The sequence below is a fragment of the Candidatus Nitrosopumilus sp. genome, from assembly GCF_965262695.1.
Lineage (GTDB): Archaea > Thermoproteota > Nitrososphaeria > Nitrososphaerales > Nitrosopumilaceae > Nitrosopumilus.
This window is the reverse complement of sequence record NZ_OZ253550.1, coordinates 1,400,719-1,458,389: the sequence shown is the minus strand read 5'-3', so window position 1 is coordinate 1,458,389 and position 57,671 is coordinate 1,400,719. Positions and strand designations below refer to the sequence as shown.

Here is a 57,671-nt window from a genome sequence, read left to right as displayed (position 1 = left end):
CATATGAGAACATTGATTCTGTATGTTCAGGAATATTACCAGAAGTTAGTGATAATTGTGTTGTAGTATCACCAATTGTTCCAATGACTAAAACAGATGTGGGATTTGAGTGTGTTTCAATCAAAGATAACAAACCATTCTCATACAAACTTGTATCAAACCATATGAAAAATAAATCAAAATTAGTATCTGCTTTTCATGTAATATCTGAAAAGAAGCTTGTGAATCCAACTTTGGAGTTAGATTATGATATTTTTGTTTGCGGAGATGACAAAGAAGCAGTAGGTGTTGTGAATACACTAATTGATGAGATTAAGGGATTAAGATCAATTTACTTGGGACCAATAGAGTTATCATATTTGGCAGAGATGTCAACTCCATTGTTACTCAATGCAATGATTCAAAACAAGATAAAAAATCCTGGAATCAAAATTATCTAAGTCTGATATTTTATCATGAGCCACGAGTATTATAGGCGAGGCAGAAATTGGTATACTGCCATGGGGGTTTTATTTTCTGTCATGGCAGGAATTGTTCTAATTAGACAGTTATTGGTATGGGGACCAGAATTTGTTGGAGATTTTCTGTTTAATGGAGAAATTACTAATGAAAAAGTTTCGATGATTATGTTGGCATTTGGTATTTTTATGATAGCATTAGGATTTAGAAAACATGAGCAAAAAAGATGAATTTCTAAAAACACAAAAGATTTTGCGTTTAGCTACTATTGGAAAGAATAAAACTCCACACATTGTTCCTGTTTGGTATAGGTATAGCGGAAAAAAATTCTATATCGGTACAAACATCAAAACTCAAAAAGCAAAAAATCTAAAGAAAAACAAGAGAGTTTCTTTTTGTGTAGATACAGGAATTAATGCACCAAATATCTATGGGGTTATGGGACAAGGAAAATCAAATTTAATCCTAGAAGAAGAAAAAGTAAAAAATATTGCAAAAAATATTCTTTTACGATATTTCAAAACATTAGAGAACAAATCAGCAAAAAAATTGCTTGATGATACTGATTGTATTATAGAAATTATTCCTGAAAAGATTTCTGTATGGAGTTATTGACTAACAAATTCTTCAATCTTGTTCATTGCAGAATCTAAAACTTGAAGACTAGGAAGATAAACTAGTCTGAAATGACCACTACCATATTGTTCTCCAAAACCAGAACCATGTACTGTCAACACACCTTTTAATTCCAAAAGTTTTGTAACAAATTCCTTGTCTGTTCCAAATCTATTGTCTTCAATTTTTGGAAATGCATAGAATGAGCCTTTTGGATTAGGACAAGAAAGTCCTGGCATCTCGTTTAGTCGTTTTACAACCAAGTCTCGACGTTTTTTAATTTCAGAAACAAAATTAGAGATGTAATCCTGAGGTCCACGTAGGGATTCCAAGGCAGCATGTTGAACGGGTAGGCTCGTTGCAATTCGAACTCTGGCCAATTTTGGGAGGTTTTCTCTTATTGCATCAAGTTTTGGCGAGTTGTTAAATGCGATATATCCAATTCTCCAGCCAGACATCAAGTGGACTTTGGAAAAACCATTTAGGACAATTACCGGAGAATCTCCTGCAACTTTACCAATTCCAACAAATTTTTCATCAAAGATGATTTGATCATAGATTTCATCACAAATTATGTAGAGATTATGTTGATTTGCAATATCTACTAATTCTCTAAGTGATTTTTCATTAAACACAACACCAGTAGGATTATTTGGACTAATCAAACAAATGGCAACAGTTTTTGAAGTGATTTTGGATTTTATATCATCAATGTCAGGAGTAGAATTATCCAGGTCAACACTAAATTCTACAGGTACTCCACCATGCAATCTAACATAGGAAGCATATGGAGGATAATATGGTCCTGGAAGTAATACTTCATCTCCTTCTTCTACAATTGATGAAATAACCATGTCTAATCCTTCAGAGACACCATTTGTAACTAGAATCTCATCAGCAGAAATTGACAATCCTTTAGCATTTTCTTTTTTAGCAATCTCTTGTCTTAATTCTAAAAGTCCTTCAGAAGTAGAATAGTAATTTTCACCATTGTTAATTGCAGTAATCAAAGCTTGCTTAACATTATCAGGTGGTTGAAAACCAAATTGAACAGGATCACCTATATTGAGATAATCTACTTGCATTCCTTTTTGTTGTACTTTTCTTGCAGCAAGAACAATATCTCTAATAGCATACTCTACACCTGCGACTTTTTTTGATACCTTCAAAGTATCTAGACAGATATTTAGGCCTGTTAAATTCTTACTTGTTTGGACTCGTTGCACAGCCTGGATAGTGCGGGCGGCTTCGAACCGCCAGGTCGAGGGATCGAAGCCCTCCGAGCCCTTTAGATTATCTTATTAAGCAAATAATTTTCCACAAAAATGAATTGAAAGTATCATTATTCAAAATTGGATTAACTTTAGTAATTGTGGGAATGATTTGGATATCAATAACTTTTGCAGATACTGAAAAAATTCAAGAGCAAACAATTCTAAAACAATCAAGTTCATTTGAATTAAAATCACAATTTACAGGTACAGATATTGGATTTTACAAAGTTTACATGCCAGAGTTTTCAGGCCAAGAAATATTCATTCAGATTCTAAACGTAAAAGATAATGTCATTCAAGAACAAATCATTCAAACAAAAATGTCAGTAGGGTATTTTGATTTTAGTGAAGATGGAGTATATACTGTTAAAGTAACAAACTTGGCAAAAAACCAAGTTAATTTGGAGATAGAATTCGGAAATACAAATTCAAAGGAGATGATCCCTCCAGGAATATTGATTCTGATTGGTTCTATTGCTATGATAGTAATGTCATATCTTAAAATCAAAAATTACAAAATGGCACAACCTGATGAGAATATCTCATAAACAGGAATACATTGAATTGTGTGTCCAAAAATTAAAACTAGATTAAATCCTAACCATATTGTAAAGAACAAAAATGTTACAATTGAGAAAGGCAATAATAAGTTGAGTTTAGTGTGTTCTCTGTTTTTTAAAATTAACAAACCACCAAGTGAACCAAGAACTAGTCCTAATTCTAATGGTTGATGAGACCAAGAGATCAATCCATCAATTCCAAATACTTCATGAGACAATGAATCTCCAAATCCCGAAATTATTTGAATAACAGAACCAATCATTACTAGTTTAACTCCTGTCTTTAGAGAACGATGAATTGATTTTCTAATTATCAAAATACCACCAAGTACTGCAGCCACAGCAGTCATTGAAACTCCAGCATACACAATCATGTGAGATGGGCTCCAGAAAAATTCAGGTTCTTTTTGTAGATGAGATATTGCATCCCAAAATCCTGCTGAAACTGTAATGACAGGACCAATTACAGATAGAATACATATGATATGTACAAGATTATCAGATTTTACAAGTGTAGAGTTTGAAATTCGTTGGATTAATCGCATTTACTCGCACTCAATAAAAGGAGTATTTGAAATATTGTAAAAATATCAATTTGAAAAAATTAACTTTGTGGCTAATTTTTAGAATTAACTATATTAGATAAAGCAATCTAGGGATTTTATGAGTCCTGGAATTGGATTAATGAAGAGAAGACTAGAAAAAGAAAAAGATGCTATAGCTCTTGCAGTTTCAGGTATTGCAAAAAAATATGATGTTGCTCCAGATACAATTGAAACTCTAGAAACAAAGTATCACGATGATGCTGGAGATTGGTATGTTGCATTAGGTTGGAATGAGAAAAAGGCAATAATACAAATGGACTCAGTTCAAGGAACAATAACTGAAATTAAAGAAATTTAATTATCAAAGAATATTTCAAAATATTATGACTAGTGCAATTGTTTTAGGAGGTTCAAGAGGCATAGGAAAAGCAATATCAGGATCACTAAAATCATTAGAAATTGATGTTTTTGCTGCATCAAAAAATGATATTGATACCTCAAATTTATCTAGCGTAAATGAATTTGTAAAAAATCACAATCAAACAGACATTTTAGTTCTAAATACAGGAGGGCCTGCCCCAAAACCATTTGCAACAATCACAGAAGAAGATTGGAAATTATATCATAACCAATTATTCTTGGGGTTTGTTACAATTTTACAAAATATCAAGATCAATGATGGGGGATATATTTTCCTTATTAGTTCAAATGTCATTAAAGAGCCAAATTCAAAATTAATAATTTCATCAGCTTATCGTGCAGCATTTGTAGAAGTATTCAAAGTATTAAGTAAAGAATATGCTGAAAACCAAATCAGCTGTATCAATATTGCACCAGGACCAATAAACACAGATAGAACTCAGGAATTAATAGAAAATGTTGAAGAATACAAAAAATCTTTGCCTATGAAGAGACTTGGAGAACCCGAAGAAATTGGAAACTTTGTAAAGTCAATTATTCAAAACGAAATAAAGTATTTGTCAGGAGTTACAATAAACTTTGATGGTGCAAATTCAAACTATATTTTCTAAAATTATTTTTTAAATTCAACATTTGGAGCATCTGGTTGACCGGTAATTGCAATTAGTCCACCATCACGTAATTGTTGTAATAACTGCATCACTTCTTTTTCAACTTGATTTCTTTGTAGTCCTGTTTGTTGAGCAAAGATTTCAACTAAATCAGTAACTTTACGTTGTCCGTTACAAGATTTCCAGAAGTCAACAATTGCTTGATTTACCATGAATCCCTGATCATGTTCATTTGCTAATACCATAGAACCATCTTCTTGTTGAACTAGTTTTCCAACACCTTGAGGTAATGCTGTTTCATAATTAATTGGTGCAGGAGTATTCATTCCAGCACCCATGTTTTTGATTTTAATTTTTGCTTCTTCAGACATTTTATCCATTGACCATGGAGGATCCCATACGATATCAATATTGACATTGTTTACTCCTGGAACTTTTTTGACAAATCTTGTTGCATCAGAAACCAGAGTTTCATGAAGAGGACAACCTTGAGTAGTCATTGTCATTTTGATATTTACGTCATTATTTTCTGCCACATCAATTCCATAGATTAGTCCCATTTCTACAATGTTTAGAGGGACTTCAGGATCCATACATTGTTTTAATGAATCTTCAATTGCCTGTGGAGAAATTGTACTCATATTGTTAAGAGCAATTTGAAAAACAATAAAAACTTTCTATTAATTAGCTGCAAATAATTTTGGAATAGATTCTTCATAGGGGGCAGCAGCCACACCTTTTTCAGTAATAATTCCAGAAATAAGTTCTGGAGGAGTCATATCAAATGCAGGATTGATAACTCCTATATCATCAGGTGCAGTCTTTTTTTCACCAATTCCAGTAACCTCAGTGCCTTTTCTCATTTCAATAACAACATCTTCAGCTTTTGTGTCTAAATCAATGGTAGATAATGGTGCTGCAACATAAAATGGAATTCCATGTTGTTTTGCCATTGTAGCCACTTGATAAGTTCCAATTTTGTTAAAGACATGACCAGTTTTAACAATTCTATCTGCTCCTACCACTACTTTATTCACTAAACCATTTGCCATAGAATAACCAACTGCTGTATCAGGAACCAAACTAACATCAAATCCATCATGTTTTAATTCAAATGCAGTTAATCGTGAACCTTGTTGAATAGGTCTAGTTTCAGTTGCTATTACTTTGACATTTTTTCCGCTCTCTCTTGTGGCTCGAATAACACCAAGTGCTGTTCCATACGCAACAGTGGCTAATGCACCAGCATTACAATGCGTCATGATAGTATCATTATCATCAAAAAGTGTAGAACCATTCTTTCCCATTGCTTTGTTTATTTCAATATCTTGATCTGCCATTTCTTTGGCAGTAGAAATAACTAATTCTTTAATTTGTTCAATTGAGTTTCCTGTTTTTGCAACATTCATTATTTTTTCTAATCCCCAACCGAGATTTACTGCGGTAGGTCTAGTAGCAAAGAGAATTTTTCTTGCTTCTTCCAAATCAGAAATAAGTTCATCTTTTGTTGTAGATTCACTTTGCAAAACAGCCAATGCTAAACCAAATGCACCTGAAACTCCAATTGCAGGTGCTCCTCGAACAATTAAAGTTTTGATAGCATTTGCAACTTGATTAAAATCATCATATTCTACAAAAACGAGTTCATTTGGAAGTTTAGTTTGATCAATCATGATGACTTTATTATTTTTCCATTCAACGGTTTTCAAAGAAGCAATATTTTGTTCATTATTTGTAGACAATCAAAAATTGTGAAATTAAACCATTTTTTAAATCAACCCATTTTATGAAGAGAATTTATCAAATGTTATATTCTTTATGTTATGGATTATAATCACTTGCTTAACTTAGAAGATTTGAAAAGAATAGACTCACAGAATATGTATGCTGTTTATGACAGATGGGCAGATATTGCAAAAGAACATTTTGAGCAGAATTTTGAATCGGTTGATCTAGATAATTTAAATCACATTGTTTTTGCAGGTATGGGAGGATCAGGAGCAATAGGAGATATTTTTTCATCAATTTTATCAAAAACCAATATTCATGTTAATGTGGTAAAAGGATACTTACTTCCAAAAACTGTTAATTCAAATACATTAATTGTAGCTACCAGTGTTTCTGGAAATACTCAAGAAACTCTTACAGTATTAAATGCCGCAAAAGAATCAAGAGCTAAAATTATTTCCTTTTCAAATGGAGGACTGATGGAAAGAATTTGTGAGAAGAATTCTATCAATTACAGACAAATCAAAATGCATCACTCACCTAGAGCATCTTTTACAGCATTTTTGTATTCAATGTTAAATGTATTAAAAGAACCATTATCTATCAAAAATAAAGACATTGTTGAATCAATAAATCAAATAAAATCATTACAAGCAATTATTTCATCAGAAAATCTTTCTGAAACTAATTCTGCTTTAAATTTAGCAAATTGGATGAATAAATTACCTTTAATTTACTATCCATGGGGATTAGAATCGGTAGCAACCAGATTTAAAAATTCTCTTCAAGAAAATGCAAAACAACATGCCATGATTGAAAACATAATAGAAACATGCCACAATGGAATTGTTTCATGGGAAAGAAAATCTGAAGTACAACCCATATTAATTAGAGGGAGAGATGATTATATCAAAACAAAAGAAAGATATGAAATTTTAAAAGAATTCTTTGAGCAAAAAGAAATTGAATATAAAGAAATAATGTCTATAGAAGGTAGTATTCTAACAAAAATTATCAATTTGATTTATCTTTTAGATTATTCTACAATATACAAATCTGTTTTAAATCAAATTAATCCATCACCGGTAAAATCAATAGATTTTATCAAATCAAAATTGACATAACAAATGATTTTATTAAAAATCAATTAAGATTAAGTTATCAATAATTTTAATAATAGACAAAAAAAAGAAATTATATTGAATATAGCAATTGGCATTCCAGCTTTTAATGAAGAAAAATCAATTGCGTCCATTATTTTACAATTGAAAAAGAAATATCAAACAATAATTGTTTGTGACGATGGATCATCAGACATGACAGGAGATATTGCAGATAAATTAGGTGTAATTCTCATTACGCATAAAAAAAATCTAGGTTATGGAGCTGCAATAAGATCAATTTTTTTGAAAGCAAGAGAATTAGAGATCGAAGCATTAGTAACATTTGATGCAGACGGTCAACATAGAGTTGAAGATATTGAATCGATGTTAAAGCCAATTGAGAAAAATAAGACAGATATTGTTATTGGCTCTCGTTTTATGGAAGACAATTCAAATGTTCCAAAATATAGAAAAGCAGGAATTAAAACCATTACAGGTTTAACAAATGTTGCAACAGGGTTAAAGATTTCAGATTCTCAAAGTGGTTTTAGATCTTACAACAAAAAAACACTTGATAACATAAATCCTTCTGATTTTGGAATGGGAATATCTACTGAAATTTTGATTAAAGCAAAAAAAATGAATCTGAAAATCATGGAAATTCCAATAGTTATTTTGTATGAAGGGGATACTTCAACTCATCACCCTGTATCTCATGGAACATCAGTAATTTTGAGTACTATGAAATATGTGTCCATAGAAAGACCGTTATCATTTTATGGAATACCAGGGTTTGTGTTATTTAGCATAGGAATTTTTTTCTCAGTTTGGACATTACAGATTTTTTCTGAAAGTAGACAAATTATTACAAATATTGCATTAATTGGAATGGGAGGATTGGTTTTAGGAGGACTTTGTATAATGACAGCTATTATTTTATATTCAACAGTAAGTGTGGTAAGAGAGAAAAATTAAGTTAAGATTTGCCTTAGTTTTTTCATGTTTGGTAATTCAGAATCCCAAATTCTTTTTTTCCCATCACCCATTATTTCATTTAAAGTTCTAATGTCACGAACTAATCGTTTCATTCCTTCTGGTTCAAGAGATGCAGCCTGATCGTGTCCATACATAGTTCTATCTATTGTAATATGTCGTTCTATAACAACAGCACCCAACATTACTGCCGCAACTGAAATTAATGATGCACCAGTTTCATGTCCACTATATCCAACATTACATTTGAATTTTTTTGCTAATATTGGAATAAGATTAAGATTAGCTTCATTATTTTTCATGGGATAAGAACTATTTGTATGTAATAATTCAAAAGGGCATTTTGACATTCTAAAAATTTTTACAGCTTTCTCAACATCTTTTAAAGTACTCATTCCGGTTGAAATAAAAGTATGTTTTTTTTCTTCTGCAATAATTTTCAGTAATTTTTCATGTATTAACATTGCAGAGGAGATTTTATTGTATTTTGTTTTAAATTTACGCATATGTAATTGGCTACCTACATCCCAACATGAAACAAACCATGGAATTTTCTTTTTTTTGCAGTATCGGTCAATTTCCTTAAATTGTTTATCAGAAAATTCGCGATTAAGTCGCATTTCTCTTTGAGTAGTTCCCCAGGGGCTATCTAAGTAAGAATTTAGAAAGTCAGATGTGTAAATTTTCTCTACATTTTTTTTCTGAAATTTTACTGCATCGAATCCTGCTTGAACTGCAGCATCAATAATCTTTTTTGCAATATTCACATCACCAACATGATTTGTGCCTATTTCGCCTATAATGAAAACCATATACTATATCAAAAAAATTTGTATAAAAATCTATGATAGTTAATATTCTTATTTTTTGTCAAGAATAAGATCTGTAATTTCTCTTAAAACACCCTCTCCACCTTTTAATTTACAAATATAATCAGAGTTTTTTTTAATTATTTCCATTCCATCGTTAGGAGTAGCTGAAAAGCCAACTTGCTTCATTATTTGAAGATCGTTAATATCATCACCAATATATGCTAGATTATTTTTTTTGAGGTCATATTTTTTACATATTTTTGGAAGTAATGATTCTTTTTTAGTAATTCCAATATAGACATCATTAATCTTTAATTTTTTTCCTCTTGATAAAACGATTTTAGACTTTTCTTTAGTAATAAAAATTACAGGGATGTTATGATATCTCAATAATTCCACAGCCATCCCATCTCGAGTATTAAATTTTTTCAAAGTTTCTCCTTTTTCTGAATAATACATCCCTCCATCAGTTAGAACGCCATCAACATCTGTAAGAATTGCTTTGATATGCTTGTATTTTTGTTTAAGATTAGATTTAGTGTTTATCATTTTTGTTTTCTTGGTACTAATAGTACATAGTACATAATAAATTAAAGGAATTAGAAGTGTTACAAATTTTGCTGTATTCAAAATATTCAGTATTTAAAAAAATAACAAATCATGTAATCTCACATTTTAAGTACTATACAAAAAGATTGATACATAACAGTGTGTGGATTATAATATAAGAAGAGGTGTTGATGTGAAACCTAACATAATATTTGTTTTATTAGATGGAGCAAGATCGGATAGAATTTTAAATTCAAAAGAATTTGCACAGTTATCTAAAGAAGGAACAATATTAAACAATATTTCTACTGCAATACCATATACAATAGGTTCTGTAAATGTAACTTTTTCTGGATTATATGGTAAAGAGAATGGGATTGATGCATATTACAAAATGTTTCGCTTGAAAGAATCAATAAAAATTCTTCCAGAAATTTTAAAAGAAAATGGGTATTTTACAGCATGTGATTTGTTATCTAACAAAATAGTAGCTAAGAGAGGTTATGATATACATCAAGCACATGATGAATATACTGATGATTTGACAATTCGACATCCAGAATTTATTAAAAATTGTTATTCACAGTGTAATGGGAAACCATTATTCATGTTTTTACATTTCACCAGGATCCATACAATTACAGTTTCTGAAGTTTTAAAAAAATTTGAATGGAACGACAAAGAGTTTTACAATAATAAAGATGAAAATTTAAAAAAAATTGATGCAGTATTTGACGAGTCTGCAAAATATGCTTTAAGAATTAAAAATACTATTAAAGAAATGGGTATTAATGATAACACCATACTAATCTTCTTTTCAGATCATGGAACAGGTATAGGTGAAAGGTTTGGTGAAAGAAATTATGGTTCTTTCACATTTGAAGAAACTATACGTACATTTTTTTTATTTTCTGGAAAGAATATCATTTCAAATAGATCATCTGATTGTTTACGAGAGACTATAGACATATTTCCTACAATTCTTGATCTTGTAGGCATAAACACCCAACTTGAAAGACCAGGAGAAAGTTTTTCAGATTTTCTTGTGGATGACAATATAGAATTAAAAGGAAAACAATTCACATTTTCAGAAACAGGAGCCCTGCACGGTCCATACCCTTCACCTAAAGAACCGAATGTATTTTGTATAAAAACACCTCAATCAAAGTTAATGTTTTTAAAAACTCCAAATGAATGGAAATTTTTTGATTTAAAAAATGACCCAAATGAATTGACCAATATCTTTGATGAAAATAATTCAAATCATGTTAAATTAAAGAAAAAACTTCTAGAATGGATTAATAGATAAATAATTAATAATTTGAAAATTTTGTTTAATCAACAAAAAACTCAATAATGAGATTTTTATGTATTACATGATTAAGTTGAAAATATTAATTGTTACTATGATTGATCCAAAAAAATTTCATCCACGAACCTATATTTTTAAAAAAATAATTGAAAATTTAAAAAAGAAAATCAATGTAGACGTATGCTGGATAATTTGTCAACCAGATAAATTTTCCATTTCAGAAAATGAACAAAATTCTATTTATGATATACATTCTTTTTCTAATGCAAATGACATTATTAAAAAAATTAAACCAGATGTAATTTTTGTTGATAAAGACAAGGATTTAATTCAAAATGCAATCACAACTGCAGCCAAACTTCAAGAAATACCCATAATTGCTAGGCCATCAATGATAAATTATAATCCAACACTTGAAAATAATTCTTCAAAAAATATCAAAATAAGAAATTTTTTCTCTACTCAAGTTCCATCTGATGAGTCAAGCAGAGGATTTATGCGACGTGGTAAATTTTTCTTTTATAAATTTTTATTTTTAATTCATACCAAAATATCTATAAAAGAGAATTTTTTTAATATAATTTCATCAAGTTTAAACGAATTTTTCCATATTGCAATATCACGTAATCAGTCTACATTAAATCCAAATATTGATCTACACTTAATTGTAAATTCAGAACAAGCAAATAATTATGAAAAATTTGGAATAAAGAAATCTAATCTAAAATTGGTAGGGAATATTTGGTTAGATCGTTTTTTTGAAATTATTGATTCAAAAGAATTAGAATTACAAAAAAATGTCAAAATACTAATAATTTCATCACCTCTTTTTGAACATGGAATATGGTCATCAAATCAAAGAGAGGATTTTTTATCAGAATTATTTTCAATTCTTAATGCAGAATCAAAATTTTCCATTTCCTTAAAAATTCATCCAACATCTGAAAGTCAAGAGTATTACAATAATCTTTTAAAATCTAAACATATGAAAATTCCAATTTTTCAATCTGAAGAATTATTGGAATTAATACCCAATTATGATCTTTTCATAACTTATGGTGCTTCAAATGCATTAACTGAACTTGCTTTCTGTCAAAAAAGAGTAATCAACATTCCATTAAAACAACCAATTGAATCTAAACCGTTAGTAAATGAAGCGATTTTTTGTGGATTTATTAAAAAATGTGATAAATTACAAGACCTTCTTTTCACGATAAATAATTCTCTCGAAATAGTTCCAAAACCAAATGAAGATTATTTAGATATGAGAGAGAAATTCTTTTTTAATTCAGATGGCAAATCAGCTGAAAGAGCTTCTGATGCAGTAATGGAATTTTTAAGTAAAACACATTAAAAACAGAGTGTACTTAAATGTAATATTAGGAATGATTTGTAATATTGAAAATTCTTTCTATTATTCCAGCTAGAGGCGGTTCAAAAGGACTAAAAAATAAAAATATCAGATTGTTATTAAGAAAACCCATATTACAATATTCAATAGAATCATCTCAAAAATCAAAATATGTGACAAAAACAATAGTAACTACAGATGATCAAAAAATTTCATCAATAGCAAAAAAACTTAATTGTCAAGTAATCATAAGGCCAAAAAAATTAGCTACAAATAAAGCCAAATTAGAACCTGTAATTTCACATGTTTTACAAAAATTAAAAATTCAAGAAAATTATATACCTGATGTTATCATTCTTTTACAAAATACGTCACCGCTTCGAAATCACATACATATTGACCAAGCAGTTAGAAAATTTCTTAGAAATGATTTTACTTCGCTTTTGAGCGTATATAGATCCCATAGTTTTTTATGGCAAATAAGAAAAAATGGAGCAATTCCTCTTAATTATAATCCAAAGAATAGGCCAAATAGACAAGATATGAATAGTGAATTTCTTGAAAATGGAGCAATCTACATTACAAAATATTCTGCTTTTCTTAAAAGTAAATGTCGAATATCTGGAAAGATTGGACTATATGTAATGAACTCTGATGATTCTGTCCAAATAGATTCACTAGAAGAATTGGAAATAATTAAAAAAATTATAAAAAATAGAAAGTCTGGTTAGTAATTTGTTTTTAATTTTTCAAATTATAGAATTCAGAAATAGTATTATTTTTAATTTTCTTTTGATATATTTCAAAGTCATGAATAGTATCAAGTTCCAACCAGCCATTTTCAATAGGTACAGACTTTATTTTGTAATTTTCTTTAATTAAACCCTGAAGAAAATCAGTCATGAAAGATTTTTCAAAAGGAATTTCAGAATTTAAAGGATTAATTCCATTATCATTTGCAAATTTTTTCATTTTATTATAATAATTCTGCAATATAGAAATTCCATTATTTTGGAATTTCATTAGTCCAATATATTGAGCATGAATATTTTTTAAAGAATCGACTCTTTGTCCTATATTTTTTATATATCCATTCTCAAGAATCAAGCTTTCTGCATCATCAAGAATATTTTCAAATCTAATTTTCCAATATTTTTCCCAGGACATATCCACCACCACTGAAACATCATCATTAGAATCAATTAATTTTTCAAGTACTTGTTTTTCAAAAACAATATCACCATAGGATATTATTGTAGAATCAGTAAATTTTTCCTTTGCACAAAACAATGTTTCTACCATATTTGTTTTATCATACACATGATTATGAAAATAGTTTAAGTTAGGAAAAGATATTTTTTCATGACAATATCCGGTAACTATTGAAATGTCAGAAATTCCACATTTTTGAAGAGTATCAATTTGTATTTCAATTAAACTTTTTTCAAATAATTTAACCATACATTTGGGATTGTTTTTTGTTAAAGGTAGTAAACGCTCACCTTTTCCAGCAGCTAAAATTATGGCATTCAATTATTATTTCCACAAAAATTTATCATTAAAGAATTTTTTTAATAAAAATCCATTCTCATCATCAAATGTTCTTTCAGGATGCCACATAACACCGATAATTGGATGCAAAGAATGAAAAAACCCCTCAATAGTTTCATCATAAGTAAATTTTGCAAATACTTCCAAATTTTGTCCTAAATTCTCTTCTTTTATCACATTTTTATGATATGAGTTAACGGAAATTTCGTTATTCTGAAAAAGAGATTCAATTGTGGGATTTTTTAATTGAATTTCATGTGATTTTACGATATGATTTTCATTAGTAGTTAAATTTCCTCCAAAAAATTTGTTTATTACTTGCATTCCTCTACAAACACCGAAAATAGGAATATTTTTAGAAATTGCATAATTCAAAATAATTTTTTCTGTTTCATCTCTATCTTTATGATCACCTATATTATCTCCTCCAGATAAAATAATTCCATCAAGAGACATTTCTTTTAGAAAAGATTCAGTAGAAGAGGAATTTGGAATAAAAACAGGTACATAATCAATAGATTCCAAAAACTTTGTCCAATCTTGACTAAGTGCATCTCTTCTTTCAATATAATTTTCAGCATTAACTACTCTCATAGTAATACCAATTTTTTTTGATTTCATTTTATTTACTTACTATGTTATGTATCCTAAATAACGTAAGGTCTTATTAACTTCTATTTCTTGATCATCTGTTTTATATTCTAAAATAACAATTTGTTGATTCTTACAATCTAATAGAATTTCAGAAGAATTGTTAAGTTTTTCAAAGATTATATCGCCACATCCAATGGATGCAGGAAGTCCAATTTCAGCACATCGTATTGACATATGAGATGCAACTCCTCCGTATTTAGTAATTAAACCTAAAGGTTTCTTTGTAAAAATCCAATCATATCCTGGATCTGCATTTTCTATCAATACAATCTTATTTTTTAGAATTGGAATTCGTTCATCGTGTGGTTTTAATCTTACAATTTTTGATTGAATTTTTTTTGAGGTTATGTAATTTGGTTTAGAGATATAATACTGAGTTATGTCAAAATCATGTTTAGAAAAAAGCAATGATGGAAGTGAAAGAAAATCATTAATTGATCTATTTTGTTTTTCAGTTTCTATTGAATTATTCCAAAATTTTTGGATAGAGACGTTACTAAGATTTTTAGTTTTTAAAATAGTCTTGATTGATAGATTTGATAGTTGTTTTCTATTAAATCCTAAAAGTGAACCAGCTTCTGCAATTAATTCCAAAGCATCACTTAGATTCTTTGTAAATTCAAATTTAAGATTTTCACGTTGAATAATTGAATTAGTAACAAAATCCAGAAAATTTACTTTATTAAAAATTATTCCATTTTGCGAGAAGATTTTTGTTAAATTTTTGTCAACTATTATTTTCTTTGAAGTTTTATTTTTACTAATTTTGAATTCATCAAAATAAGGATTATGAGAATCATATCTAAGAGCTGTAATATCATAAGTTCCAGGTCTCAAATGACCATATTTTTGTAAGAAGCTAGATTTAGTAATTTTTTTTTCCGAAAATAAAATAAAATCATTTTGGAATTTTGAAAGAGGGGTAGAAATTGAATTCATAAAATTTTCAATAAATTTTGGCGTTATTATTTTTTCTTTCTCTGCACTTCGAAGTAAAATTGAACTAATAAAAGAAATTCTAGCCATGGTCGAAAATGGAGTTGTGCCAAAAGTTTTACAATCTTTTAACAATTGTTCTGCAAAATTAAGAAGTATCTTAGGAGATTTAGGTTTAGTTTTTAGTTGTTTTTTTATTTCATTTCTATTAATTAACATAGTTTGAATTGATTTTTTACAGTTATTGTTAATAATTGGAAAATCATATAAAATATTGTTAGTAAGTATCAATAAGGAATTTTTTATTTGATTAATTTCTTTTGTTGAAAAATTAAAATTTTTTAGTTCTTTTAATCTTGAATCAATAGTTAGATCAAAACAGGAAAAAAGAATTTCAAATTCAGCCTTATCATGTAAAAAAGGATTAGCAGAAAGTTTTTTCAAATAATAATTGATTAATTTCTTTTTCAAATTTGCATGGATATTTTTAGGTAATAATGAATTGAAGCTTGCTCTAACATCTACATATGGTTTGTTTCCAAATTGCACCATCAATGAGGCTTTTCCAACATTATGATATCCAATTTTACTTCTACCTTTTTGCCATGAATCATTCATTATTAGATAATCATATAATGAATAATCAAGGCGATTTGGATTATTTCCAATGATCTCAGAAGGATTCCAATCAGTCATATCTGAAAATTTTGTAGAGTTACCGTAAAACAAATTTGAATCATTTAATTTTGAAAAAGTCTTTTTATTATTAGAAATCAATTTAGAAAATTTTTTATCAATTTCTTTAAAATTAAAAGCAGGTATTGATGTAATTGGCCTTACTTGAAAAATTATAATACTATTTTTGGTAATTGCAAATTCAATATCCAACATATTGTTTTTAAAAATTTTTTCAATTTCCATAACTGCCAAAAGAAGTTTTTTCCATTTAGCAGGGATTTCTGATTTTTTAATATTTCTGTAAATTTTTAGTGTCTGAGTCTTTAATCCTTTAGTAACAGTATCTGTTGATGAACCAATAGTATAATTTATTACAAAATAAGGTGCTCCATTTTCAGGAGTTCGTGAAAAAATTACTCCACTTAATATGCTATTAGTTACTTGTTTTTGAATTAAAATTTGATTACTAGGATTATTATTTCCTTTTTTCTTATAGGACTGTATTACTTTCTTGATGCTTTTTTTTATTTCTGAAATATTTTGTGAATCAACATCTAATATGCTTCTATAATTACCAGCTTGTGAACTCTCTATAGAATCTTCACCTATTGCAGAACTCCGAATTATAATTTTTTTGTGTTTGAATGATTTAGATATAAAATTTAAAATAGAGTTAGGGTTTTTTCTCCATTCATCAACAGTAAAAACATGGATCTGTTCAATTTTAGATTCTTTTATTTTTGATTTCAAAAATCTTAAAACATTAGATTTTGAAGTAAAATGAGTTTGATTATTTTTAATCATATTATTTGCATCGATTTATCGTTTTGAAAATATATTGATATCTTTTATTTTTGGATTAGGATATTTTTTCATTAATTTTTCAATACTAGTTTTCATTATTTTATTATTAATATCATCAACTTCATAAAGTGAAAATCCTAATTCATTTAATATTCGTAAATGTTCTTCAGGATCCATGTCATATTCTTTAATTGCATCTGGCCACCATTCTTGGAGAAGTTTTATTGTTTCATTTTTCTTTAAAATAGATAACATTCCTTTAATCGCATTTCCTTCTGAACCATGAATATCAATTTTTATAAAATTTACAATATCATGTTTGTCTATAAAATCATCTAGTGAAATTGTTTCAATTTTGATTGATTTGCATTCGTTATGAGGTTTTGATAATCTATGAGATATTGTGTTTGTATTTGTTAAATAAAAATTTTTTATTTCATTATTATTGGAAACTGCTTTTTGTATTAATGTCACATTTTTGTATCCATTCACATTAACATTTTTAGTAAGTAATTCAAAATTTTTTGGTTCAGGTTCAAATGCAAAAACATGTCCCTGAGGTCCAACAAGTTTAGCAAATAATAAAGTATAATATCCAATATTAGCACCAACATCTAATACCACATCGCCAGGTTTAATTTCTTGTTTAACTAATTCTGTTTCAGTTTTTTCATGATATCCATAAAGAGAAAGCGATAAGGAGTCATTATGATCTAAATATAATTTATTTCCTTCTAGTTCAACAAAATCCGGTTTCAGTTGAGAATTCATTGTTTGTACAAATTTTCGTACTTGTTTATTTTGAGAAATACCTGTACCAACTAACAATTTAGCACTTTTTTGATATATTCTATTCATAATTTTTTTCATCATTGATTTTATTAATTTTCTAAATTCTAATAAATGGTTCTAAGATTAAAATGCTATAAAATATAATAACGGAAAAAATTTTGTTATAATGTGAGAAAAACTGATTTTTTTATTGTAGGTCAAACCAGATCTGGTACTACAACAATTCTATATTTGCTAAAACAACATCCTGATGTATTCATAATACATTCTGGAACTGGAAAAATTCCACCTAGATTTGGATTTCCACCAACAAAAATTACCGAAGAAGAGTATCTAAAAGCATTTTCAGAGGCCAAAAATAATCAAATTTTAGGTGATAAATGTTCTGATTACATGATGTGTTCAACTTCTGCTGAAAGAATTAGAGAGTTCAATCCAGATGCAAAAATCATCATCAATCTAAGAAATCCAATTGATTGTATGCATTCGTTGCATACTTTTGAGTTAAATAATGCTGTTGAAACTATAGATGATTTTGAAAAAGCTTTAGAAGCAGAAGAGGAAAGAACAAAGGAAGAGTTAGAAACTCCAAATAAGTACAATCATAATCTATTTTATAGAAAAAATATGAAATATGTTGAACAAGTACAAAGATATTTTGATGCATTTGGTAAAGAGAATGTTTTAGTTAGGATTTTTGATGATTTTACATCTGAACCTGAAAAATCTTTTAGAGAAGTTTGCAAATTTTTGAATATTGATCCCAATTTTAAGCCAACTTTTGGTCGTTATAATGCAAATCGAGCTACTAGAAATAAATTCATACAGAAATCCGTTGTGAAAACAAATAATACAAAATTTAGAGATATAGTAAGGAAAATACCAGGCATACAGGATTTCTATAACTTTGTCAATCTCCCAGAAGTTGAGAGAGATGAAATAAATCCTGATTTCAAGAAAAAATTACAAAAAGATATGAAACCTGAAATTGAAAAATTATCTAACCTCATAGAAAAAGATCTAACTAAGTGGTATACTAATTAACATTACAAATATCCTAATTTCTTTAATTCTTCTTCAATTTTTTTAGTTTCTTCATCACTAATTTCTTCAGATTTTTTTGGTTTTTGTTTAATTAAATCCTGCAAAATTTGTTCCATATCATCAATAATTTCTGGGGATTTTTCTTTGATATTTTCATCTTCATAAGGATCTGTTGTTAAATCATAAAGATGTACTTGTTTTTTTGGATCTTTATTATCTCTAAAATATTTGAATTTTGATGTACGTATTCCAATAACATCAGTAGACTCTCTTTCAATCAATGGGTGAGTTTCCATGTATGCAGGTTGTTCTTCTAAATCTTGGCCTTTAATTATTGGTAAAACACTTCGTCCATCAACATTATTGTTAGGATTTTGGATATTAATAATATCAAACATAGTTGGGAAAATATCTATAGTACGCACCAGGTTTGTGATTTTCTTTCCACTTTCTATATTATGACCTACGAATAATAAAGGTACATGAATTTTATCATCATACAAAAAGTGGTTCAGATCAGATCTTTGTCCTAATAATGCACGTTCTTCATGAGGTTTCAAGTGGAGATTTTTTACTTTATTTTGTTTAATCCTCTTTCTTATTTTTTCTATAAAAAAGAAAAAATCAGATTTTAATGGTTCTAATGGTTTTGGTACTTTATTCCCTAAGTTACGTGCAATAGTTTGAAGAGATCCATTAACTTCTAAATTTATCTCCAAATCACTACGATGTACTGCTTTAACATAAGTGCCATGATCAGCAGTTATCGTGATTAATGTTGAATTAAGATCAATTTGTTCTAAAAATTTTCCTAACCATACATCTATTTCAGAAAGTTTTTGTTCATATTTATTGGAACCATATTCTGGTTTTTCAAAGTCTTTGGATACTCTTATTGGAAAATGTAAATCCATAATATGTAAGAAAAATGCCCATGGTTGTTGCATTTTTTTTGATTTTAATATAGAGACAGTATTCACACCTAAATTATTAGATAAATTCCAATAATGATCATAAGAGTAATCATCATTTTCAAATTTAGGAAAAAGACCTATAGTTTTTGATACAGATGGGATATAGCCATACGTATTATATCCTTGGTTTTTTAAAACAGAAAAATATGTTGGAATTTCAGATGGTAACTTATTGTATTGTTTAGTTGGTTTTATTCCAGTTTTAAATGGATGTAGTCCAGTAAAGAGACTAGCCCAGGATAACAGAGTACCATCGGAAGGACTAATGACATTTTCAAAATTAATTCCTTGTTTTCTGAGTTTATCTATGTTGGGGGTAATTGCAGTACTATTAACTCCAAGAAATTTATCAGCTCTTAAAGAATCAATAATTATAAAAAATATGTTAGGTGTCATTATTTGGATCGTTTATTACAGATATTTCAATATTGGTACACATGAATAAAATAGGCTAATTAACATCAGTTAAAGTCAAATAAAACTCTCTTAAAATGTAAAGAATGAATATTGAATCATTTTTTGATGGGAAAAAAGTGTTAATCACTGGTGGAACGGGTTCTTTAGGTCAAGCGTTAACAAAAAAATTACTAAAAACAAATGTAGAACAAATTAGAATATTCAGTAGAAATGAATTTAAGCAAATAGACATGGAATCAAAAATTCAAGATAAACGACTACGATTTTTTATTGGGGATGTTAGAGATTTAGGAAGATTGGTTTTAGCATTAGAAGACATAGATTTTGTTTTTCATGCAGCTGCATTAAAACATGTGCCGAAAGTTGAATACAATCCATTTGAAGCAGTGAAAACTAATGTGATGGGGTCCCAGAATGTTATTGATGCATGTATAGAAAAAAATATAGAAAAAGCTGTATGTATTGGAACAGATAAGGCAGTTTCCCCATTGAATACATATGGTGCAACAAAATTATTAATGGAAAAATTATTCATCACTGCAAATAATTATCTAAATCCAGAGACACATAAAACTAAATTTATCGCAGTCAGATACGGAAATGTTTTAGGAAGTAGTGGTTCAGTAGTACCAAAATTTATCGAACAAATTAAATCAAATCAAAAGATTTCCATAACTGATACAAAGATGACCAGATTTAGCTTAACTATGGAAGAAGCACTAAATTTTATATTAAATGCAACCATAATGGGAAAAGGTTCGGAAATTTTTGTACCAAAAATTAAATCATATTCAATAATGGATGTGAAACAAGCTCTTATAGAATTACTAAATGACACTGGTCAAGAAATTACAGGTATTAGGACTGGGGAAAAAATTTTTGAGACATTAATAAATTCAGATGAAATTAGATACAGTTGGGAGATTGAGGGTATGTATATGATTTTAAATCCACTGTTGGATGAAAGAGAGATTATAAAATCATATCCAAAAGCAAAACAAGTAGAAAAATTATCTTCATATTCATCAGAAAAAGTGGAAAAATTTTCAAAAAATGAAATAAAAAAAATTATTGAAGAAGAATTTTTAAAAATTAATAAAAACTAAATTTTGTAGTAATTTAAAAGATAATGCTTATGTCAAAATATAAAATTTTATCTAAAAATCATTACAAATCTAACAATTACACACTTTGTACCATTAGAGAAAAAGACATTGAAAAAATAAGAGTATGGAGAAATAAACAGATCAATATTTTAAGACAGAATAATCCTATTTCTAAACAACAACAAATTAATTATTACAATGACGAAATTAAAAAATCAATAACAAAAAATGAACCAAACGTAATATTGTTTAGTTTTTTGATAAATCAAAAATGTATAGGATATGGTGGATTTGTTCATATCGATTGGAAAAATAAACGTGCTGAAATTTCTTTTCTAACAGATCCTGCACGTATGAATGCAAGATTATATGAAAAAGATTTTAGTTTATTTTTAGACGTTATTTTTAAAATTGGGTTTAAAGAAATAGGATTCAACAAATTAACAACTGAAACTTTTGAGATTAGACCAAAAACTATGAATATTTTAGAACAAAAAGGTTTCAAAAAAGAAGGATTACTTAAAGATCATGTAAAAGTCAACGGCAAATATGTAAATTCAATAATTCATGGCATTTTAAAAAAAGATGTTCAGAAATCAAACAAACAAAAATTAAACATACTTGTCACAAGTATATCAAAAAAAGTTTCACTAATTGAATCAATCAAAAATGTAGGATTAAAAATGAATGAAGATGTAAAAGTAATTGGAGCGGATTCTAACAAACTATGTATTGGAAAGTATTTTGTAGATGAGTTTTGGCATATGCCTCCATTAAAAAAATTAACATTAAAAAAATTAATTGATTATTGTAAAATGAAAAAAATTTCAGTAATCATTCCTACTCGTGATGCTGAATTGATATTTTTTGCAAAAAATAAAGAAACTTTAAATAAAAATAAAATATTCGTCATGGTTTCTTCAGAAAAAACTATCAAACTATGTAACAACAAACTTGATTTTTACAAAAAATTAAGTACAATGGGTTTACCCGTAATCAAAACTTCAGTAAAAATTAATGATTTGAATTGTAAAAGATATGTTGTCAAGGAAAAATTTGGTGCCGGTTCTCAAAAAATTGCTTTAGATCTAAACAAAACTCATGCATTATTACACTCAAAAAATATGGAAAATCCCGTTTTCCAACCTCACATAGCAGGAAAAGAATTCAGTGTAGATCTATATGTAGATAAAAAAGGGAAATCAAAAGGATGTATTGTTCGTAGAAGAGACTTAATCAAAAATGGAGAGTCACAGATTTCTACAGTTATAGAAAATAAAAAAATTGAAAAGATTTGTGTGGAAATTGTAGAAAAGGTAAAATTTTATGGTCATATTGTTTTTCAAATAATTCTTGATAAAAAAAATAAAGTGAATATCATAGAATGTAATTGTAGATTTGGTGGAGCATCTACGCTAAGTTTGGCGTCGGGTTTAGATAGTTTCTATTGGTTTCTATTAGAAGTAAAAAAAGAAAATTTGAATAGAATTTTATTCAAAATTAAAAGTAATAAAAAACAAATTAGATATCCCAAGGATTTAGTCATATAATGATTATAGTTTTTGATTTAGATGAGGTTCTATATGATGAAAAAACTTTTGTAAAGAGTGGATTTCATGCAGTTGCTAGACATTTAGATAAAAATAAATTAATTCCATTAAAAACAAGTTTAAGATTTTTAAACAAAAGATTAGGAATAAACAGAACTAATGTTTTTGATGATTTATTAAAAGAGCATGGAATTTTCACTAAGAAAAAATTACAAAAATGTATTTCTGTCTATAGAACACATAAACCACGGATAAAGGTTTTTCCTGAAATAGAAGAATGTTTAAAAAAATTTAAAGAATATCCCATATACATTGTTACAGATGGGAATAAATTAGTTCAAAAAAATAAAATCAAAGCATTAAAACTTGAAAAAAAAATTAAATGTTATATGTTAACTTCTAATTATAAATTAAAGAATGCAAAACCTTCTCCATATTGTTTTTTAAAAATATGTGATTTAGAAAATGTTAAACCTAATGACGTTGTTTATGTAGGAGATGATCCCAATAAAGATTTTGTTGGAATAAAACCATTAGGATTTAAAACAATTAGAGTTCTAAAAGGAAAATATAAAAAATTACTCAAACCCAAAAAGTTTGAGGCACATATGAAAATAAATTCTCTTAAAGAATTTAATCCACAAATGTTAGAAAAAATTTCATAAATTTTAAACAATTAAATTTGTACATTAAATCTATTTCATAAATGAAAACAACCATAGTTGCAGAAATAGGTTCAAATTGGGAAGGAAGTATTAGCAAAGCTAAAAAAATTATCAAAGAATGTAAACTTGCAGGAGCTGATGCTGTAAAATTTCAAATGTGGAGAGCAAGTGATCTATATTCAAAAAAACATCCAAACTGGAATGAAATAATTAAATCAGAATTATCATTTGAGCAAGCAAAAAAAATTAAAGAATACTCAGATTCAATTAAAATAGAATTTTTTTGTAGTGCATTTTATCCAGAAGCAGTGGATTTTCTAAATTCTATAAAAGTAAAACGCTTCAAAGTAGCTTCAAGAACATGTGTAATGAAAGATGTTCATTCAAAAGAAACTTTGATTAAAAAAGCATCAACTGGAAAACCCATAATTGTAAGTATGGGAATGGGAGGAGAATTAAAAACTATAAAGAAAATTTTCTCAAAAAATCTAATTACTTTTTGTTATTGTATTTCAGAATATCCTTTAAAATTATCTAAAATTAATTGGAAAAATGCAATAAAATTTGATGGTTTTTCAGATCATACATTAGGAATTTCTGCTCCAATCATATTTACAATTTTGAAAAATCAAATGAATTCAAAATCTATATTTATAGAAAAACATGTAAAATTAAAAAATTCAATTGGACCAGATGCAGCAACAGCAATTGATACGGATGAATTAAAAGAAATGGTAAATCAAATTAGAATTTTTGAAAAATATGATTTTTCTATGAAAAAGTAATCTATTATTTTTTTTTAAGTAAACCAATTCCCGCCTTAATTGGGAAATCAGCACACACAAATTCTTGCGATAAATATTGTTTGGACTTACAAATTTCTTTCCAAAATTTAGAAACTCCAGGAAAGGTTTTTGATTTAATATCATGTAATATAATAAACGAGTTTTTTGTAAGCATTGATTTGTAATTATCAAAATCTTTTTTAACAAATTTGTAATCATGATTGCCATCAATTAAAATTAAATCAAATGGAGCAAATTTTTTTGTATTATTAATTGTTCTAGTGGATGTAGAATCTCCACAAATCAAAGTGAGATTTTTGAATCTATGATTTGCTCTTAAAGAATTTCCATCGACAAATTCTTGAAACGTATCGATTCCTACAATTTCATCAAATTGAAAAATTTTGTTCAAAATTGTATTTGTATATCCAGCATGAAATCCAATTTCTAGAAATTTCTTAAATTTGATGTTATTTGATTTTTCGTAATTTTTTAAAAAGAAAATTAATTCAGTTAATTCATCTGGAATTTGTTGTAAATGTGAATTAGAACCATTATACAGCATATTTCCGCCCCATTCAGCTGTTGTTTGATTACGTAAAAATTCACAAAAACGAATTTTTTCATCTTGAGAAAATATTTTTGGGTAGGAATAATTATTCACAAAATTAGAAAAATTTGGTTTGATTTAATCATTTATACAATAAATCATAATTTTATTACTAAACATTGTCCATTTTGAAGAACTAAAGGATTTTCTGGTTTATCTTTAAAAAACTCATCAACAGCTTTTCTTGCTGCTAATTGATACCCTTTAAATCCATAATCATCAAACAGCATGACTCCACCAGGATTCATTTTTGAATAAAAAAACTTGCAACAATCATCAACACTTTTGTATAGATCTACATCAATATGTACAAACGAAAAAGTTTTTTCTGTTATATTTTTAAAAGTTAACGGAATTAATCCAGGGTAAAATTCTATGAATTGAAAATCTTGTAAAAAAGATTTTACAGTTTCTTCAGATGTGTCGTTGAAATCATCTTGAGTATGACTACTAGGATCATCATCGGCATATTTTGGCATTCCTTTAAAAGTATCAAATAGATGTAATTGTTTTTTTAATGATGAATCATCTATTATTGAAGAGATCAGGAATGATGTTCCACCTTTGTAAACACCACATTCTGCAAAATCACCATTAACATTCAAACATTGTTTAGCTAAAATGTAAATTACATAGCATCTATCCTCAGTCACTTTAGTATGATTCTTTATTTTATCATAGATTTTTTGAAACCATTCTGAAAACCATGGAGAATAAGTATATGATGTGTAGGGATAACATCTTTGATAGTCAGCAATAGTTTTATCATCAATTTTTATCAAATGATATCCAAATTGATTAGTCATTTTTTGAATAATTTCTTTTAAAGTCATTACTAATTTACCAAATTTTTTGCAATAGAAAAAGGTTAGGAAAATTCGTTTGTGTATTTTATGATTTTTTCTACATTTTCAGTAGTTAGATTTGGATGTATTGGTATTGTTACAACTTCATTTCCAACTTTTTCAGTTATAGGTAATTCTTTAGTTGATTTGTACAATGTCATTTTATGAATTGGGTTATAATGAATTCCAGTTTCTATACCCATATTTTTCATTTTTTTCATGAATGATTTTCTTTTTTTTGTCAAAATCCAATATAGATGATAAGAACAGTCTTTTGAAAAAGGCATTTTTTGAGGTATTTTCAATTCTTTTTCATATTGTTTAGCGATTTTCTGTCTTTTTTTATTGAGCATATTTAATTTTTTTAATTGCACTAATCCGATTGCAGCAGAAAATTCATTCATATAGTAATTCCATCCAATTTCTTTTACATCATAATGGAAATTTTTTCTATTTGTAATTCCACACCATCTTCTTGCAATAATTTTTTTACTGATTTGTTTGTGATTTTTTGAATTGATTGCAATAATTCCACCTGTAGGCATTGCTAAATTTTTTACAGGATGGAAGCTAAAACATACTGCAAAACCATGACTTCCAATTTTTTTCTTTTTAAAGATAGAACCTGATGCATGAGCAGCATCTTCAATTAAAGAAAGATTATTTTTTTTGCAAATTTTTTCAATAGAGTCTATGTTAGATGGAAGTCCTCCAAAATGAACGGGTAAAATAATTTTAGTTTTAGATGAAATGGAGCTTTGGATTTTATCTGAATCTATACAAAGTGTTTTTGGATCAATATCAACAAAAACAGGTTTTCCACCATTTAATAAAATAGCATTTGCAGTTGAAACAAATGAGAGAGATGGAAGTATAACTTCTTTATCTTTAATATCAATTAAAGAAAGTGCCAAGTTTAATGCAGCAGTGCCACTGTTTACTGCTAAACAGTCTTTTGCTCCAACATATTTTCTAAATGATGTTTCAAATTTTTTAACATATCCAGTACCTGCTCCAGATGCCCAAAAATGACTTTGTAAAACATCATTAACAGCTTGTTTTTCTTTTGAATTTGTAACAGGATCGAATAATTTAATTTTTTCAGTCATTTTCATCTTTAATTAATTCTTTTATGATTTAAGAAATTTTTATCTTCTTTTAATGATTTTTGATATCCTTCGTCAAAATTGTGTTTAGTGTTTTTTAAAAATATATCTGGCTGTTGTTTCCAAATTTCAACAATATCTTTCATTAGAATTGGTCTTGATTTAATAATAGAAATTAAATTTTTTACTAATTCAAGATCTTCTATTCTATCAACCTCCCATCTCAAATGAGATAGATTTTCACCATATTCTAAATTAAAAATATTGAATTTTTCCTTATTTTTATAAATATAGGGGGTAACATGTTCTCTTTCCGATGGCAATTTAGCTTCTTCCCAACATCGCTTCAAGGATTCAAAAGTCATTATCTCTACCTCAGTTCCATATGGAAATGTATATGGTTGAAAATTTGTAATATAATGGAAATTGGATGAGATAAATTTTTCAATAACACTATCAACAATTTCAGGATCAATTAGAGGTTTGTCAGATGGGATTCTCACTATTGAAGAAAAATCATATTTCTTAGCACATTGAAAATGTCTATCAAGCACATCATTCTCATCTCCTCTAAAACATTCAATGTTAAGATTTGTAACATAATCAAAAATTATATCGTCTTCTTTGAGTTCTGTTGTTGCAACAACAATTTTATCAATTAATTTTGAATTTTTTAATTGATTTAATAAAAAGGATAGAACAGTATTTTCATTATCTACCTTCATCATTGCTTTTCCAGGTAATCTTGATGAACCTAGTCTTGCTTGAATAATACATCCTATCATCAAAATAACAATGCAATCAATGAATATAATCTTCTTCAAAATTTAAAAAAACATAATAATTTAAAACATATTCACAAAAAATCTAAATCTACCCTTAAATACTTGTTAAGAAGGCGATATTCATGAAGATACTTCTAATACAGCCTCCTGTACGTGTTGATCAAGATCCTCTAGACATTCCTGCGGGTTTAGGAATTTTAGCTAGTATTGCAGTAGAAGAAAATCATCAAGTTGCATTTTTAGATCTTAATTCAAAAAGACCAACTCCATCATGGAAACATGCAGCCAAACAAATTTCTGTAGAAAAATGGGATGTAATTGCTATTGGCGGATTAAGTAGTATGTATAAAGATATCAAAAAATTGTTACAGATTTCTAGAAAATTAAATCCTGATTCTTTGATTGTTTGTGGAGGAGGTTTTATCACATACATGCCAGATAGACTCATGAAGTTAAATCCTGAGATCGATATTGCTTGTATTGGAGAAGGTGAAGCTACATGGAGAGAAATTTTAAAGACAGCAGATACAAAAGAGTGGAATCAAATTAAAGGAATTTGTTACAGAGAAGATGATGAATTAATTTATACAGAACCAAGACCGTTAATTCCAGATTTAGATGTTATTCCTTATCCAGCTTATGATCTAATGGAGATGGATGACTATTTCAAATATTCAGGTTCTATGTGGTTTCCGGGTGGTTTTTGGAATAGTAAAAGAAGAATAAATTTTGTTACAGAACGTGGATGTCCTAGACAATGTACATTTTGTACACATAATGGAATGAACCGATGGGATCAAGAGGCATTGCTAGGTACAAAAAAAGTACGAATGATGGATGAGCAATATGGTTTTCAAGCAGTGACTAGATTTTTTTCTCCAAAATACATCATAAATCATGCAAAATATCTTTTAGAGAAATTTAATGTTGATTACATTTGTTTATTAGATGAAAATCTTACATCAAATCCTAAAAGAGTACATGAGCTATGTGATGCATGGATTGCAGAAGGATTACATAAGAAAATCAAATTAGGGACATCAGGTGATGCTCCTAGCATTACACCAGAAATCATTCAACATATGAAAGAAGCTGGTTTTGTATACATTTCAGTAGGAGGAGAAAGTGGTAGTGATAAAGTTCTCTTGAATGATATTGGAAAAGGGGTTACAGTTGCAAATAATCAACAAGCCATAGATATTATGAAAACAGGAGGGGTAGAACCACACATGACGTTTATGGTAGGAAACCCAAATGAAGACATTAACGATGTATTAGAAACAGTTTCATTTATTAAGAAAAATAATGCATTCGTAGATCCGTTTATTTGTACACCTTATCCAGGAACAAAAATTTTTCTTGATAATGAAGATTACATCTTAGGTCAATATGATGAACGCTTAGAACTAGTGAATAAAGGAATAATTTCAAATTATTCTGAAGAAAAAATCAAACAATGGAAAGAAGAAGCGTTAGAAAAATTTCTTATGTCATTGAATAATGCAACAGATTATAGTTGCACCGTAAGTAAAAAATTTGATTTTGGAGATCTTATTGCAATAAAATATTTTATGCGGTTACAAGACACATCTAAATTATTAAAATTAGCACATATTAGAGGTTGGCCACATGAACAAAAATGGTCAAAGGACTGTCCAGTTTGCAAAGCCAAAGAAGAACTATCAGTGAAAATTTCTACTTAATAAAAAAATCTATTTTTTGGCAAAAAGAATAAATAATTTATTAGAAAATTTTCAAACATGAAAGCAAATTTCAATATAAAAAAAATTGAAGGTGAAAAAAGAGATGACAAAGAAGAGTTAGAATCCATCATAGAACGTTCAGGAGTAGGTTCTCATATGATATTTAGAAGTAAAAATAAAGATGATGAGTTTTTTATTGATGAGATTTAAAGAGTAAATTACTTGTTTTTAATTTCTAAAATGAGTTAAGATTAATACTTAATCATTTGTGGATTTATTATGTCTGAGGATTCAAATTTTGAATTACAAGAGGGGACATTTCTACAATTAAAACAAAAAAAGCAAGAAATGGGATATGAACATATCTCTTGGGATAAATGGTTTAGAATTGCTTTTGAATTAGACTATCATGATTCGGATAAACAAATCATAGAAAAAATTTTTCAAAAAAATAATCTAGAGAAATATTATAATGGATGGATTAGAAATTTTGCAGATAATCTTACTGATTTGTCAAATGGAGATTCATTACATCAATTAGTTGGAAGAACTCAAAATGATAAAAAAGAAATTTCATCAATAGTAATAGGGAGGGGGCCATCATTAATGAAGAATAATCATTTAGAAATTCTCAAAAAAAGTGATTTTTCAGGAAATATTATTTGCACAGATGGGGTTCTCCCATTAGTGTTAAAATCAGGCATCACTCCTGAAAAATTTGAAAATTTTTATGTTGTTACTATTGACGTGCAAGAACATCAAAAAAAATTTTATCAAGAAGAAATTGTAAAAAAATTTGGAAATAAAATAAAATGTATGTTATCAAGTACAGTACCTAATTCAACATATCAAGCAATAATTCAAAACAAAATCAAAGTTTTTTGGTTTCATGCATTAGTAGATTACAATCAAAAAAGTACTTCTTTTAATCACATAATTGGATTAATGAGTAAAAATAAGAAACATCCTAAAGGTTTCCCTGCATTACAAACAGGTGGAAATGTGGGTACAACCTCTTGGATATTAGCATGGACAATATTAAAATCTAAAAAAGTTTGTTTAATAGGATTAGACCAAGGTTATCCCGTCAATACACCTCTAGAGCAATTAGAACATTACAATTTACCAGATTCTGTAGATAAACAAAGTATTTCTTTTAAGAAGGCATATCCTATTGTATATAATCCTGAGTTTAATTGTGAATGTAGGCAAACACCATTGTATCAATATTATTGTAATGCATTCAAAGAATTCATAGAAAAAACTTCAGATAGAGTTGTGACAATTAATGCAACGGAAGGGGGGGCATTATTTGGAAAGGGAATCAAATGTATGAAATTTTCAGAATTTCTACAAAACTAATGTTTAACAATAGAATTCAATAGTGTTTGTGATGCAGAATTTAGATTAGAGAGGTATTTTTTTAAAAATTGATTTCCATTATCAATTACAGATTTTTTAAATTTCTCATCAGTATTTAGTTTAGACAAAATTTCTTTTAATGAATTTGTAGATGAGATAACACAGGATTCATGTTTTAATATTTGAGGTACTCCTAACGCATAATCAATTGAAGGAATAAAAATTACGGGTTTTTGCAATAATTGGCTTTCAATAATTGTGGTGGATAATCCTACCATGATTAACACTTTACATTTTCTAATTAGAGACAATACATCTCCAGTAGTCACAATCTTGATATTCGGATCAATTTTTTTTGCAATATCGCTAACATCTAATTCATCTGCTGAAGGATGAGATTTTATAATTAATTGTTCTTGACTTTCAGATACGATTTGACAAATTTTGGAAATAGTTTCATTATAATTCTTAATATTATTAATTATTCTTCCTCTAATATGCATGTGACCAGGTCCAGAAGTTGCTAAAAGAATGTAATTTTCTTCTTTAGATTCAAGAACATTAGTATTATCATATCTAGGTGCACCAACTTTGATTATGTTAGAAGGGGATATGTGACCATTTTCAATAGCATCATTCACATTGATATCTCCCCAAGTAAGAAAATTATCTGCTTTAATAGGATATACACTTTGGGAAACATTAGCTTCAATTGCTTCAGATGTATCATAATGAAGACCAATTTGTAAAAGAGATACTGGAATTCCTTTTTGTTTTGCATAGTGAATAATTATTTGTTCTGTTACACCTACTTCTTGTAAAACTAAAACAGTTTTTATTTTAAATTCTTGAAATAATATTTTAGCTAATGCAATCTCGTAAGAAATCTCAGAAATTCTTTTTTGAATTAATTCTATAAAATAAGGTTTCATATATTTCCATAAAGATATGTTGTTTTGTACAAAATATTCTTCAAAAAATTTGTTTTTTGACCATAGCAATTCAATATTAGAAGATATTTCGTTAGAAATTTTTCTTGAAAGTTCTGCAACATAAGAAGATGATTTAATATGAGGGGTGATAACTTTGATTTTAGATTTTTTTATTATATCAAATGTTTTTAAATTCCAAAACGCAGGTCGTCTTCTTCCATAGAAAAATAAAGAAAAAGGAAAATTTTTTGATTTGGAAAATAATTCTTCATATCTATTGGTAGGAAATTCTACCACTAGTACATTTTCATCAAAATTTTGCTTAATTTTAGGACCGAAAAAAGTATGAATAAGTTTTTCAGAAATATTTTTAAATTTTTTATATGATGATCTAGAAATGAAAAATGTTACAAATTTATTCCCAAATTTGATGTTAATTCTAACCTTATCGTGTGCAAAATTGTACATCTTATTTTTCTGTTTCAATTGAATGACTTTTAGATTTAAATTTTGAACCAAGGAATAGATTTGTTCTGATGCAAAGAATGTTGAATCAGGATTACTTTGACAGATTTTAAAAACTTCATATGATTTTTTTAAAAAACCTGTTAAAAATTCTATAATTTGTTCATGGAACAAATTTCCAATATTCAATTTATCAAAATGGATTTCGTCAATTATACTTTCTTGATAACACCATTTACTAAATTCATAAACTTGTTTCTGTAATTGATCAATATCATTTTCATTTAAAAAATTATCAGAAGACTCATGAATAATTTTTTCTTTAATTAATTTTTTATGAGTCTTATAATCAAAAGATATTATTTTAAAGTGAGATTTTTCTTTAATTAATTCATTAACTGTACTAAAATCAGTTTGATCATCAATCAAAATAATTTTATTGTTTGAAGAAGGATTATCGCTCAATATCCCATTTCTTCCAATCATAATCTTCAAACGACACGTTTTTCATTTCGTTGTCGTTAGGTCGCCAAGCTGGATTTGCTAAAGTTAAGACGGTAGCCAATTCATCAGTAGTATTAATATGTGCAGATGAGAAATTTTTTGGGACTTGGACTAACACTGGATTTTTTTCACTAGATTCAATTTCATGGTATTCGCCTTTTTCATCTTGAGCAACAAAGATCACTTTCCCACGAATGCAAATAAAATAACTATCTCGTTTAGTATGCAAATGTGGACCTTTAATTTCTCCAGGATTTACTGATGAAATATAAATCATTTTAGGTTCAATTTCTAAAATTTCATCCCAATCTCTCCAGATTACTGTAAGAACTCCATTGATATGATTGTCTTCAATATCTTTGGTAAGATGGGTTTCCAGTTTAATTGATCTTATAGTATCATTTTTCAATTTATATTTTTGACTGATAATAGTAATAAAAATATATTTAAAAAATTTTAAAATTATATTTACAAATTTTTGATTAGATAAATCAATCAACTTATTATAAACAAAATTTCAATTAAATTATGAAATTATTAGTAACTGGAGGTCTAGGATTTATTGGAAGTAATTTTATTTTAAAAATTTTGAAAGATACTTCATTTCAAATAATTAATTTAGATAATGAATTTTATGGTTCAAACCATGAAAGTTTATCATCTGTTGAAAATTCAAAAAATTATGAATTTGTTAAAGGTAACATAACAGATGAAAAAATAGTCAATAAACTTGTAAAAGATTGTGACATAGTAATGAATTTTGCAGCAGAATCACATGTAGACAGAAGTATTTCTAATGTTAAACCATTTGTAGATTCAAATTATTTTGGTGTGTTTATTATTTTAGAAGCAATAAAAAAAGAAAAGAAAAAATTGGTGCAAATTTCAACTGATGAAGTTTTTGGAAGTTTAGAAAATGATTCTGCTGATGAATTATTTAGAATGAATCCATCTAGCCCATATGCTTCAACAAAAGCATCTGCAGAATTATTGATTAAATCATATATTACAACATATAATTGTGATTGTGTAATAACACGTTGTACTAATAATTATGGACCAAGACAATTCCCAGAAAAATTAATTCCAAAAACAATTATTTTAGCAGAATCAGATAAAAATATTCCAGTTTATGGTTCGGGAAAAAATGTACGTGATTGGATTTATGTTGATGATCATTGTGATGCAGTTTTAAAAATTCTACAAGATGGAAAATTTGGTGAATCATATAATATATCTGCAAAAAATGAGATCAGCAACATAACAATTATAAAAAAAATTCTTTCAATTTTGGATAAATCAGAAGATTTAATTGAATTTGTTGAAGATAGACCGGGTCATGATTTTAGATATAGTTTAGACTCAACAAAAATTCGTAATGAGTTAAATTGGAATCCCAAAACTAAATTTGATTTAGGATTGGAAAATACAGTAAAATGGTATTTAGAAAACAAAAAATGGTGGGAGAACATTTCTCAAGATACATTAAATCCGACACCCTGGAAAAACTAAATTTGATTTATTAATACACAATTATGAGAATTTGCATGAAAGGAATAATTCTTCATGGAGGCCATGGAACAAGATTAAGACCACTTACACACACAGGCCCTAAGCAATTACTCCCAATTGCCAATAAGCCAATGTCACAGTATGGAGTTGAAGTGTTAAAGGAATCAGGAATAAAAGAAATTGCCATAATAGTTGGAGGAATTGGTTCTAACAAAGTACGAGAATATTATGGAGATGGTGAAAAATTTGGTGTAAAATTTACGTATATTGAACAGGATTATCCAAAAGGAATTTCACATGCCATTGGATTATGTAAAGAATTTATTCAAAATGAAAAATTTGTAGTGTTTTTAGGAGATAATATTATTCAAAGATCGATAAAAGATTATGTAGCATATTTTCAAAATTCAAATTTTGATGCATTACTTTTATTGTGCGAAGTAGATAATCCATCACGATTTGGTATTGCAGATGTAAAGAATGAAAAAATTTTAAAAATTATAGAAAAACCAAAAAATCCACCTACCAATTTAGCAGTGACTGGAATCTATTTCTTAACTCCACTAATTTTTGATATTATTGAAAAACTTAAACCATCTTGGAGGAATGAATTAGAAATTACAGATGCACTAGATATTTTACGTGAAAAAAATGACAAGATTACATATCGTATGATTACAGATTATTGGAAAGATACTGGAACCCCAGAAGATATCTTAAATGCAAATAGTGCAATCTTGGAAAAAGTAATTCCATATTTTGATGGAAAAAAAGAGGAAAATGTTAGATTAAATGGAAATGTGATCGTAGGTAAAAATACTATCATCAAAGACGATGTTGTGATCAATGGTCCAGCAATAATTGGAGATGATTGTATAATTGAGAAAAAATCAATAATTGGACCTAATGTAAGCATTGGGGATAATTCAGTTGTTTCTCAATGTTCAATAAAAAATTCCATAGTAATGTCAGATTGTGAGGTCAAATGTAACATATCAATAAAAGACAGTATCATTTCAAAAAATTCAGTGATTCAAACTAATCAAAATAATAATGAAAAAATATTCATGTTAGGTGAAGGAACCAAAGTCTATCTCTAAATTTGTGTAATGTTAAATATCTGGATTAATTCAAAAAACAGTTAGAACATGGACCCATTAATCAGCATAATCATTTTAAATTATAATGCAGGTAATTTTTTATTAAATTGTGTTGATTCTGTTTTCAAGTCAAAATATACAAATTATGAAGTAATAGTAGTTGATAACGTTTCAAAAGATAATAGTCAAAAAATATGTAAAGAGAAATTTCCAAAAATTATTCTTATTGAAAATGAATCGAATTTGGGATATTGTGAAGGAAATAATATTGGATTAAAACATGCACAGGGAGAATTTGTTGTAATTTTGAATCCAGATACAATTGTTGAATCCGACTGGCTAAATCATTTCCTAGATGCACATAATATAGTAGGAGATGGTTTGTATCAACCAAAAATTTTGTCATTAGAATCTCCAAAAACTTTGTTAAGCACTGGAAATATGCAACATATTTTTGGTTTTGGTTTCCCTAGAGATAGAGGATTAACAGATAACAATCAACATAATGAAATTGAAAAAGTTGGTTATGCATCTGGAACATGCCTATTTACATCTATGAAAGTGCTAAAAAAAATTGGATTTTTAGATGATTTCCTATTTCTTTATCATGATGATCTTGAACTAGGATGGAGAGCTGCACATTTAGGAATAAATTCCTATTATGTTCCAAAATCAAGAATTTTCCATGCTGAAAGTTATGCGTTAAAATGGAGTGCAGAAAAATTTTACTGGTTAGAAAGAAATAGAAAATATTGTATCAAAACACATTATTCAAAAAAAACATATAGAAAAATTTTACCATATTTGTTATTAGTAGATTTTTTTGTTTGGGTGTTTTATTTCTCGAAAGGATTCCCAAATTCAAAAATAAGAGCAGAAAGAGAAATATGTAGAAATAAAAAAAGAATTAAAGAAAAATACGAAGAACTTGAAGATAAAAAAATAAAATCAGATTTAGAATTAATTAATTTTTTTCCAAACGATATTTTGATTCCAGGAAATTTGTATGGTGGAAAATCAAATAAATTCATTAACAAAATAATAGTAAAATTAAGTCAAAAAGCTAAAAATGCATTGAAATAAATTTTAAAGTTGTTCTGACAGAATCATTCCAATAGCATAATTTTTTTCATGTGAAATTGATGCTACAAAAATAAAATTTTTATTATTTTCATTTTTTAAGCGAATTGATGGTTTTGATTTAGAATGACTAGTTTCAATTTTTAAAAAATCTTCTTTGATATTAATTGATTTCATTAATGCTTCTTTCAAAGCAAATTTTCCTGCAAAATGCGAATATGAATCTTGAAATTTTAAACAATATTTAATTTCTGAATTGGTAAAAATTTTTTCGTAAAATTTTTTATTAGATTGGAAAGGCAATTCTCTAAATCTAGTCACATCAACAATATCTATTCCAGAGCCAATTTTTTCAAGCATGTCAATATATTGAGGCAATGTTTATTTATTCTCCTCGGAGCGTTTTGTGTATTGGCAAAGATTTCAAAAAAAGCTGAAAAATTTAAGAGAAAAATGTCACCAGTCAGACAAATAATGAGTTTTGCTGAACCTGAATATATAGAAAGTCTTGGAGTTAAACCTGAAGAATTAATTTCCATGGCAGGAGGATGGGTGAATCATGAATCTCCTAAAGAATTAAGAGAATCTTATGAAAAATTAGTTTCAGATCAACAATTATTCCACAAATCAGGAAAGTATTCTGCAACATTTGGAGACAGTGATTTTAAAAAAGCAATTTGTAAATTTGAAAAGGAATTATACGACATGGATATTTCTGAAAAAGAAATTGCTGCAGGGTCAGGTTCAACTCAATTAGCAATGAATTTGTTTGTAACTATACTTGATCCTGGAGATAAAATTTTGTTATTGGATCCTTACTATTGTAATTATCCTACACAGTTAATTACTGGAATACCAGATATCAAAATACTAAGTTTTCCAGTTATTGATGTAGATAAATGGGAATTTATTGCAGATAAAAAAATTGAAGCGTTTTCAGAATATATAATTGAAAATAAACCAAAAATGATTTTATTAACAACGCCTGATAATCCCACTTCAAAAATTTTATCTGAAAAATTTATGAGTGCAGCTCTAGCTGCAGCAAAGAAGATTGATGCATTTATTGTAGTAGATTTTGCATATAAGGAATTAATTTTTGATGAAAAATTTCCATCATATTTCTCATGGGCTCCAAATGAAAATTTTGTATCAATAAGATCAAATTCTAAATGGTGTAGAGGATTAGGTCGAAGATTAGGTTGGATTGAAGCACCAAAATATGTTATAGATGCTATGGAATCAATTCAAAATTCAACATCACTATGCCCCGATACACTACATCAAATGGCATTTTCAGAATTTATTAACAAATCAATTGAAAATAAAACATTAACAAAATACATCAAAGAAACAAGAAAGCTTTACAAAAATGCTATGGAAAAAACATCTCAAATGATTAAAAAATATCTTAATTTCCCCATTATTGAACCAGAAGGAGGACTTTATTTTTTTGTAAAAGTGAATTCAGATGGAACAAAATTTGTTGAAAATACTTTGAAAAAAGCTAGCGTATTATTTGTTCCAGGATGGGGATTTGGTAGAACTGGAATGAATGCAATTAGACTATCAGTCGGCCCATTAGTTGAAGATATTGAAAAAATTGAAGAAGGTTTAATGAGAGTGGCCAAACACATAGATAAAATTATTCAAAATGAGGAAAAAAATGGTTAATGAACAAAATATTGATAAAAAAATCGAAAAAATAGCAAATGATGTATTGCAAAATAAAAATGTCACATTAGAATCATCAATGGAAGATATACCAGAATGGGATTCTTTAAAACATATTCAATTAATTATTGCAATTGAAGAAACATTTGATATTACTATAGATTTTTCAGATACATTAGATATGACTTCTATGCCGGCAATAAAGAAAAAAATTTTAAAATATTTACAATGATTGATTCATCTCAGCTTTCTGAACATCAAAAAATAAAAAACCAAATTGATTTAGAATATGAAAATATAGGAGAATTATTTTCAAAAAAAGTAAATGAAACACCAGACAAAATATTTTTGATTTGTCCAGGAAAAGGAACGGATGAATTTACATTTATTGAGTTTAAAAAATTACTAGTGAAATCCATACAATATTTCAAATCGATTGGACTAAAAAAAGGTGAAAAAATTTCACTAGTTTTCCATAATTCACCAGAATTTTTAATATTATATTTTACTGGATTAATTTTAGGAATAACAATCGTACCAATTAATCCAGATATATCATCAAGAGAAATTAAATACATTGTAGAGGACAGTGATACAAAACTAATATTTTTTGATGAAAAACTAGAATTAAAAATTAATGAATTAAATCAATTTTTCCCATCTGAAAAATTTGTAAAAATAAAATCAATTTATGATTTTGATAATTCATATGAACAAATAGAACTGGATTTCAAAAACAATGTTTCAATAAATGATTTAGCAGTAATAATTTACACTTCAGGAACAACAGGAAATCCTAAAGGTGTAAAATTATCTCACATGAACCTTTTAGCTGACGCAAAATCTATTTCAGAATGGTTTTGTTTTAATAAGGAAACTAGAACATTATGCATACTCCCTTTATTTCATAATAATGGACAAATTACAACTCTTTTAGCACCTTTGTATGCAGGAGGTTCTACAATTATTGTTAAAGGAAAAGTTAGTTTGTATTCATTTTGGGATTTAGTGAATCAGTACAAAGCCACATGGACTAGTGTAATGGCATCAATTTTATCAATATTATTGAGCCTGCCAAAAAACCGGAAAGATAAAACCCTTAATGCAATTCTTTGCGGAGGACAAGTTTTAACAAGAACAGTACAAAATGAATTTGAAAAAAGATTTTTTGTTCCAATTTTTGAAGGATATGGTTTAACGGAAACAACATCATTTTCCTGCATAAATAACTATCCTGCAGAAAAAAGAAAATTTGGCTCAATTGGAAAAGCTTTGTTAACTAATGAGATGGAGATTTTGGATGAAAAAAATTGTATTTTAGAATCTAATGTTGAAGGAGAAATTTGTATTAAAGGATATAATGTAACTGAAGGATATCTAGGATTAGAAGAGAGAAATAAAAAATCATTTCAAGATGGATGGTTTCATAGTGGAGATTATGGTAGAAAAGATGAGAATGGTTATTTTTACATTCATGGAAGAAAAGATTCGTTAATAATCAAAGGAGGAGAAAATATCTATCCGTCAGAGCTTGAAAATATTTTATACAAACATCCAGACATAGATGAATGTGCGGTTATAGGAATTCCTGATAAATTATTGGGAGAAGAGATATGTGCATTTATAAAAATTAAAAAAAATAAAAAATTAGATGAAAACGAGATAAAAGAATTTTGTAAAAACAAAATTGCAAATTACAAGCAACCAAAAAAAGTTTTCTTTATAAATAATCTAATTGATTTAGATGATATACCAAAAGGACCTACAAAAAAAGTTCTCTACAGAGAATTAAAAAATTATTATATAACAAAATGCAAAATTAATGAAAATAGTGAATAAATGTTTATCAACTAAGATTAGATTTAGACAGAATGGAAGTAAATAAGAAAGTGGACAAATCAGAAGATATTTTTTTAATAAATGAAAAAGAAGTTATGGAATTTTATAATCTTAGAGGCAACATTGGAAAACTAAAATTAAAATCAAAATTTCTTCGTTCATGGGTTCTACATTCACTTGCATATCATTCACTACATCCAGGATTTGCAGTTAGTATGCAAAGAAAGAGAGGGGTCAAAATTGGAAGATCATGTCATATTTCCCCATATGTAATTTTAGATCTTATATATCCAAAATTAATCACAATTGAAGACAATGTTGGGATAGGTAGCAATACAATGATTTTTAGTCATGTAAATCCATCAGCTAATTTATTTTTAAAACAAAATCATTATCCAAGAAAAACTGATCCTGTTATAATCAAATCAGGTGCATGGATCAATCCAGGATGTATCATAGGACCAGGAACAACAATAGGAAAAAATTCAGTGTTATCAGTAGGCAGTGTTGTTACAAGTTCAATACCAGATAATTGTGTTGTTGGTGGAAATCCCGCAAGAATAATAAAAAAAATTGAATAAATTGAATCTGTTAGGCATTGATTTTGAAGATTGGTATCATCCTGAATTAATTCAAAGGAGATTAACCAATGAAAAGAAAGAACCAAAAGTAATCAAAGGTATTCAAAAAATTATAGAATTACTTAGAAAAAATGAAACAACTGCAACGTTTTTTGTTGTAGGAGAATTGATTGAATACAAACCAGAACTTTTGGATATTATCTTAGAAAATGGACATGAGATTGGATTCCATACAATGTATCACACTAAACTTGATTCTATTGGATGTAAAGAAAGATTTGATGATGAATTAAAAGAATTTGAAAAGTTATCTGAGGGTAAATCTAAAGGGTTTAGGGCTCCAACATTTTCTCTCAATTATTCGACAAAATGGGCAATAGATAGTTTGGCAGAAAATAATTATACTTATGATAGTAGCATCGTACCTGTAAAAACATCAATGTATGGAATTGAATCTAAACAAATTTCACCCTATAGAATTTCAAGTGACAGTATTGATCAAAACAATAAAGATGGAAAAATAATGGAATTTCCATTATTAGTAACAAAAGTTCTAGGGAAAAAAATTCCTGCCGCAGGAGGATTTTATTTGAGGATTTTACCACTAAAAATAATCAGTAATGCAATAAAGAAATATGAAAAAAATGAAATTCCTAGTACTTTCTATATACATTCATGGGAACTAACACCAGAATATATGCCAAAAATTCCATTACCTCTAAAAGATAAATTTATCACATATTACAATTTGGAAAAAACATATTCAAAGATGGAGAAACTACTGAAAACTTTTAGATTTTCATCATTTGAAAATTTTCTCTCAAATAATCAAAACTAAAAATTATTTTTAGTTGTTGAAAAATAATCCAATGTATTAAGAATTCCTTTTCGTAAAGAAACAGTTGGTTTCCAACCTAATTTTCTTAATTTAGAATTATTAACAACAAAATTTCCTACATCAACTTTTTTTGTATATGTAGGTGAATCTACGTATTGAACTTTAGTTTTTGTTAGATCTTCAAGAATTTTTCCTAATTCATAAAACCAAGTTTTCTTACCAGAAGAAATCCAGTAAAGTTCTCCAGATTTACCTTTTTTCAAAATTGTTTCAATACCTGAGACCACATCAGAGACATAGACAAGATCACGATAGAATTTCCCCTTATTGTAAATTGTTAAGTCATTTCCTTTGAATGCAGAATAAATTAAATAATTTACAGCATTTTTTTGTGGAATTATTTGTTCTCTAGGACCAAAAGAATTGGTTATACGAAAGATATTGGTATCAAGACCATAAACGTCATGATAAACCTTAGTGAAATATTCGCTAGACAGTCGATTAATTCCATAAATTGTTGTAGGATTACAAGGAGTATTTTCAGTAACGGGTAATTTTTTTGGTTTTCCAACTACTATGAAAGTACTACCTAAAACAAATTTACAATTTAATTTTAGTTTTCTAATTGTTTCAAGAATAAATAATGTGGATTTAGAATTAGATTCTATATCGCGTAAAGGATATTTAAAAGATTTAGAATGAGAAGTTTCTCCAGCTAGATGAACAATAATTTCAGGTCTATGTCTTTCAATAATTTTTTTCAGTTTAGAGTGATTTGTAGTATTAACTTTTTCAAATTTAATTTTTTTAAAAATTGTTGAAATGTTATTTCTTTTAGTTAGACTTTTTGATAAAATAATCAAATCGTGATTTTTTCTTAAAAGAGATTCTGTAAGATGACTGCCCACAAAACCCATGCCACCGGTAATCATAATTTTCATAATCTATCAAAAAAACACATATCTATTAATCTTCACTACAATAAATCAAAATTATTAATTTATTTAGTAGAAAAATCAAAACGATATATTCTTACACTAAAATTATCAAACTAAAAATGAATAATATGAATAAAATAAAATTTCTAATTCAAACGATTCAGAAAATAAAAAATTGGCATATTATTCCATTGGTATATTTTGGTTTGTATAATAAAAAATATTTTATTTTAGAGTTCAAAAACGGATTAAAATGTAAATTAAGAACTAAAGAAACAGACATACATGCATTTGCAAATGTTTGGTTAGTTCAAGAATACAAAAGTATTGGATTTAAAATTGATGAAAACATTCCCATAATTGATGTTGGTGCACATGTTGGATTATTTGCATTGTATGCATCACAGTTTTGTAAAAAAGGAAAAATTTTATGTTTTGAACCAGTAAAAGAAAATTTTCAATTATTACAAGAAAATATTAAAATGAATAAATTAACAAATATTTTATTATATAATAAAGCTGTTTCAGCAAAAGATGAAAAAATTAAAATTTTTCTAGATGAAAATGATTCTGCTGCACACAACATATTTGAAAAAAAAGATAGATTTGAAGAAATTGAATCCGTATCTATTCAAACTATAATTGAAGATAATAATCTGGAAGAATGTAATATAAAATTAGATTGTGAAGGGGCAGAATTCGAAATTCTTAAGAATTTATCAAAAAACCACATCAAAATAATTAAAAAAATCTGTTTAGAGTATCATATTATCAATGAAAATTTTGATGATTTAAGCAATTTAAAAAAATCATTAAAAGAACATTTCAGATTAATAGAAATTAAAACATCCAAAAATTTAGGAATATTATACGCAGAAAAATAGAAAAAATTAGAGTTAAAAGAATTTTTTCTTGAATAATTTTTAGACCAAAGAGTCTTTAATAATTAGTCATAGGAAAAAATATGAAAATTGCATTAGTATGTCCTGCTTCGTTACCAGCTACACAATTTGGAGGAATTCTATTCTTAGCAGTTGATTTAGCACGAGAAATATCAAAATTAAATCACAACGTAACAATATACACAACAGATATGGATTTTGCAAATAATCCTAAAACGTTCAATAAACATCTTCCAAGATGTGAATCAGTAGAAAAAATTTTCATAAAAAGGACACATGTCTTGTTTTCATATGGATTATTTTTTATAAATCCAAAAATGTATAATCAATTAAAAAATGATAAATCAGACATAATACATTCTATTGGGATACGAAGTTTTCAATCATTTATTGCTGCAATTGTATCTAAAAATAAAAAAATTCCTCTGGTTCTTTCTGATCAAGGTGGATTAACTACCCATCCAGATCTTAAAAAGAATGGAATAATTAAAAAAATTTTTTATAAGTTACAAAAACCAATGATAAATTTTGTAATTAATCAAGCTTCAAAAATTATTGTTGCAAACAAATATGAACAAAGAATATTTGAAGAATTGAATGCTGAACATAAAACCATTATAATCAAAAATGGAATTAATTTAGATGATTTTAGAGAAATAAAAAATGATTTTAGGGAAAAATATTCTATCAATGAACAATTTATTTTATTTGTAGGAAGATTCAACAAAGTTAAGGGAGTAGATGTCTTAATTCAAGCATTTGACCTAATTAAAAATGAACCAGAAATAGCCGAATTAAAACTAGTGATTATGGGAGTAGATTTTGGATATGAAAAAAATATGTTTAAAATGATCAAAGATATGAAATTGGAACAAAAGATTGTAGTGATAAAAAATCCGGCTAGAAAAGATGTAATTGCTGCATATTCTGAAAGTGAATTCTTAGTATTACCCTCAAGATGGGAGTTATCTCCTTTAACACCTCTAGAAGGCTTTGCATTCAAAAAAACAGTTATTTCAACCAATGTACATGGAATTCCATCAACAATAACCAATAACGAACATGGAATACTCACAAAAACAAATGAACCAAAAGAATTAGCAGAATCAATTCTTAAATTAGTAAAAAATCCGGACCTTAGGACAAAATTAGGTTTGTCAGGTTTTAAATTAGTTAGTGAGGAATGTAATTCAGAATCAATGGCAAAAAACACTTTAGCAGTTTACAATGAATTAATTTCAGAATAAACTAATAAGACAAAGAATATTGAATAAGAAAATGTCTAATCAAAAAAGATCTTTTGATAATTCAATGGATATTCCATTTTTTGTTCCGTTGGTTACTAAAGAAGATAAAGAAGTTGTCAAAAAAGTATTGAATTCTACTTTGTTAACATTAGGTCCTGAATTAGAAAAATTTGAAAAAAAATTTGCTAAATTTACAGATACTAAATATGCTATTGGAGTGTCTAATGCCACAGCTGCATTACAATTGGCTCTTAGGACACTTAAAATTAGCAAAGATGATGAAGTGTTAATCCCAGATTTGACTTTTATTGCCACAGCTAGTTCAATTTTGAATAATGGTGGAATTCCCGTTCTAGTAGATGTTGAAAAGGATTCTTTGAATATTTCAGTGGAGTCAATTAAGAAAAAAATCACTAGTAAAACTAAAGCCATTATTGTTGTACATTTTGCAGGTAGAGCATGTAATATGAAAGAAATTATGAAAATTGCTAAATCAAATAATCTTTATGTAATTGAAGATTGTGCTCATGCAATTGGAACACATTTTTGCAGTAAACATGTAGGAACATTTGGAGATATAGGTTGTTTTAGCTTTTACCCCACAAAAAATATTACCACAGTTGAAGGAGGAATGGTTATTACAAATTCAAAAAAAATTTTTGACAATGTCAAATCTCTTAGAAATCATTCCATGACAAAATCCCTTTCGCAAAGATATAACAGTGGTAACCCATGGGATTACGATATAACAGAGCCTGGTTACAATTTCAGATTAGATGAAATTAGATCTGCATTAGGTTCTAGCCAGTTACGAAGAATAAAAAAACTAAATCAACTTAGACGAAATGCTTGTAAATATTACAATCAACATCTACAGAAAGTAAAAGGAATAAAAACACCATCCATTTCTAGTAACGATTCATGTCATTTGTATGTGATAAGAATTACTCCAGAATACAGGATTACAAGAAATCAATTATATAAAAAATTATTAAAAAATAAAATTAGGACAACTGTTCATTACAAACCTCTACACAAATTTTCCATTTTTAAAAAATATAAAAATTCAAAGAATCTATCAAATTCCTCTCAAATCTATGAAGAAATTTTATCATTGCCATTATATCCACAAATTTCACAGAAACAGCAAGATAAAGTGATTAAATGTATAAGTGAACAATAGATTATGAATTGGGGATTTAAATCATCAAAAATTCAGAATCTTTCAAAAATTGGTGTAGCCAACATTGGAGGATATGTTGTTTCTGCAGGACTCTGGTTTATTTTAGCTGGATTTCTTCAATCAGAAAAATATGGTGAATTGAGTTATTTGATTGCAATTGCAGGTATTGTGACAAGTGTTTGTTTAATTGGAGGACCACAATCAATCATAGTTTTCTCTGCAAAAAAAATTCAACTTCAAGGAACAATATTTATCATTTCATTTTTTTCAAGTATCTTCTCTGCTGTAATTCTTTACATCTTTTTACAAAATCTTGAAATAGGAATTTTTGTTATTGGAAGTGTAATTTATAATTTAACGATATCAGAATTATTAGGAAGAAAAAGTTATGGAACATATTCAAAAGTTTTTCTTTTGCAGAAAGTTCTTCAATTTATTCTAGCTATTGGCTTTTATTTCATAATGGGTGAAGCAGGAATACTTCTTGGCATAGGATTATCATTTTTTGTAATGATAAAAGTATTCTATGAAAATATCAAAAATAACAAACTAGATTTTAAACTACTAAAAGAAAAAATGACATTTATAATAAATATCTACATCAGAGATTTAACAAAAGCGTTCAAAGGAAACATAGCCCATATTATGATTGCTCCTCTGTTTGGTTTTTCATTGTTAGGAAACTATCATTTAGGACTACAGGTTTTTGGAATACTAGCAATTATTCCAGGTATTATAACTAATTTTGTGATTTCTGAAGAAGCTAGTGGGGAATCAATGAAAAAAATCAAAAAATATACTATTTCATTATCAGTGGTATTTGCAGGTCTAGGATTCTTTGTGGCTCCAGAAGTTTTACCGTATTTCTTTCCAAAATATGAAAATGTTGTAGATTTGATCCCAATTCTAAGCCTAGCAGTTATTCCTGCAACAATTTCAAACATGTTTATTTCAACTTTTTTGAGTAAAGAAAATAGTAAACCAATTGTAATAGGATATGCGATATCAATTGTTGTTTTGATTATAGGAATTTTCATTCTAGGCTCAACCATTGGTGCTTTAGGTCTTGCAGTATCATTTCTGCTAAGTCAAATATCTTACACAATTTTTCTAGCAAGTATCAAAAAATTTTATAAAAATATCTAAATGAATTTTTTTATTATTACTTTTAATATGTATAAAATTAAAAGAATTATACATTGAATGAAATTCTACAAAAAAACAATATTCAATTTTTTAAAAAACCAGTTTTTGGTTTAATTTTTATCATTATTGGTTCAATAATTTTTAAACTAATATTTTTTCCTTTAGAAATCCCTGTTATTCTAGACGGATTAAACTACTATTTTTTTGCAATGGACATAAAAATTACAGAAGAAATTCCAAATTATTCTCCATCAAAAATTGGTTGGCCTTTTTTTCTTTCAATCATTTTCAATGTAATTCCATCAAATGAAACATTCGTTTTTATGGAAATTCAGAAAATTGTTTCTATTACAATATTTTCGTTAATATCTATTCCAATATTTTTTTTAACAAAATTTTTTGTTCCAGAAAAATATGGGGTGATAGCTGCAGGAATTTTTGTGTTTGATCCAAGAGTCGGAATAAATTCATCATTAGGGAGTTCAGATCCTTTATTTGTATTATTATTAGCAACATCTTTAGTATTATTTTTAAAAACTAAAGAAATTTTTACATATATTTCATTTTTAACTGTAGGTCTTGCAACTACAGTAAGACCAGAAGGTGTGTTTTTATTTTTAGCAATGACAGTATTATTTTTTATTAGAAATAGAAAAAAAGGAATTAAAAATTTAAAATATTTACTTTGTTTAGTAATTTTCTTTGGAATATTATTTCCATTTTTAAATTATCAAGAAAGTATTCATGGAAATGATTTATTATTTGATAGAATTGAACATACTGCTACATATCATTCTCAAGATCCACAAATAACGAAAGGGGATTCCGGGATTCCATTTATTTTGAAAGGAATAGAAAATTTTCCAAAATATCTTGGATGGGTTCTCATACCTAATTTTATAATTTTTGTTCCAATAGGCTTCATTTTGTTTCTCAAAAAAATAGATTTTAACAAAATTTCTCTAATTTTATCAGGGCTGTTTTTATCAATACCAATTTTTTATGCGTATGCAATTCCGTTACAAGATACAAGATATTTACTACCATTATATCCACTTTTTTCAATTTGGGCAATTGTTACTGTAAAAAAATTGGAAGAGAAATATAGAATTCCAATTTTTATTCCATTAATTATTATAATTATTTTGTCTAGCTTATTTTTGATCTTTAATTATGACGTGGAATATGATTTAGAAGCAATCAAAATGTTAGAATCACTCAATGAAAAACCAATAACAGCAAATGCGTTTTATCCTCAGAGTATTTTTTTAGAACCTACTAATTTGCCTAAAACTATTGAAGAGTTAAAATTTTTTGCTATGAATAGAGAAAAAGGAGAGTCATTAAGAACTAGTATACCCGCAACAGTCAAAACAGTGCCTATTGATGGATTTAATTCTATTGAAGAATTAATTAACATAGGAAAAGAGAATGGATTAACACATTTGATCATTTCAAAAGATAATTCAAATAATTTATTTTCTGAAATTTATTTGAATGAAAACAAATTCTCATATCTTAAAAAAATTAATGATGAAAGTGAATACAGTAAATATAAAATAAAAGTCTTTGAAATAAATTATGAAGTATATTTTGAAACCAAAGAAAATTCTTTAAAGAAGTTATCAAAGGAAAAATGAGATTTAAAAAATAAAATAATTTATGGATTAACAATTAAGAAAAATTTGACAGAATATTATTTCCATAGAATAAAAAATACATTTACGGATAGAGGGTTGGATGGAAATAGTAAATTATTTCATATATTGAGTTTCACGTTTTTCCATATCACTAAAAACCACGCCAATTGTTCGTAATAATGTTACATTGTTTTCAAAACAATAATTTTGTAATGAGTTGATATATTCTTTAAATTTTGATGGAGATTCACCCTTTTTAGTTAGAGATGAAAAAAGATCATCATGATCTAACATGATTGTCTTATTTGAATAAGGCATACAACTAACAATATTACTAATGTTTGCGACACCATCAGGATTTTCAATTTTTGGAACAATCTCCACATGTTTTGGAACTGATGAGATAAACTTCTCTACATCATTTGAAGAGTTAACATTAGAAATTGCCAAATATTTAACATTTAGATTTTTTTCTAAAATTGGTATTAATTCATCAAATGTATAGGAATTGTGTGGAGGCTTGGTTCGTCCTATAGGCAAATCGATGAATATTTTGTGTATGGAATGTTTTGATAATAGGTCAGAAAGTTCATTTAAACTATTGACCCACGCCAAATTAATTCTATAAATGGCATTATCTGGAATTTTAAAATCAGAATTAGAAAGATTTTGAGATATAATTAACATACTTGAGATATATTTTTGCCATATTTAATTTTAAAACGTTTCAGAAAATTATTTTTCCCAGTCAAATTTTTTGTTCAAAAAATCATAAAGTTGTTCATTATATGGTTTGAAGAATTCAAGTAGTATTTCTCGTGTTTTAGAATTCATTTTAGATTTTTTTGATACATTAACTTTTTCTATGTTTGGGACATCATATTCAGGTAAATTTAAAAAGCTAAAAATTTCATTCATTGTTTTTCTTGTATTAGATGCTAAATTTTCACTTGAAATTATTAATATTTGATTTTTTGAAAATTGTTCAAACCATATTGGAAGTTGTTCAGCATAGAATGCTCTTGCCAAGCTAGAATTTTCAACTTTGGTAGCAAAATAATTATCATCTTTTAACTCAACATCCCATTTTGAAACATCATCTATTTCATTTTTAATAAATTCTTCAAAAGTTCTAGTTTCTCCAAATTTTCTATGTAGATGATAATGGGAATAAGTTCTATCAACAGGATTTCTGAGAACTATTATTAATTTGGATTTAGGAAATAATTTTTTTATTCTTTTTGCAATCCAAGGTCTACGCACATATGAAGGGGTAACATCATAGGTCATAAAAAAATCTGTTTTTAATTTTATTCTAAATTTTGTAAAGACAGATGGGAATAAGGAACGATACCAATTCAATCCTAAATGAAAATTTACATCAAAGAAACCTAATTCGTCATAAGCTGATTTTGACAATGAAGGATGTTGATCTAGATAATGATACAAAGAAGTTGTTCCAGTTCTTCCAGCACCAATTACAAAAAAATCAGGAAGAACTCTTAATGGACTGGTAATTCCAAAGAAATGTCTTTTTATAAATAATCTATAAAATCTTTTATAAGAAGATTTTTGAGATTTCAAATACACACACAGAAATACATTATGATAAATTTTAACCTTATTTCTAAAAAGTCATAATAGAGAACATTTTGATTTGAATATTATGGATAAAATTAAAGTTGCATTCATCTACAAGCCTTCAAATATTTTCATGACAGGTAAGCATTTTGATAATGTTTACTACAATTTTTTCATTAAAGCATTACCTCGTAATAATGAAATGGAGGTAACATATTTTCCTGAAGACAAAAAATTTGACATTTCAAAATTGGAAAATAAATTTGACATCATTCTGTTGTGGCAAAATAATGAATTTGGAACACCAGACTTGATTGGTATAAGAAAATCAAAGATTCCGGTTATTACCAGATGTGCTGATCCAAGAGAAACAAAAATTACTAAAGAATACCATAAGAAATGGAAAGTAGATTATTATTTTCATTTTTGGCCAAAATCTTTCTTTCACAGTATTTTACCAAAAAATTATAAATACAAATCAATAATTTACGGATTAGAGCCATCATTATACAAAAATGTAGAGCCATTTGACGAAAGAATAAAAAATAAAATTTTGAATTCAGGTGCAATAGGAAATTCAAAACCACTATCAAAAATAATTAATGATATTAGAAAACCAAGATGGAATGCATATCGTGTATATCATCTTAGAACAATTGTAAATGGTTTACCCTATGTCGATTATTTTCCAACTCTTCAAAATGAATTTGTTGGGGATAAATTTCCTCTCTTGCTAGAACAATATCAAGCATCAATTGCAGCATGTACTGTAACAACAGTTGCTAAAATGTGGGAAATTCCTGCTGCAGGATGCATGACATTTCTAGAGGTTAATGAAAAAAATGATGCAGATAGTTTTGGCTTTAAAGATCAAGAAAATGCAGTTTTTATAAATGAAAGAAATTATAAACAAAAATTTCAAGAATTTTTAGAAAATATAGAAGATCCTAAATGGAAGAAAATTGCTGATAACGGAAGAGAGTTTGTTATGAAGAATCTAAATAATGATAAAGCAGTAGAATCTCTTGTCGAATTAATGCGATGTGCAATTAAAGAAAATAGTTAAACAGTATCAATAAATTTTCATTTAAGGACTAAAATGTGGTGTTGGGAATGGAATAATGAATTTTCCCCCATTTTTAACAAACTCGTGTTCTTTTTCAATAATATCATCAGCAAAAATCCAAGCAAGTAATAAAACATAATCAACATCAATAAGTGGTCTAGGAGATTTGATAGGAATATGCATTCCAGGTACAAATCGACCATATCTTTCAGGAGATGCATCAACACCAAAATCAAGAATATCAATGCCAACTTTCCAATAATTTAACATTGTATTACCTCGTCCCGACATACCATAACCAATAATTGTTTTTTCTTGTTTTTTCAAATCACATAACAAATTTAGCATTTGAGATTTGTGTTCTTCACATTTCTTTGCAAAATTTTTGAAAGTTTCTAGTTTATCATATCCTTTTTTAAGTTCAGAATTTATGAGATATTCTACATTTTTTGAAATATCAAAATTAGCATTATTAAAAGAAGAATAAATTCTGATAGTGCCTCCTCTAATGTCTAAGTGTTTAACATCAAAAATTTTCATGCCATATCGTTCTAAGAATTTTTTTAATGCTAAGACAGAATGATACATTGTATGTTCGTGATAGATCACATCATATTGTAACTCATCAATCATATCACCTAGATAATTTACTTCAAAAATAAAAACACCATTTTCTTTTAAGAGATTTTTTACACCTAAAAGAATATCATCTAAATTATCAACATGTGCAAAAACAGCATTACCTACAATTACATCAGCCTTTTCATATTTTTCTAGAATTTTTTCAGATAAATTGAATCCAAAATAATCATCAATTACATCAAGACCTTTATCTTTTGTAATTTTTACAACATTTTTAGCAGGATCTACACCTAAAACATTTAATCCCAAATTTTTTAGTGGTTCTAAAAGAATTCCATCATTACATGCAACTTCTACTACAAATCCATTATCTGGCAAAAATCGCTCCTTTATTTCAGATGCATATGTTTGAAAATGTTCAAGTACACTTTTTGCAGCTACAGATGATAAATAACGGTAATCTCTGAAGAAGGTGTCTCTCGGAATCATTTCAACTACTTGAACAGAAGCACAATTTTTACAAAAACATACATCTAAAGGATAAGAGTCTTCTTTACCAACATCCTCCTCTTTTAGAAAATTTCCAGCTAAAGGCATGGTTCCTAATTTTAGAAAGATCTCAAAATTGTCAGAATTACATAGTCTGCAATGTTGAATTTTTGTCATGTGTGTTTAGGAAGATAAAGTGGTTATAATGATTTTGAATTCTATAAAAATGAAATATAATAAATTAAAAAGAGGCACATATGAAGTAGAATCATATTTTGACTGAAAAAAATGTGTTAATTACTGGAGGTGCAGGATACATTGGAAGTATTTTAGTTAATTTAGCACCAGAAAATTGGAAAATAACAATTTTGGATAGTTGTATAGTGGGCAATACACAAGTAAATTTTCAAAAAAAAATAATTTTTGTTAAAGAAGATATTAGAAACGAGAGCGTTGTTGACGATTTAATTAAAAAGTCAGATGTAATAATTCACCTTGCAGGAATTGTAGGTGAAGCATCATTTCAAAAAAATCCAAAAGCATCTTGGGAAATTAATCAAAATGCAACTGAAAAAATTATAGATTTAGCAAAGAAATATGATAAGAAGTTAATTTTTATGAGTACGTGTTCAGTGTATGGGTTTAATACTGAAATTTGTAATGAAGAAACCAATCCAAACCCAGTTGATGATTATAGTAGAAGTAAATTAAACTCAGAGCAATACATACAAGAGAATCTTCAAAATTACATAATTTTTAGGTTAGGTACAGTTTATGGATGGTCACCAAGAATGAGGTTTGACATAATAATTAATAGAATTATTGAAAAAATGTTATGGGATGAATCAATTGAGATTTTTGGGGGAAAGCAATGGAGACCCTTCATTCATGCTAAAGATGCAGCAAATGCTTTGATTTTGGCAGCTGAAAAACCAATTAAGAAAGAAATCATGAACATTGTTGGAGAAAATCATCAATTATTAGACGTAGCAAAACAAATTACAAATAATTTAAAGATCATTTCACAAAAAGAAGATAATAGAAGTTATCATGTTAATAATAATAAAATCAAAGAGAAATTGAATTGGAAACCAAAAATGAATATCGAAAAAACAATTAAAGAATTCAAAAAAGTGAACTACGTGGAAAAAATTTATCATAATCATGAATGGGATTATTCCTAAATTATTTTTAAAATAAAAAGTTCTAAAAAAAATAATAATTATGAGAAGTGCAATTTTTTAATCTTGTTTTAAGTAAATCAAACTATAATCAATAATTATTTTAATGTCTAAAAAATTTTTTCTTTTTATAGGAGGAAAATTTTAAATGGTATTATGGAAACCCATGTTGGAAAAAATTTAGGAAAATTTATTGAAGCTGAAATTTTATCTGCAAAAGAATCATTATTAATTTCAAGTCCAGGCATTTCTCTTTTTATTGGAGAAAAAATTTTTGAACAGTCTCAAAAAGGAATTAAAACAAAAATCCTTACTAGTGAAAATGGAGGATCAGATTCACATGAAACCAATAAATTGGCATTACAATTGTTAAGAGATAAAAAAAATCAACAGTTTTTAGATTATAAAATTGTTGAAACTCAAAAAATAGAAATAATTCATCCAAAGATCTACATAATAGATAATAATTGTGCCATAGTGGGTTCTGCAAATCTTACAAAAAATGGATTTTATAACTTTGTAGAATTTATTCAATTGTTTAGAAATAAAGAAGAAATCGAGACAATAAAAGAAGATTACAAAAAACTTTGGGACTTGTGTTGTTAAAATTGGAAACTCATGTAGGAATTGGGATTGGAAAAATTATAGAAGAGAAATTATTGAATGCTGAAAATGAAATTTTAATTTCTACACCAATGATTTCCCCAGATTTTGCAAAAAAAATGATTTTTTCATTAAAAAAAGGAATAAAAGTTAAGATAATTACAAGTGAGCCATATTTTGAAGATGAAAAACAGGCAATTAGCATTTTACAAGAAAAATCTTCAAAAAAACATAATGAGAGTATTGAACTTAAAGTAATAAATTTTAAACAAGCTGCATTGATACATGCAAAAATTTACATTATTGACAACAAGATAGCAATTACAGGTTCAGCAAATTTTACTGAAAAAAGTTTTTTTAAATTGCCTGAATATATCATCATACAAAACAAAGATTGTGAAATTGAACAAATAAAAAATAATTTTGAATATATTTGGAAAAACTTTCGACACGAATCACAAAATTTGGTAAGAAAGAGAATAAAAAATATGGCTAAAAAATTATTATTTAGAACTTAATGAGGAGAAAATTTGATTTAAGCTGAAATCAGAAATAATGTGTTTATTTTGATCAATATCTATTATCACACTAAATTCACCTTTACCTAAAGATTTGATTCTTTCTTGAATAATACTTTCAAATGGGAATTGTTTGTATAAACTACCTGGAAAACAACATGGATCAAACTCATTATAGATTAAAACTAACTTGTTTTTTTCACCATATGCACTCATAATGTATAATTCTTCATAGTTTGCAATTTTATAAAATTCAGGAATGTTTTGTTCATAATCACCAAGATCAGAAGGACTAGAACGCATCCAAATTGGAAAAGAACCAGCAATTGAATAACTTTTTTTAATTCTATCATCCAAAGCTGAAATTACTACTGTGGACCAACCACCACCAGACAAACCAATCATATTAAATGATTCAAAAATATAGTCTCGATCTATTTGATTTAATGTAATCATTACGGGTTCAATAAAAAATTTTATCGAATGCAGGTTATCATTATCAATTAATCTAAAATGATTGTGTGAATTTAGTTTTATTTTACCTAATTTGGGTACTTCAACTACAGGTTCATTATTCATTCCTTTACCAGGCATCGAAAAAATCAAAACTGAAAAATTTTTTTCTAAGAATTTTTGAATGATTTCTTTATCTTGTTCAAAAGAATGACTATCAGGTCCTCTTAACGAACTTTTATCATGACCTTGATGTAAAATAATTAATTGATTGTTTGTTGTTTTTGGTAAGAATAGATAAGATGTAGAGGTCATACCATATTCCATTTCTACAATAAAAGAATCAATTTGTGAAAGGGATTCAATATCAGAAAATAAATTATCATTTATATTGATTGAGTGATATGTTGGGAACTTATTTTCGGGCAGATCGCCATTAGGCCAGATATAGTTCTGTAGATCAATTCTTTTCGTTTCAATATCATCTTTAGAATTAATGTCGATAAGAGAATCTATTTCTGTTAGTTCTTGATATATTTGATGTCTATCAATTCTTTCTGGTGGAAATGTGTCAGTTAATGTAAACTTTGCAGTACTAATCAATTCAAATGGGAAAATTTCATAATGACCAACAGACAATCCATACAAGAATACAGATAAAATCACTAAACTAAATAACAAATATTTTTTTTTAGTCATTGGAGGATTTTTCTTCCGTTTCTGTTTTGATATATTTTAAATCCAATTTATTAGATAATGTTCTTTTTTCAAGAAAATCAGTTAATTCATCTTGTAATGTTTTTATTTGTTTTAATTCTTCTTCATTTAATTTCATATTATTTGTAAATTTTATCAATAATGATGTCAACTGTAAATTGATTTTCAATAAAATTTCAGTATTAACAAGAGTTCTTGCTTTATAGGGATCAGTTTCATAACCTATGTCTATTTCTGCTTTTCTTGCAGAAGATCTTTTCCAATGAACAAATCCAATTAAAATGAGCAATGGCACCCCTATTCCGCCCACAATTAGAATATAATGCAAAAAAGTAGGAAAAATAGTTTGAAGAAATGGCATTCTTTCAATTGCAAGATAAAATGTTACTGTTAAGGTGTTAATGGCTGCAAAGATGAATGCAAAATAGATACTCCATCCATTTCTAAAATAAAACCAGGCACGAAATCCAATATCTCGTTCATCCATCGATTTTATTGAGATTCAACACATATATCTATTTGACTAGAATTATACAAAATTAATAAAAATCAAGGAATTAAATATTAAAAAAAAATAATTTTATTGTGAAATTACTTATTGCATATGGAAGTAAAGGAAAGTTATTTCATTTAACTGAATTTTCTGAAGCACTTGAAAAATTGGGGGTTGAATGTAAATTAGTTAAAGACACGGATTATAGTAAAGGATTTCCAAGTAAAAAAATTTCTGATTGGTTGCCAGATAAAAAATTTCAAAAATTAATTCAAGAGTTCAAACCTGATGCAATTTTTATTGATCGACAATCTCATTTTGGAATAGATGCTTTGAAAATAGATATTCCATTATTTGTTTTACTACGAGGGCATTATTGGTCTGAACAAGAATGGGCTAAAAAAACAATTTACAAAGATCTAAAAAATAGAACTATTCTTGGATTACGAAATAGAATTTCTGAAAAAATATTTGCAAAATGTACTGCAATATTTCCAATTTGTGAATACTTGGTAGATATCATTAAGGAACATCATCCTTCCCAAAAAACACACGTATTTTTTGAAGGAATTGATAAAGAAAGATGGCATAGTGTGAAAGGAGCAGAATTAAAACATCCATGTGTAGGATTACTTCAAGATGCAAATTGGTGGGGGAAAACAAAAGAAATGTTAACACTAAAAGAAGTTTTAAAATCTACACCAAATGTGACTTTCTATTGGGCAGGTGATGGTCCATATAGAGAGAAAATTTTAGAAGAATTAAAAGAATTTGAAAACTTCGTATGGTTAGGAAGATTAGATTATCCAGACAAAGTAAGAGAATTTTTAGCTGAAATAGATATCTATGCTTTAATCAGTGGAATGGATTTAGCACCACTAACACTAAAAGAAGCACAATTAATGGAGAAACCAGTAATTGCAACCAATGTTGGAGGAATACCTGAAATGATGAAAGATAAAATTTCAGGATTTCTAGTGAAAGAAGGAGATTCGGATGATTTGATTAAGAAATTATCAATTTTATTAAAAGATGATGATTTGAAAAAGAAAATGGGGCGTAATGGAAGAGAATTTGTTATTGAAGAATTTAGTTGGGATGTAATTGCAAAAAGATTCATAAAAAATATTGCATCATATATTAAAAAGTAATTAAACAGAAATCTTCGTAAAAATATTATAAAAATACATTTAACGTAAAACCAATGAATAATCAATTGTAGGAGAAATTAATTTACAAATTGTCAAGAATGAATAATTTACAAATTAGTAAAATTTTTCGAAAATGTTACTATGGTCTAATTAAAAGAAATTTTAGATATATCTCAAGTCCATTTAGACTTCTTCCCAATTTTATAATTATTGGTGCAGTACGGTCCGGAACAACATCTTTGTATTATGATATTTGTGAACACTCATGTGTGTTACCAGCAGATTATGACGAAATAGGATTTTTTGATTCTAATTATGAATTAGGCATTAATTGGTACAAATCTATGTTTCCAACAAAAATAGAAAGTAAAAAAATTGAATTAAAAACGGGTATATGTATTACAGGCGAGGACACTCCATTCTATTTTTGGGACACTGATGCTAGTAAAAGAATTAAAAATGAAATTCCTAAAATTAAATTAATCATTTTATTAAGAAACCCAATTGATAGAGCATATTCAAATTATAATTTAGGAAAGAGGTCAGGTAATGAATCA

The 57,671-nt window shown here is 27.4% G+C and carries 62 protein-coding genes and 1 tRNA gene (2 of these 63 only partly in view); 39 read left to right on the top strand and 24 right to left on the bottom strand.

Annotation, left to right across the window (positions count from 1 at the left end; translation table 11 throughout):
* The 3 genes in view from npdG to ACQY2P_RS08780 are tightly spaced (at most 60 nt apart) and all read left to right on the top strand, a layout consistent with a single transcriptional unit that may run on beyond the window.
* A protein-coding gene (npdG, locus tag ACQY2P_RS08790; RefSeq protein ID WP_428326253.1) for an NADPH-dependent F420 reductase crosses the window boundary here: on the top strand, nucleotides 1-440 show its 3' portion. It extends 232 nt beyond the left edge of the window; 440 of the gene's 672 nt are visible here — the last part of the coding sequence; its start codon lies beyond the left edge, outside the window; it ends in the stop codon at nucleotides 438-440.
* A 60-nt stretch (nucleotides 441-500) separates the two neighbouring features.
* The gene (locus tag ACQY2P_RS08785; RefSeq protein WP_428326252.1) at nucleotides 501-689 is read left to right on the top strand and encodes a hypothetical protein; all 189 of its coding nucleotides are present in this window, start codon (nucleotides 501-503) and stop codon (nucleotides 687-689) included.
* Nucleotides 673-1,074, top strand: coding sequence for a pyridoxamine 5'-phosphate oxidase family protein (locus tag ACQY2P_RS08780; protein ID WP_428326251.1), 402 nt, complete (start codon nucleotides 673-675; stop codon nucleotides 1,072-1,074). The genes ACQY2P_RS08785 and ACQY2P_RS08780 overlap by 17 nt, the downstream gene beginning before the upstream one ends.
* Here ACQY2P_RS08780 and ACQY2P_RS08775 read toward each other — a convergent pair.
* Nucleotides 1,068-2,243: an aminotransferase class I/II-fold pyridoxal phosphate-dependent enzyme gene (locus ACQY2P_RS08775; protein WP_428326250.1), complete on the bottom strand. Its 1,176-nt coding sequence runs from the start codon at nucleotides 2,241-2,243 to the stop codon at nucleotides 1,068-1,070. The two genes, ACQY2P_RS08780 and ACQY2P_RS08775, sit on opposite strands and share 7 nt — an antisense overlap.
* A 44-nt stretch (nucleotides 2,244-2,287) precedes the next feature.
* Between ACQY2P_RS08775 and ACQY2P_RS08770 the strand changes: the two genes are divergently transcribed.
* Together ACQY2P_RS08770 and ACQY2P_RS08765 are read left to right on the top strand one after the other, a co-directional pair.
* Nucleotides 2,288-2,362: transfer RNA gene (locus tag ACQY2P_RS08770), tRNA-Arg, on the top strand.
* Nucleotides 2,363-2,404: 42 nt separating this feature from the next.
* Nucleotides 2,405-2,896 (top strand): hypothetical protein, encoded by a 492-nt coding sequence (locus tag ACQY2P_RS08765; protein ID WP_428326249.1) that lies wholly within the window; start codon nucleotides 2,405-2,407, stop codon nucleotides 2,894-2,896.
* On the opposite strand, the gene ACQY2P_RS08760 is transcribed toward ACQY2P_RS08765, so the two are convergent.
* Complete coding sequence (locus ACQY2P_RS08760) at nucleotides 2,860-3,453, bottom strand: hypothetical protein (RefSeq protein WP_428326248.1); 594 nt, start codon at nucleotides 3,451-3,453, stop codon at nucleotides 2,860-2,862. The two genes, ACQY2P_RS08765 and ACQY2P_RS08760, sit on opposite strands and share 37 nt — an antisense overlap.
* 118 nt (nucleotides 3,454-3,571) lie before the next feature.
* Here ACQY2P_RS08760 and ACQY2P_RS08755 point away from each other — a divergent pair, with 118 nt between their 5' ends.
* A complete protein-coding gene (locus ACQY2P_RS08755) occupies nucleotides 3,572-3,811 on the top strand; it encodes a hypothetical protein (protein ID WP_428326247.1) in 240 nt (79 codons plus the stop codon).
* Nucleotides 3,812-3,836: 25 nt separating this feature from the next.
* A complete protein-coding gene (locus tag ACQY2P_RS08750; RefSeq protein WP_428326246.1) occupies nucleotides 3,837-4,484 on the top strand; it encodes an SDR family oxidoreductase in 648 nt (215 codons plus the stop codon).
* 2 nt (nucleotides 4,485-4,486) lie between these two features.
* On the opposite strand, the gene ACQY2P_RS08745 is transcribed toward ACQY2P_RS08750, so the two are convergent.
* Nucleotides 4,487-5,125: a PqqD family peptide modification chaperone gene (locus ACQY2P_RS08745; protein ID WP_428326245.1), complete on the bottom strand. Its 639-nt coding sequence runs from the start codon at nucleotides 5,123-5,125 to the stop codon at nucleotides 4,487-4,489.
* 39 nt (nucleotides 5,126-5,164) lie between these two features.
* Complete coding sequence (gene mtnA / locus ACQY2P_RS08740; protein ID WP_428327288.1) at nucleotides 5,165-6,157, bottom strand: S-methyl-5-thioribose-1-phosphate isomerase; 993 nt, start codon at nucleotides 6,155-6,157, stop codon at nucleotides 5,165-5,167.
* A gap of 183 nt (nucleotides 6,158-6,340) precedes the next feature.
* On the opposite strand from mtnA, the gene ACQY2P_RS08735 reads away from it, so the two are divergent.
* Nucleotides 6,341-7,336 carry an SIS domain-containing protein gene (locus tag ACQY2P_RS08735; RefSeq protein ID WP_428326244.1) on the top strand — a complete coding sequence of 332 codons (996 nt, stop codon included), beginning with the start codon at nucleotides 6,341-6,343 and terminating at the stop codon, nucleotides 7,334-7,336.
* Between the two features lie 75 nt (nucleotides 7,337-7,411).
* Nucleotides 7,412-8,290 carry a glycosyltransferase family 2 protein gene (locus ACQY2P_RS08730; RefSeq protein WP_428326243.1) on the top strand — a complete coding sequence of 293 codons (879 nt, stop codon included), beginning with the start codon at nucleotides 7,412-7,414 and terminating at the stop codon, nucleotides 8,288-8,290.
* Here the strand turns inward: ACQY2P_RS08730 and ACQY2P_RS08725 are convergent.
* Nucleotides 8,287-9,120, bottom strand: a complete 834-nt coding sequence (locus ACQY2P_RS08725) for an N-acetylneuraminate synthase family protein (RefSeq protein WP_428326242.1) — start codon at nucleotides 9,118-9,120, stop codon at nucleotides 8,287-8,289. The two genes, ACQY2P_RS08730 and ACQY2P_RS08725, sit on opposite strands and share 4 nt — an antisense overlap.
* A gap of 48 nt (nucleotides 9,121-9,168) precedes the next feature.
* Nucleotides 9,169-9,669: a KdsC family phosphatase gene (locus ACQY2P_RS08720; RefSeq protein ID WP_428326241.1), complete on the bottom strand. Its 501-nt coding sequence runs from the start codon at nucleotides 9,667-9,669 to the stop codon at nucleotides 9,169-9,171.
* Between the two features lie 193 nt (nucleotides 9,670-9,862).
* On the opposite strand from ACQY2P_RS08720, the gene ACQY2P_RS08715 reads away from it, so the two are divergent.
* The 3 genes from ACQY2P_RS08715 to ACQY2P_RS08705 all read left to right on the top strand — a co-directional run bounded on the left by ACQY2P_RS08715 (nucleotide 9,863) and on the right by ACQY2P_RS08705 (nucleotide 13,063).
* A complete protein-coding gene (locus ACQY2P_RS08715) occupies nucleotides 9,863-10,978 on the top strand; it encodes a sulfatase family protein (protein WP_428326240.1) in 1,116 nt (371 codons plus the stop codon).
* Nucleotides 10,979-11,075: 97 nt separating this feature from the next.
* Complete coding sequence (locus ACQY2P_RS08710; protein WP_428326239.1) at nucleotides 11,076-12,335, top strand: hypothetical protein; 1,260 nt, start codon at nucleotides 11,076-11,078, stop codon at nucleotides 12,333-12,335.
* A 44-nt stretch (nucleotides 12,336-12,379) separates the two neighbouring features.
* A complete protein-coding gene (locus tag ACQY2P_RS08705) occupies nucleotides 12,380-13,063 on the top strand; it encodes a cytidylyltransferase domain-containing protein (protein WP_428326238.1) in 684 nt (227 codons plus the stop codon).
* 10 nt (nucleotides 13,064-13,073) lie between these two features.
* On the opposite strand, the gene ACQY2P_RS08700 is transcribed toward ACQY2P_RS08705, so the two are convergent.
* From ACQY2P_RS08700 to ACQY2P_RS08685, 4 genes are all read right to left on the bottom strand, one after another.
* Nucleotides 13,074-13,865 (bottom strand): NTP transferase domain-containing protein, encoded by a 792-nt coding sequence (locus tag ACQY2P_RS08700; RefSeq protein ID WP_428326237.1) that lies wholly within the window; start codon nucleotides 13,863-13,865, stop codon nucleotides 13,074-13,076.
* Between the two features lie 3 nt (nucleotides 13,866-13,868).
* Entirely contained in the window at nucleotides 13,869-14,504 is a 636-nt protein-coding gene (locus ACQY2P_RS08695) for a gamma-glutamyl-gamma-aminobutyrate hydrolase family protein (protein ID WP_428326236.1), read from the bottom strand.
* A gap of 12 nt (nucleotides 14,505-14,516) precedes the next feature.
* Nucleotides 14,517-16,901, bottom strand: coding sequence for a PEP/pyruvate-binding domain-containing protein (locus tag ACQY2P_RS08690; RefSeq protein ID WP_428326235.1), 2,385 nt, complete (start codon nucleotides 16,899-16,901; stop codon nucleotides 14,517-14,519).
* Nucleotides 16,902-16,970: 69 nt separating this feature from the next.
* Nucleotides 16,971-17,828 carry an FkbM family methyltransferase gene (locus tag ACQY2P_RS08685; protein ID WP_428326234.1) on the bottom strand — a complete coding sequence of 286 codons (858 nt, stop codon included), beginning with the start codon at nucleotides 17,826-17,828 and terminating at the stop codon, nucleotides 16,971-16,973.
* A gap of 87 nt (nucleotides 17,829-17,915) precedes the next feature.
* Here ACQY2P_RS08685 and ACQY2P_RS08680 point away from each other — a divergent pair, with 87 nt between their 5' ends.
* Complete coding sequence (locus tag ACQY2P_RS08680) at nucleotides 17,916-18,791, top strand: sulfotransferase family protein (protein WP_428326233.1); 876 nt, start codon at nucleotides 17,916-17,918, stop codon at nucleotides 18,789-18,791.
* Between the two features lie 2 nt (nucleotides 18,792-18,793).
* Here ACQY2P_RS08680 and ACQY2P_RS08675 read toward each other — a convergent pair whose 3' ends face one another.
* Nucleotides 18,794-20,161, bottom strand: a complete 1,368-nt coding sequence (locus tag ACQY2P_RS08675) for a sulfatase family protein (protein ID WP_428326232.1) — start codon at nucleotides 20,159-20,161, stop codon at nucleotides 18,794-18,796.
* Between the two features lie 104 nt (nucleotides 20,162-20,265).
* Here ACQY2P_RS08675 and ACQY2P_RS08670 point away from each other — a divergent pair, with 104 nt between their 5' ends.
* Genes ACQY2P_RS08670 through ACQY2P_RS08655 form a run of 4 tightly spaced genes read left to right on the top strand, consistent with a single transcriptional unit; the run spans nucleotide 20,266 to nucleotide 24,288 of the window.
* Nucleotides 20,266-21,288 (top strand): polysaccharide biosynthesis protein, encoded by a 1,023-nt coding sequence (locus ACQY2P_RS08670; protein WP_428326231.1) that lies wholly within the window; start codon nucleotides 20,266-20,268, stop codon nucleotides 21,286-21,288.
* Between the two features lie 29 nt (nucleotides 21,289-21,317).
* Nucleotides 21,318-22,838 (top strand): GNAT family N-acetyltransferase, encoded by a 1,521-nt coding sequence (locus tag ACQY2P_RS08665; protein WP_428326230.1) that lies wholly within the window; start codon nucleotides 21,318-21,320, stop codon nucleotides 22,836-22,838.
* On the top strand, nucleotides 22,838-23,503 hold the full coding sequence (locus tag ACQY2P_RS08660) for an HAD family hydrolase (protein ID WP_428326229.1): 666 nt from the start codon (nucleotides 22,838-22,840) through the stop codon (nucleotides 23,501-23,503). Before ACQY2P_RS08665 ends, ACQY2P_RS08660 begins: the two co-directional genes overlap by 1 nt.
* Before the next feature lie 41 nt (nucleotides 23,504-23,544).
* Complete coding sequence (locus tag ACQY2P_RS08655; protein ID WP_428326228.1) at nucleotides 23,545-24,288, top strand: N-acetylneuraminate synthase family protein; 744 nt, start codon at nucleotides 23,545-23,547, stop codon at nucleotides 24,286-24,288.
* Nucleotides 24,289-24,292: 4 nt separating this feature from the next.
* Here the strand turns inward: ACQY2P_RS08655 and ACQY2P_RS08650 are convergent, their stop codons facing one another.
* The 4 genes from ACQY2P_RS08650 to ACQY2P_RS08635 are packed head-to-tail and all read right to left on the bottom strand — an operon-like array spanning nucleotide 24,293 to nucleotide 27,577.
* Nucleotides 24,293-24,952 carry a class I SAM-dependent methyltransferase gene (locus ACQY2P_RS08650; protein WP_428326227.1) on the bottom strand — a complete coding sequence of 220 codons (660 nt, stop codon included), beginning with the start codon at nucleotides 24,950-24,952 and terminating at the stop codon, nucleotides 24,293-24,295.
* Between the two features lie 44 nt (nucleotides 24,953-24,996).
* Nucleotides 24,997-25,731 (bottom strand): TylF/MycF/NovP-related O-methyltransferase, encoded by a 735-nt coding sequence (locus ACQY2P_RS08645; RefSeq protein WP_428326226.1) that lies wholly within the window; start codon nucleotides 25,729-25,731, stop codon nucleotides 24,997-24,999.
* A 35-nt stretch (nucleotides 25,732-25,766) separates the two neighbouring features.
* The gene (locus ACQY2P_RS08640; protein ID WP_428326225.1) at nucleotides 25,767-26,852 is read right to left on the bottom strand and encodes a DegT/DnrJ/EryC1/StrS family aminotransferase; all 1,086 of its coding nucleotides are present in this window, start codon (nucleotides 26,850-26,852) and stop codon (nucleotides 25,767-25,769) included.
* 8 nt (nucleotides 26,853-26,860) lie between these two features.
* Nucleotides 26,861-27,577 (bottom strand): cytidylyltransferase domain-containing protein, encoded by a 717-nt coding sequence (locus tag ACQY2P_RS08635; protein ID WP_428326224.1) that lies wholly within the window; start codon nucleotides 27,575-27,577, stop codon nucleotides 26,861-26,863.
* Between the two features lie 179 nt (nucleotides 27,578-27,756).
* Here ACQY2P_RS08635 and ACQY2P_RS08630 point away from each other — a divergent pair, with 179 nt between their 5' ends.
* From ACQY2P_RS08630 to ACQY2P_RS08620, 3 genes are all read left to right on the top strand, one after another.
* Nucleotides 27,757-29,337, top strand: coding sequence for a B12-binding domain-containing radical SAM protein (locus tag ACQY2P_RS08630; protein ID WP_428326223.1), 1,581 nt, complete (start codon nucleotides 27,757-27,759; stop codon nucleotides 29,335-29,337).
* Between the two features lie 57 nt (nucleotides 29,338-29,394).
* Nucleotides 29,395-29,547, top strand: coding sequence for a hypothetical protein (locus ACQY2P_RS08625; RefSeq protein ID WP_428326222.1), 153 nt, complete (start codon nucleotides 29,395-29,397; stop codon nucleotides 29,545-29,547).
* Between the two features lie 69 nt (nucleotides 29,548-29,616).
* A complete protein-coding gene (locus ACQY2P_RS08620; RefSeq protein ID WP_428326221.1) occupies nucleotides 29,617-30,699 on the top strand; it encodes a 6-hydroxymethylpterin diphosphokinase MptE-like protein in 1,083 nt (360 codons plus the stop codon).
* Here ACQY2P_RS08620 and ACQY2P_RS08615 read toward each other — a convergent pair.
* Both ACQY2P_RS08615 and ACQY2P_RS08610 read right to left on the bottom strand, forming a co-directional pair.
* Nucleotides 30,696-32,582, bottom strand: a complete 1,887-nt coding sequence (locus ACQY2P_RS08615) for a hypothetical protein (RefSeq protein WP_428326220.1) — start codon at nucleotides 32,580-32,582, stop codon at nucleotides 30,696-30,698. The genes ACQY2P_RS08620 and ACQY2P_RS08615 overlap by 4 nt on opposite strands.
* Nucleotides 32,551-33,099 carry a WxcM-like domain-containing protein gene (locus tag ACQY2P_RS08610; protein ID WP_428326219.1) on the bottom strand — a complete coding sequence of 183 codons (549 nt, stop codon included), beginning with the start codon at nucleotides 33,097-33,099 and terminating at the stop codon, nucleotides 32,551-32,553. Before ACQY2P_RS08610 ends, ACQY2P_RS08615 begins: the two co-directional genes overlap by 32 nt.
* Nucleotides 33,100-33,128: 29 nt before the next feature.
* On the opposite strand from ACQY2P_RS08610, the gene rfbB reads away from it, so the two are divergent.
* The 3 genes from rfbB to ACQY2P_RS08595 are packed head-to-tail and all read left to right on the top strand — an operon-like array spanning nucleotide 33,129 to nucleotide 36,295.
* Nucleotides 33,129-34,112, top strand: coding sequence for a dTDP-glucose 4,6-dehydratase (gene rfbB, locus ACQY2P_RS08605; protein WP_428326218.1), 984 nt, complete (start codon nucleotides 33,129-33,131; stop codon nucleotides 34,110-34,112).
* Nucleotides 34,113-34,147: 35 nt separating this feature from the next.
* Nucleotides 34,148-35,212, top strand: a complete 1,065-nt coding sequence (locus tag ACQY2P_RS08600) for a glucose-1-phosphate thymidylyltransferase (protein ID WP_428326217.1) — start codon at nucleotides 34,148-34,150, stop codon at nucleotides 35,210-35,212.
* Between the two features lie 48 nt (nucleotides 35,213-35,260).
* Nucleotides 35,261-36,295, top strand: a complete 1,035-nt coding sequence (locus ACQY2P_RS08595; RefSeq protein WP_428326216.1) for a glycosyltransferase family 2 protein — start codon at nucleotides 35,261-35,263, stop codon at nucleotides 36,293-36,295.
* 3 nt (nucleotides 36,296-36,298) lie between these two features.
* On the opposite strand, the gene ACQY2P_RS08590 is transcribed toward ACQY2P_RS08595, so the two are convergent.
* Nucleotides 36,299-36,652, bottom strand: a complete 354-nt coding sequence (locus ACQY2P_RS08590) for a holo-ACP synthase (RefSeq protein WP_428326215.1) — start codon at nucleotides 36,650-36,652, stop codon at nucleotides 36,299-36,301.
* A gap of 51 nt (nucleotides 36,653-36,703) precedes the next feature.
* Here ACQY2P_RS08590 and ACQY2P_RS08585 point away from each other — a divergent pair, with 51 nt between their 5' ends.
* Genes ACQY2P_RS08585 through ACQY2P_RS08565 form a run of 5 tightly spaced genes read left to right on the top strand, consistent with a single transcriptional unit; the run spans nucleotide 36,704 to nucleotide 41,224 of the window.
* Entirely contained in the window at nucleotides 36,704-37,966 is a 1,263-nt protein-coding gene (locus ACQY2P_RS08585) for a pyridoxal phosphate-dependent aminotransferase (RefSeq protein WP_428326214.1), read from the top strand.
* Entirely contained in the window at nucleotides 37,959-38,198 is a 240-nt protein-coding gene (locus ACQY2P_RS08580) for an acyl carrier protein (protein ID WP_428326213.1), read from the top strand. The genes ACQY2P_RS08585 and ACQY2P_RS08580 overlap by 8 nt, the downstream gene beginning before the upstream one ends.
* Nucleotides 38,195-39,805 (top strand): class I adenylate-forming enzyme family protein, encoded by a 1,611-nt coding sequence (locus ACQY2P_RS08575; RefSeq protein ID WP_428326212.1) that lies wholly within the window; start codon nucleotides 38,195-38,197, stop codon nucleotides 39,803-39,805. The genes ACQY2P_RS08580 and ACQY2P_RS08575 overlap by 4 nt, the downstream gene beginning before the upstream one ends.
* Nucleotides 39,806-39,837: 32 nt before the next feature.
* Nucleotides 39,838-40,386 carry an acyltransferase gene (locus tag ACQY2P_RS08570; protein ID WP_428326211.1) on the top strand — a complete coding sequence of 183 codons (549 nt, stop codon included), beginning with the start codon at nucleotides 39,838-39,840 and terminating at the stop codon, nucleotides 40,384-40,386.
* A complete protein-coding gene (locus ACQY2P_RS08565; RefSeq protein ID WP_428326210.1) occupies nucleotides 40,379-41,224 on the top strand; it encodes a polysaccharide deacetylase family protein in 846 nt (281 codons plus the stop codon). Before ACQY2P_RS08570 ends, ACQY2P_RS08565 begins: the two co-directional genes overlap by 8 nt.
* On the opposite strand, the gene ACQY2P_RS08560 is transcribed toward ACQY2P_RS08565, so the two are convergent.
* A complete protein-coding gene (locus tag ACQY2P_RS08560) occupies nucleotides 41,221-42,165 on the bottom strand; it encodes a GDP-mannose 4,6-dehydratase (RefSeq protein WP_428326209.1) in 945 nt (314 codons plus the stop codon). The two genes, ACQY2P_RS08565 and ACQY2P_RS08560, sit on opposite strands and share 4 nt — an antisense overlap.
* 125 nt (nucleotides 42,166-42,290) lie before the next feature.
* Between ACQY2P_RS08560 and ACQY2P_RS08555 the strand changes: the two genes are divergently transcribed.
* The 5 genes from ACQY2P_RS08555 (at nucleotide 42,291) to ACQY2P_RS08535 (ending at nucleotide 48,280) form a co-directional block, all read left to right on the top strand.
* Nucleotides 42,291-43,046, top strand: coding sequence for an FkbM family methyltransferase (locus tag ACQY2P_RS08555; RefSeq protein ID WP_428326208.1), 756 nt, complete (start codon nucleotides 42,291-42,293; stop codon nucleotides 43,044-43,046).
* Between the two features lie 80 nt (nucleotides 43,047-43,126).
* Complete coding sequence (locus tag ACQY2P_RS08550) at nucleotides 43,127-44,311, top strand: glycosyltransferase family 4 protein (RefSeq protein ID WP_428326207.1); 1,185 nt, start codon at nucleotides 43,127-43,129, stop codon at nucleotides 44,309-44,311.
* A 31-nt stretch (nucleotides 44,312-44,342) separates the two neighbouring features.
* A complete protein-coding gene (locus ACQY2P_RS08545; RefSeq protein ID WP_428326206.1) occupies nucleotides 44,343-45,494 on the top strand; it encodes a DegT/DnrJ/EryC1/StrS family aminotransferase in 1,152 nt (383 codons plus the stop codon).
* 3 nt (nucleotides 45,495-45,497) lie between these two features.
* Nucleotides 45,498-46,640 (top strand): lipopolysaccharide biosynthesis protein, encoded by a 1,143-nt coding sequence (locus ACQY2P_RS08540; RefSeq protein WP_428326205.1) that lies wholly within the window; start codon nucleotides 45,498-45,500, stop codon nucleotides 46,638-46,640.
* A gap of 53 nt (nucleotides 46,641-46,693) precedes the next feature.
* Nucleotides 46,694-48,280: an ArnT family glycosyltransferase gene (locus ACQY2P_RS08535; protein ID WP_428326204.1), complete on the top strand. Its 1,587-nt coding sequence runs from the start codon at nucleotides 46,694-46,696 to the stop codon at nucleotides 48,278-48,280.
* A 114-nt stretch (nucleotides 48,281-48,394) separates the two neighbouring features.
* Here ACQY2P_RS08535 and ACQY2P_RS08530 read toward each other — a convergent pair whose 3' ends face one another.
* Together ACQY2P_RS08530 and ACQY2P_RS08525 are read right to left on the bottom strand one after the other, a co-directional pair.
* Complete coding sequence (locus ACQY2P_RS08530; RefSeq protein WP_428326203.1) at nucleotides 48,395-48,967, bottom strand: hypothetical protein; 573 nt, start codon at nucleotides 48,965-48,967, stop codon at nucleotides 48,395-48,397.
* A gap of 48 nt (nucleotides 48,968-49,015) precedes the next feature.
* Entirely contained in the window at nucleotides 49,016-49,870 is an 855-nt protein-coding gene (locus ACQY2P_RS08525; protein WP_428326202.1) for a sulfotransferase family protein, read from the bottom strand.
* Nucleotides 49,871-49,946: 76 nt separating this feature from the next.
* Here ACQY2P_RS08525 and ACQY2P_RS08520 point away from each other — a divergent pair, with 76 nt between their 5' ends.
* Nucleotides 49,947-50,927 (top strand): hypothetical protein, encoded by a 981-nt coding sequence (locus ACQY2P_RS08520; protein ID WP_428326201.1) that lies wholly within the window; start codon nucleotides 49,947-49,949, stop codon nucleotides 50,925-50,927.
* A 21-nt stretch (nucleotides 50,928-50,948) separates the two neighbouring features.
* Here the strand turns inward: ACQY2P_RS08520 and ACQY2P_RS08515 are convergent, their stop codons facing one another.
* Nucleotides 50,949-52,175, bottom strand: coding sequence for a methyltransferase domain-containing protein (locus tag ACQY2P_RS08515; protein WP_428326200.1), 1,227 nt, complete (start codon nucleotides 52,173-52,175; stop codon nucleotides 50,949-50,951).
* A gap of 98 nt (nucleotides 52,176-52,273) precedes the next feature.
* Between ACQY2P_RS08515 and ACQY2P_RS08510 the strand changes: the two genes are divergently transcribed.
* From ACQY2P_RS08510 to ACQY2P_RS08500, 3 genes are all read left to right on the top strand, one after another.
* Entirely contained in the window at nucleotides 52,274-53,182 is a 909-nt protein-coding gene (locus tag ACQY2P_RS08510; RefSeq protein ID WP_428326199.1) for an NAD-dependent epimerase/dehydratase family protein, read from the top strand.
* A 153-nt stretch (nucleotides 53,183-53,335) separates the two neighbouring features.
* Nucleotides 53,336-53,785: a phospholipase D family protein gene (locus tag ACQY2P_RS08505; RefSeq protein WP_428326198.1), complete on the top strand. Its 450-nt coding sequence runs from the start codon at nucleotides 53,336-53,338 to the stop codon at nucleotides 53,783-53,785.
* Between the two features lie 2 nt (nucleotides 53,786-53,787).
* Entirely contained in the window at nucleotides 53,788-54,300 is a 513-nt protein-coding gene (locus ACQY2P_RS08500) for a phospholipase D family protein (protein ID WP_428326197.1), read from the top strand.
* Here ACQY2P_RS08500 and ACQY2P_RS08495 read toward each other — a convergent pair.
* Nucleotides 54,286-55,419 carry a hypothetical protein gene (locus tag ACQY2P_RS08495; protein ID WP_428326196.1) on the bottom strand — a complete coding sequence of 378 codons (1,134 nt, stop codon included), beginning with the start codon at nucleotides 55,417-55,419 and terminating at the stop codon, nucleotides 54,286-54,288. The two genes, ACQY2P_RS08500 and ACQY2P_RS08495, sit on opposite strands and share 15 nt — an antisense overlap.
* A 25-nt stretch (nucleotides 55,420-55,444) precedes the next feature.
* Nucleotides 55,445-55,957, bottom strand: coding sequence for a hypothetical protein (locus ACQY2P_RS08490; protein ID WP_428326195.1), 513 nt, complete (start codon nucleotides 55,955-55,957; stop codon nucleotides 55,445-55,447).
* A gap of 98 nt (nucleotides 55,958-56,055) precedes the next feature.
* Here ACQY2P_RS08490 and ACQY2P_RS08485 point away from each other — a divergent pair, with 98 nt between their 5' ends.
* Both ACQY2P_RS08485 and ACQY2P_RS08480 read left to right on the top strand, forming a co-directional pair.
* Nucleotides 56,056-57,114 (top strand): glycosyltransferase family 4 protein, encoded by a 1,059-nt coding sequence (locus ACQY2P_RS08485; RefSeq protein WP_428326194.1) that lies wholly within the window; start codon nucleotides 56,056-56,058, stop codon nucleotides 57,112-57,114.
* 98 nt (nucleotides 57,115-57,212) lie between these two features.
* Nucleotides 57,213-57,671, top strand: the 5' portion of a protein-coding gene (locus ACQY2P_RS08480; protein WP_428327287.1) for a sulfotransferase domain-containing protein. The gene runs 393 nt beyond the window's last position; only the first 459 of its 852 coding nucleotides appear in the window; it begins with the start codon at nucleotides 57,213-57,215; the stop codon falls past the right edge of the window.

Excerpts from the sequence above, each read along its gene's own strand:
- ACQY2P_RS08785 (WP_428326252.1), top strand. The coding sequence starts at position 501 with ATGGGGGTTTTATTTTCTGTCATGGCAGGAATTGTTCTAATTAGACAG.
- ACQY2P_RS08780 (WP_428326251.1), top strand. The coding sequence starts at position 673 with ATGAGCAAAAAAGATGAATTTCTAAAAACACAAAAGATTTTGCGTTTA.
- ACQY2P_RS08760 (WP_428326248.1), bottom strand. The coding sequence starts at position 3,453 with ATGCGATTAATCCAACGAATTTCAAACTCTACACTTGTAAAATCTGAT.
- ACQY2P_RS08755 (WP_428326247.1), top strand. The coding sequence starts at position 3,572 with ATGAGTCCTGGAATTGGATTAATGAAGAGAAGACTAGAAAAAGAAAAA.
- ACQY2P_RS08750 (WP_428326246.1), top strand. The coding sequence starts at position 3,837 with ATGACTAGTGCAATTGTTTTAGGAGGTTCAAGAGGCATAGGAAAAGCA.
- ACQY2P_RS08745 (WP_428326245.1), bottom strand. The coding sequence starts at position 5,125 with ATGAGTACAATTTCTCCACAGGCAATTGAAGATTCATTAAAACAATGT.
- mtnA (WP_428327288.1), bottom strand. The coding sequence starts at position 6,157 with ATGATTGATCAAACTAAACTTCCAAATGAACTCGTTTTTGTAGAATAT.
- ACQY2P_RS08725 (WP_428326242.1), bottom strand. The coding sequence starts at position 9,120 with ATGGTTTTCATTATAGGCGAAATAGGCACAAATCATGTTGGTGATGTG.
- ACQY2P_RS08720 (WP_428326241.1), bottom strand. The coding sequence starts at position 9,669 with ATGATAAACACTAAATCTAATCTTAAACAAAAATACAAGCATATCAAA.
- ACQY2P_RS08710 (WP_428326239.1), top strand. The coding sequence starts at position 11,076 with ATGATTGATCCAAAAAAATTTCATCCACGAACCTATATTTTTAAAAAA.
- ACQY2P_RS08695 (WP_428326236.1), bottom strand. The coding sequence starts at position 14,504 with ATGAAATCAAAAAAAATTGGTATTACTATGAGAGTAGTTAATGCTGAA.
- ACQY2P_RS08685 (WP_428326234.1), bottom strand. The coding sequence starts at position 17,828 with ATGATGAAAAAAATTATGAATAGAATATATCAAAAAAGTGCTAAATTG.
- ACQY2P_RS08675 (WP_428326232.1), bottom strand. The coding sequence starts at position 20,161 with ATGACACCTAACATATTTTTTATAATTATTGATTCTTTAAGAGCTGAT.
- ACQY2P_RS08670 (WP_428326231.1), top strand. The coding sequence starts at position 20,266 with ATGAATATTGAATCATTTTTTGATGGGAAAAAAGTGTTAATCACTGGT.
- ACQY2P_RS08665 (WP_428326230.1), top strand. The coding sequence starts at position 21,318 with ATGTCAAAATATAAAATTTTATCTAAAAATCATTACAAATCTAACAAT.
- ACQY2P_RS08660 (WP_428326229.1), top strand. The coding sequence starts at position 22,838 with ATGATTATAGTTTTTGATTTAGATGAGGTTCTATATGATGAAAAAACT.
- ACQY2P_RS08655 (WP_428326228.1), top strand. The coding sequence starts at position 23,545 with ATGAAAACAACCATAGTTGCAGAAATAGGTTCAAATTGGGAAGGAAGT.
- ACQY2P_RS08645 (WP_428326226.1), bottom strand. The coding sequence starts at position 25,731 with ATGACTTTAAAAGAAATTATTCAAAAAATGACTAATCAATTTGGATAT.
- ACQY2P_RS08640 (WP_428326225.1), bottom strand. The coding sequence starts at position 26,852 with ATGACTGAAAAAATTAAATTATTCGATCCTGTTACAAATTCAAAAGAA.
- ACQY2P_RS08635 (WP_428326224.1), bottom strand. The coding sequence starts at position 27,577 with ATGATGAAGGTAGATAATGAAAATACTGTTCTATCCTTTTTATTAAAT.
- ACQY2P_RS08630 (WP_428326223.1), top strand. The coding sequence starts at position 27,757 with ATGAAGATACTTCTAATACAGCCTCCTGTACGTGTTGATCAAGATCCT.
- ACQY2P_RS08625 (WP_428326222.1), top strand. The coding sequence starts at position 29,395 with ATGAAAGCAAATTTCAATATAAAAAAAATTGAAGGTGAAAAAAGAGAT.
- ACQY2P_RS08620 (WP_428326221.1), top strand. The coding sequence starts at position 29,617 with ATGTCTGAGGATTCAAATTTTGAATTACAAGAGGGGACATTTCTACAA.
- ACQY2P_RS08615 (WP_428326220.1), bottom strand. The coding sequence starts at position 32,582 with ATGATTGGAAGAAATGGGATATTGAGCGATAATCCTTCTTCAAACAAT.
- rfbB (WP_428326218.1), top strand. The coding sequence starts at position 33,129 with ATGAAATTATTAGTAACTGGAGGTCTAGGATTTATTGGAAGTAATTTT.
- ACQY2P_RS08600 (WP_428326217.1), top strand. The coding sequence starts at position 34,148 with ATGAAAGGAATAATTCTTCATGGAGGCCATGGAACAAGATTAAGACCA.
- ACQY2P_RS08595 (WP_428326216.1), top strand. The coding sequence starts at position 35,261 with ATGGACCCATTAATCAGCATAATCATTTTAAATTATAATGCAGGTAAT.
- ACQY2P_RS08590 (WP_428326215.1), bottom strand. The coding sequence starts at position 36,652 with ATGCTTGAAAAAATTGGCTCTGGAATAGATATTGTTGATGTGACTAGA.
- ACQY2P_RS08580 (WP_428326213.1), top strand. The coding sequence starts at position 37,959 with ATGGTTAATGAACAAAATATTGATAAAAAAATCGAAAAAATAGCAAAT.
- ACQY2P_RS08575 (WP_428326212.1), top strand. The coding sequence starts at position 38,195 with ATGATTGATTCATCTCAGCTTTCTGAACATCAAAAAATAAAAAACCAA.
- ACQY2P_RS08570 (WP_428326211.1), top strand. The coding sequence starts at position 39,838 with ATGGAAGTAAATAAGAAAGTGGACAAATCAGAAGATATTTTTTTAATA.
- ACQY2P_RS08560 (WP_428326209.1), bottom strand. The coding sequence starts at position 42,165 with ATGAAAATTATGATTACCGGTGGCATGGGTTTTGTGGGCAGTCATCTT.
- ACQY2P_RS08555 (WP_428326208.1), top strand. The coding sequence starts at position 42,291 with ATGAATAAAATAAAATTTCTAATTCAAACGATTCAGAAAATAAAAAAT.
- ACQY2P_RS08550 (WP_428326207.1), top strand. The coding sequence starts at position 43,127 with ATGAAAATTGCATTAGTATGTCCTGCTTCGTTACCAGCTACACAATTT.
- ACQY2P_RS08545 (WP_428326206.1), top strand. The coding sequence starts at position 44,343 with ATGTCTAATCAAAAAAGATCTTTTGATAATTCAATGGATATTCCATTT.
- ACQY2P_RS08540 (WP_428326205.1), top strand. The coding sequence starts at position 45,498 with ATGAATTGGGGATTTAAATCATCAAAAATTCAGAATCTTTCAAAAATT.
- ACQY2P_RS08530 (WP_428326203.1), bottom strand. The coding sequence starts at position 48,967 with ATGTTAATTATATCTCAAAATCTTTCTAATTCTGATTTTAAAATTCCA.
- ACQY2P_RS08520 (WP_428326201.1), top strand. The coding sequence starts at position 49,947 with ATGGATAAAATTAAAGTTGCATTCATCTACAAGCCTTCAAATATTTTC.
- ACQY2P_RS08515 (WP_428326200.1), bottom strand. The coding sequence starts at position 52,175 with ATGACAAAAATTCAACATTGCAGACTATGTAATTCTGACAATTTTGAG.
- ACQY2P_RS08505 (WP_428326198.1), top strand. The coding sequence starts at position 53,336 with ATGGAAACCCATGTTGGAAAAAATTTAGGAAAATTTATTGAAGCTGAA.
- ACQY2P_RS08490 (WP_428326195.1), bottom strand. The coding sequence starts at position 55,957 with ATGGATGAACGAGATATTGGATTTCGTGCCTGGTTTTATTTTAGAAAT.